Source organism: Natrarchaeobius oligotrophus, from assembly GCF_003841465.1.
Classification (GTDB): Archaea; Halobacteriota; Halobacteria; order Halobacteriales; family Natrialbaceae; genus Natrarchaeobius; species Natrarchaeobius oligotrophus.
This window is the reverse complement of the sequence record NZ_REFZ01000015.1, coordinates 1-55705: the sequence shown is the minus strand read 5'-3', so window position 1 is coordinate 55705 and position 55705 is coordinate 1. Positions and strand designations below refer to the sequence as shown.

Annotated in this window: 54 protein-coding genes and 3 pseudogenes; 29 read left to right on the top strand and 28 right to left on the bottom strand. The window is 66.1% G+C overall.

Annotation, left to right across the window (positions count from 1 at the left end; all coding sequences use genetic code 11):
* Positions 1 to 288 precede the first annotated feature (288 nt).
* The 3 genes from EA472_RS17305 to EA472_RS17295 form a co-directional block, all read right to left on the bottom strand.
* The gene (locus tag EA472_RS17305; RefSeq protein WP_124192765.1) at positions 289 to 1668 is read right to left on the bottom strand and encodes a YncE family protein; all 1380 of its coding nucleotides are present in this window, start codon (positions 1666 to 1668) and stop codon (positions 289 to 291) included.
* 270 nt (positions 1669 to 1938) lie between these two features.
* Entirely contained in the window at positions 1939 to 2370 is a 432-nt protein-coding gene (locus tag EA472_RS17300) for an adenylyltransferase/cytidyltransferase family protein (RefSeq protein ID WP_124192764.1), read from the bottom strand.
* Positions 2371 to 2395: 25 nt separating this feature from the next.
* The gene (locus EA472_RS17295; RefSeq protein WP_124192763.1) at positions 2396 to 2893 is read right to left on the bottom strand and encodes a Mov34/MPN/PAD-1 family protein; all 498 of its coding nucleotides are present in this window, start codon (positions 2891 to 2893) and stop codon (positions 2396 to 2398) included.
* 296 nt (positions 2894 to 3189) lie between these two features.
* Between EA472_RS17295 and EA472_RS17290 the strand changes: the two genes are divergently transcribed.
* Complete coding sequence (locus EA472_RS17290; protein WP_124192762.1) at positions 3190 to 5094, top strand: DHH family phosphoesterase; 1905 nt, start codon at positions 3190 to 3192, stop codon at positions 5092 to 5094.
* A 76-nt stretch (positions 5095 to 5170) separates the two neighbouring features.
* Here EA472_RS17290 and EA472_RS17285 read toward each other — a convergent pair whose 3' ends face one another.
* From EA472_RS17285 to EA472_RS17270, 4 genes are all read right to left on the bottom strand, one after another.
* Complete coding sequence (locus tag EA472_RS17285; RefSeq protein WP_124192761.1) at positions 5171 to 5494, bottom strand: hypothetical protein; 324 nt, start codon at positions 5492 to 5494, stop codon at positions 5171 to 5173.
* Between the two features lie 111 nt (positions 5495 to 5605).
* Positions 5606 to 6358, bottom strand: coding sequence for a tRNA-dihydrouridine synthase (locus tag EA472_RS17280; RefSeq protein WP_207891177.1), 753 nt, complete (start codon positions 6356 to 6358; stop codon positions 5606 to 5608).
* Position 6359: 1 nt separating this feature from the next.
* Positions 6360 to 7352: a 2-phospho-L-lactate transferase gene (cofD, locus tag EA472_RS17275; RefSeq protein WP_124192760.1), complete on the bottom strand. Its 993-nt coding sequence runs from the start codon at positions 7350 to 7352 to the stop codon at positions 6360 to 6362.
* 86 nt (positions 7353 to 7438) lie between these two features.
* Positions 7439 to 8992 carry a hypothetical protein gene (locus EA472_RS17270; RefSeq protein ID WP_124192759.1) on the bottom strand — a complete coding sequence of 518 codons (1554 nt, stop codon included), beginning with the start codon at positions 8990 to 8992 and terminating at the stop codon, positions 7439 to 7441.
* A gap of 115 nt (positions 8993 to 9107) precedes the next feature.
* On the opposite strand from EA472_RS17270, the gene EA472_RS17265 reads away from it, so the two are divergent.
* The gene (locus EA472_RS17265; protein WP_124192758.1) at positions 9108 to 9650 is read left to right on the top strand and encodes a hypothetical protein; all 543 of its coding nucleotides are present in this window, start codon (positions 9108 to 9110) and stop codon (positions 9648 to 9650) included.
* Between the two features lie 208 nt (positions 9651 to 9858).
* On the opposite strand, the gene gvpO is transcribed toward EA472_RS17265, so the two are convergent.
* The 3 genes from gvpO to gvpA are packed head-to-tail and all read right to left on the bottom strand — an operon-like array spanning position 9859 to position 11755.
* On the bottom strand, positions 9859 to 10401 hold the full coding sequence (gene gvpO / locus EA472_RS23265) for a gas vesicle protein GvpO, halophile-type (protein ID WP_124192757.1): 543 nt from the start codon (positions 10399 to 10401) through the stop codon (positions 9859 to 9861).
* Positions 10402 to 10434: 33 nt separating this feature from the next.
* Positions 10435 to 11460 (bottom strand): gas vesicle protein GvpN, encoded by a 1026-nt coding sequence (gvpN, locus tag EA472_RS17255; protein WP_124192756.1) that lies wholly within the window; start codon positions 11458 to 11460, stop codon positions 10435 to 10437.
* A gap of 7 nt (positions 11461 to 11467) precedes the next feature.
* A complete protein-coding gene (gene gvpA, locus EA472_RS17250) occupies positions 11468 to 11755 on the bottom strand; it encodes a gas vesicle protein GvpA (RefSeq protein WP_124192755.1) in 288 nt (95 codons plus the stop codon).
* A 250-nt stretch (positions 11756 to 12005) separates the two neighbouring features.
* On the opposite strand from gvpA, the gene EA472_RS17245 reads away from it, so the two are divergent.
* From EA472_RS17245 to gvpM, 10 genes are all read left to right on the top strand, one after another.
* Positions 12006 to 12410 (top strand): SPW repeat domain-containing protein, encoded by a 405-nt coding sequence (locus EA472_RS17245; RefSeq protein ID WP_124192754.1) that lies wholly within the window; start codon positions 12006 to 12008, stop codon positions 12408 to 12410.
* Positions 12411 to 12576: 166 nt separating this feature from the next.
* Positions 12577 to 12711 carry a hypothetical protein gene (locus EA472_RS23260; RefSeq protein WP_279387185.1) on the top strand — a complete coding sequence of 45 codons (135 nt, stop codon included), beginning with the start codon at positions 12577 to 12579 and terminating at the stop codon, positions 12709 to 12711.
* Positions 12708 to 13334, top strand: coding sequence for a GvpL/GvpF family gas vesicle protein (locus tag EA472_RS17240; RefSeq protein WP_124192753.1), 627 nt, complete (start codon positions 12708 to 12710; stop codon positions 13332 to 13334). The genes EA472_RS23260 and EA472_RS17240 overlap by 4 nt, the downstream gene beginning before the upstream one ends.
* 4 nt (positions 13335 to 13338) lie before the next feature.
* A complete protein-coding gene (gene gvpF / locus EA472_RS17235) occupies positions 13339 to 13593 on the top strand; it encodes a gas vesicle protein GvpF (protein WP_124192752.1) in 255 nt (84 codons plus the stop codon).
* Entirely contained in the window at positions 13593 to 14237 is a 645-nt protein-coding gene (locus EA472_RS17230) for an Hsp20/alpha crystallin family protein (RefSeq protein ID WP_243637888.1), read from the top strand. The genes gvpF and EA472_RS17230 overlap by 1 nt, the downstream gene beginning before the upstream one ends.
* Positions 14230 to 15105: a hypothetical protein gene (locus tag EA472_RS17225; protein ID WP_124192751.1), complete on the top strand. Its 876-nt coding sequence runs from the start codon at positions 14230 to 14232 to the stop codon at positions 15103 to 15105. The genes EA472_RS17230 and EA472_RS17225 overlap by 8 nt, the downstream gene beginning before the upstream one ends.
* Before the next feature lie 160 nt (positions 15106 to 15265).
* A complete protein-coding gene (gvpJ, locus tag EA472_RS17220) occupies positions 15266 to 15829 on the top strand; it encodes a gas vesicle protein GvpJ (protein WP_124192750.1) in 564 nt (187 codons plus the stop codon).
* A gap of 1 nt (position 15830) precedes the next feature.
* The gene (locus EA472_RS17215; protein ID WP_124192749.1) at positions 15831 to 16175 is read left to right on the top strand and encodes a gas vesicle protein K; all 345 of its coding nucleotides are present in this window, start codon (positions 15831 to 15833) and stop codon (positions 16173 to 16175) included.
* Positions 16172 to 17143, top strand: coding sequence for a gas vesicle protein GvpL (gvpL, locus tag EA472_RS17210; RefSeq protein WP_124192748.1), 972 nt, complete (start codon positions 16172 to 16174; stop codon positions 17141 to 17143). The genes EA472_RS17215 and gvpL overlap by 4 nt, the downstream gene beginning before the upstream one ends.
* 17 nt (positions 17144 to 17160) lie before the next feature.
* Positions 17161 to 17409 (top strand): gas vesicle protein GvpM, encoded by a 249-nt coding sequence (gene gvpM / locus EA472_RS17205; protein WP_124192747.1) that lies wholly within the window; start codon positions 17161 to 17163, stop codon positions 17407 to 17409.
* Positions 17410 to 17477: 68 nt separating this feature from the next.
* On the opposite strand, the gene EA472_RS17200 is transcribed toward gvpM, so the two are convergent.
* The 4 genes from EA472_RS17200 to grpE form a co-directional block, all read right to left on the bottom strand.
* Positions 17478 to 17693, bottom strand: coding sequence for a hypothetical protein (locus EA472_RS17200; RefSeq protein WP_124192746.1), 216 nt, complete (start codon positions 17691 to 17693; stop codon positions 17478 to 17480).
* Positions 17694 to 18048: 355 nt separating this feature from the next.
* Complete coding sequence (locus tag EA472_RS17195) at positions 18049 to 19092, bottom strand: Gfo/Idh/MocA family protein (protein ID WP_124192745.1); 1044 nt, start codon at positions 19090 to 19092, stop codon at positions 18049 to 18051.
* Positions 19093 to 19683: 591 nt separating this feature from the next.
* Positions 19684 to 21618, bottom strand: a complete 1935-nt coding sequence (gene dnaK / locus EA472_RS17190; protein ID WP_124192744.1) for a molecular chaperone DnaK — start codon at positions 21616 to 21618, stop codon at positions 19684 to 19686.
* Positions 21619 to 21990: 372 nt separating this feature from the next.
* On the bottom strand, positions 21991 to 23139 hold the full coding sequence (grpE, locus tag EA472_RS17185; RefSeq protein ID WP_124192743.1) for a nucleotide exchange factor GrpE: 1149 nt from the start codon (positions 23137 to 23139) through the stop codon (positions 21991 to 21993).
* 134 nt (positions 23140 to 23273) lie between these two features.
* Between grpE and EA472_RS17180 the strand changes: the two genes are divergently transcribed.
* The 3 genes from EA472_RS17180 to EA472_RS17170 all read left to right on the top strand — a co-directional run bounded on the left by EA472_RS17180 (position 23274) and on the right by EA472_RS17170 (position 27485).
* On the top strand, positions 23274 to 24773 hold the full coding sequence (locus EA472_RS17180) for a DEAD/DEAH box helicase (RefSeq protein ID WP_124192742.1): 1500 nt from the start codon (positions 23274 to 23276) through the stop codon (positions 24771 to 24773).
* A 103-nt stretch (positions 24774 to 24876) separates the two neighbouring features.
* Entirely contained in the window at positions 24877 to 26466 is a 1590-nt protein-coding gene (locus tag EA472_RS17175) for a DUF790 family protein (protein WP_124192741.1), read from the top strand.
* 155 nt (positions 26467 to 26621) lie between these two features.
* Entirely contained in the window at positions 26622 to 27485 is an 864-nt protein-coding gene (locus EA472_RS17170) for an alpha/beta fold hydrolase (protein WP_124192740.1), read from the top strand.
* Positions 27486 to 27561: 76 nt separating this feature from the next.
* Here EA472_RS17170 and EA472_RS17165 read toward each other — a convergent pair whose 3' ends face one another.
* Together EA472_RS17165 and EA472_RS17160 are read right to left on the bottom strand one after the other, a co-directional pair.
* Complete coding sequence (locus EA472_RS17165; protein ID WP_124192739.1) at positions 27562 to 28086, bottom strand: DUF7122 family protein; 525 nt, start codon at positions 28084 to 28086, stop codon at positions 27562 to 27564.
* Complete coding sequence (locus EA472_RS17160; protein ID WP_124192738.1) at positions 28083 to 28994, bottom strand: RsmB/NOP family class I SAM-dependent RNA methyltransferase; 912 nt, start codon at positions 28992 to 28994, stop codon at positions 28083 to 28085. Before EA472_RS17160 ends, EA472_RS17165 begins: the two co-directional genes overlap by 4 nt.
* 143 nt (positions 28995 to 29137) lie before the next feature.
* Here EA472_RS17160 and EA472_RS17155 point away from each other — a divergent pair, with 143 nt between their 5' ends.
* From EA472_RS17155 to EA472_RS17125, 7 genes are all read left to right on the top strand, one after another.
* Positions 29138 to 29839, top strand: a complete 702-nt coding sequence (locus EA472_RS17155; RefSeq protein WP_124192737.1) for a hypothetical protein — start codon at positions 29138 to 29140, stop codon at positions 29837 to 29839.
* A 68-nt stretch (positions 29840 to 29907) separates the two neighbouring features.
* Positions 29908 to 30657, top strand: a complete 750-nt coding sequence (locus EA472_RS17150) for a proteasome assembly chaperone family protein (RefSeq protein ID WP_124192736.1) — start codon at positions 29908 to 29910, stop codon at positions 30655 to 30657.
* A gap of 160 nt (positions 30658 to 30817) precedes the next feature.
* Positions 30818 to 32194, top strand: a complete 1377-nt coding sequence (locus tag EA472_RS17145; RefSeq protein ID WP_124192735.1) for a geranylgeranyl reductase family protein — start codon at positions 30818 to 30820, stop codon at positions 32192 to 32194.
* Positions 32195 to 32271: 77 nt separating this feature from the next.
* A complete protein-coding gene (locus EA472_RS17140; RefSeq protein WP_124192734.1) occupies positions 32272 to 33114 on the top strand; it encodes an aldo/keto reductase in 843 nt (280 codons plus the stop codon).
* Positions 33115 to 33219: 105 nt separating this feature from the next.
* Positions 33220 to 33972 carry a hypothetical protein gene (locus EA472_RS17135; RefSeq protein WP_124192733.1) on the top strand — a complete coding sequence of 251 codons (753 nt, stop codon included), beginning with the start codon at positions 33220 to 33222 and terminating at the stop codon, positions 33970 to 33972.
* 87 nt (positions 33973 to 34059) lie between these two features.
* Positions 34060 to 34251 (top strand): DUF7333 family protein, encoded by a 192-nt coding sequence (locus tag EA472_RS17130; RefSeq protein WP_124192732.1) that lies wholly within the window; start codon positions 34060 to 34062, stop codon positions 34249 to 34251.
* A gap of 88 nt (positions 34252 to 34339) precedes the next feature.
* Positions 34340 to 34546, top strand: a complete 207-nt coding sequence (locus EA472_RS17125) for a hypothetical protein (RefSeq protein WP_124192731.1) — start codon at positions 34340 to 34342, stop codon at positions 34544 to 34546.
* A 135-nt stretch (positions 34547 to 34681) separates the two neighbouring features.
* Here EA472_RS17125 and EA472_RS17120 read toward each other — a convergent pair whose 3' ends face one another.
* The gene (locus EA472_RS17120) at positions 34682 to 35653 is read right to left on the bottom strand and encodes a phosphoadenosine phosphosulfate reductase family protein (protein WP_124192730.1); all 972 of its coding nucleotides are present in this window, start codon (positions 35651 to 35653) and stop codon (positions 34682 to 34684) included.
* Between the two features lie 122 nt (positions 35654 to 35775).
* Positions 35776 to 36885 (bottom strand): non-hydrolyzing UDP-N-acetylglucosamine 2-epimerase, encoded by a 1110-nt coding sequence (gene wecB / locus EA472_RS17115; RefSeq protein WP_124192729.1) that lies wholly within the window; start codon positions 36883 to 36885, stop codon positions 35776 to 35778.
* 755 nt (positions 36886 to 37640) lie between these two features.
* Between wecB and EA472_RS17110 the strand changes: the two genes are divergently transcribed.
* On the top strand, positions 37641 to 38207 hold the full coding sequence (locus tag EA472_RS17110) for a (2Fe-2S)-binding protein (protein ID WP_124192728.1): 567 nt from the start codon (positions 37641 to 37643) through the stop codon (positions 38205 to 38207).
* Positions 38208 to 38209: 2 nt separating this feature from the next.
* Positions 38210 to 40516, top strand: a complete 2307-nt coding sequence (locus EA472_RS17105; protein WP_124192727.1) for a xanthine dehydrogenase family protein molybdopterin-binding subunit — start codon at positions 38210 to 38212, stop codon at positions 40514 to 40516.
* Positions 40517 to 40833: 317 nt separating this feature from the next.
* On the opposite strand, the gene EA472_RS17100 is transcribed toward EA472_RS17105, so the two are convergent.
* The 10 genes from EA472_RS17100 to EA472_RS17055 form a co-directional block, all read right to left on the bottom strand.
* Positions 40834 to 42606 carry a helix-hairpin-helix domain-containing protein gene (locus EA472_RS17100; protein ID WP_124192726.1) on the bottom strand — a complete coding sequence of 591 codons (1773 nt, stop codon included), beginning with the start codon at positions 42604 to 42606 and terminating at the stop codon, positions 40834 to 40836.
* 344 nt (positions 42607 to 42950) lie between these two features.
* A complete protein-coding gene (locus EA472_RS17095; protein ID WP_124192725.1) occupies positions 42951 to 43532 on the bottom strand; it encodes a DUF7110 family protein in 582 nt (193 codons plus the stop codon).
* A gap of 253 nt (positions 43533 to 43785) precedes the next feature.
* Entirely contained in the window at positions 43786 to 44130 is a 345-nt protein-coding gene (locus EA472_RS17090; protein WP_124192724.1) for a glutaredoxin family protein, read from the bottom strand.
* Positions 44131 to 44295: 165 nt separating this feature from the next.
* Positions 44296 to 45867 (bottom strand): class I adenylate-forming enzyme family protein, encoded by a 1572-nt coding sequence (locus EA472_RS17085; protein WP_124192723.1) that lies wholly within the window; start codon positions 45865 to 45867, stop codon positions 44296 to 44298.
* Entirely contained in the window at positions 45864 to 46958 is a 1095-nt protein-coding gene (locus EA472_RS17080) for a mandelate racemase/muconate lactonizing enzyme family protein (RefSeq protein ID WP_124192722.1), read from the bottom strand. The genes EA472_RS17085 and EA472_RS17080 overlap by 4 nt, the downstream gene beginning before the upstream one ends.
* Positions 46955 to 47896, bottom strand: a complete 942-nt coding sequence (locus EA472_RS17075) for a 1,4-dihydroxy-2-naphthoate polyprenyltransferase (protein WP_124192721.1) — start codon at positions 47894 to 47896, stop codon at positions 46955 to 46957. Before EA472_RS17075 ends, EA472_RS17080 begins: the two co-directional genes overlap by 4 nt.
* 102 nt (positions 47897 to 47998) lie before the next feature.
* Entirely contained in the window at positions 47999 to 48844 is an 846-nt protein-coding gene (locus EA472_RS17070; protein ID WP_124192720.1) for a cohesin domain-containing protein, read from the bottom strand.
* Positions 48841 to 50298 (bottom strand): DUF7350 domain-containing protein, encoded by a 1458-nt coding sequence (locus tag EA472_RS17065; RefSeq protein WP_124192719.1) that lies wholly within the window; start codon positions 50296 to 50298, stop codon positions 48841 to 48843. Before EA472_RS17065 ends, EA472_RS17070 begins: the two co-directional genes overlap by 4 nt.
* Before the next feature lie 48 nt (positions 50299 to 50346).
* Complete coding sequence (locus EA472_RS17060) at positions 50347 to 51624, bottom strand: DUF7405 family protein (protein ID WP_124192718.1); 1278 nt, start codon at positions 51622 to 51624, stop codon at positions 50347 to 50349.
* Between the two features lie 285 nt (positions 51625 to 51909).
* Positions 51910 to 52851: a 1,4-dihydroxy-2-naphthoyl-CoA synthase gene (locus EA472_RS17055; RefSeq protein WP_124192717.1), complete on the bottom strand. Its 942-nt coding sequence runs from the start codon at positions 52849 to 52851 to the stop codon at positions 51910 to 51912.
* A gap of 416 nt (positions 52852 to 53267) precedes the next feature.
* On the opposite strand from EA472_RS17055, the gene EA472_RS17050 reads away from it, so the two are divergent.
* From EA472_RS17050 to EA472_RS17035, 5 genes and pseudogenes are all read left to right on the top strand, one after another.
* Positions 53268 to 53927: a helix-turn-helix domain-containing protein gene (locus EA472_RS17050; RefSeq protein ID WP_124192716.1), complete on the top strand. Its 660-nt coding sequence runs from the start codon at positions 53268 to 53270 to the stop codon at positions 53925 to 53927.
* Between the two features lies 1 nt (position 53928).
* A pseudogene (locus EA472_RS23550) lies at positions 53929 to 54282 on the top strand (DUF7344 domain-containing protein); the annotation flags it as partial.
* Between the two features lie 102 nt (positions 54283 to 54384).
* The gene (locus EA472_RS17045) at positions 54385 to 54798 is read left to right on the top strand and encodes a response regulator (RefSeq protein ID WP_243637890.1); all 414 of its coding nucleotides are present in this window, start codon (positions 54385 to 54387) and stop codon (positions 54796 to 54798) included.
* A 57-nt stretch (positions 54799 to 54855) separates the two neighbouring features.
* Positions 54856 to 55036 (top strand): annotated as a pseudogene (locus tag EA472_RS17040) (IS1595 family transposase); the annotation flags it as partial.
* A gap of 132 nt (positions 55037 to 55168) precedes the next feature.
* Positions 55169 to 55579, top strand: a pseudogene (locus tag EA472_RS17035) (amino acid permease); the annotation flags it as partial.
* Between the last annotated feature and the right edge of the window lie 126 nt (positions 55580 to 55705).

Here is a 55705-nt window from a genome sequence, read left to right as displayed (position 1 = left end):
GCTTGGGTTCGCTCATCTGTGCGGGCTTGGAACGCCACTAGCCCGCCCACCGCTGAGCCGACGGTGACGTCCCCCGGACCCGGATCGGACGGTTCGTCGCGACGTCCGGGCCACCAGTGGACGACGATCGCACCAGCGCCGAGACCGATGGTAACGAGGCCGGAGATCAGCGAGGCAATCGCGAACAGAAGGGCCACGAACGACGGCGTGCCTCCGTGGTATAACCGTCGGAGACGCGGCAACTCGAGTCGCCGTCGCCGGAAAAACGTCGGTTGGCCGGCCGTCCCGTTAGAACGGCGGCGAGTTGGGAATCTCCGTGTCGAAGTCGTCGATCGGTCGGACGCCGATGCCGTGGAAGTCGGGCACTTCCTCGGCGTCGATGTCGTCCTCGTCGTAGTCGTCGATCGGGTCAGGCTCGACGACGTCGACGATATCGCGCGTCTCGGTGTCGAGCACGGAAAAGCCCGGCGTCACGCCGGTCGCCGCGTGGGGATCGCCGGACTGCGGGGCGGGACCGCGGAGCGTGACGAACATATACTGGCCGTCGGGGGACGACCACATGATGTCGGGTGCGTCACGCTCCGAGGGGTCGTCGCTCGTGTTCTCGCCGTAGGCGTCGATCTCGTCGATCTCGGTATCGTCCTCGGGGTCGAGGACGATCCCGTCGTTCGTCTCTCGGTTGAGCACCCACAGCTCCTCGCCGTCGGGGGTGAACCAGAAGCCGTGCGCATCGATACCTTCGGTGGACTCGCCGTCGACGACGATCTCGTCTTCGGCCGTGTCGTAGACGTAGTAGTCGCCGACGCCGTCGACGTCTTCCTCGGGGTCGGACGGGAGGCCCGCGGTGAGGTAGAACTTCTCCTCGGTCGGGTGGGGCATGGTGCCACAGTTGGTCGGCAGCTCGTCGCCGGAGTAGGCCCTGTCGACGGAGAAGTCGTCGTGGTCGACGATCACGAGCGCGCCGTCGTGGTAGCTCGGGCCGATCGTGTGCAGCGAGCGCCCGTCCTGGGCGTACTGATGGCAGATCGGCGATCCGGACTCGATGCCGGCGTCGAGGATCGCGTCGTTTTCGTTGAGATCGATGTAGTCGTCGATCTCGAACTCCTCTGCCTCGAGGTCGGCGTCGACGCGGACGATCTTTCGGTCCCCGATGACGTCGACGTGGATGTACTCGTCGTCGGGCGAGAACCCGGCGAAGTGCGAACTCGGTCCGGTTTCGATGTTGCCGACGAGTTCGTGGTCCTCGGTCCGGAAGACGAGCGTTCGCGCGCCGGCCGTACAGGCGACGGCGGCGTACTCGTAGTCCGAGCTGTAGTCGATCATGTGCGGGACGACGCCTTCGTCCGGCACGCCCTCGAGTTCGTTCAGATCGATCGTGTCGGTGTGGTCGAACTCGTCGTCACCGTCGCCGGGTTCGTAGAGGTGGATGTTGTCGAGCCCCTGATCGAGCGCCCAGATTTCGTACCGTCCCACCTCGTCTTCTTCCTCGGGTTCGTCGTCGTCGTCCGCCGGTTCGTCGTCGACCGGATCGTCGTCACCCTCGGCGGGGTCGTCGTCCCCATCTTCTTCCGGCGGTTCCTCGTCCCCACCGGCACAGCCGGCGACTGCGACGACGCCGGCTGACGCACTACCTGCCAGAAACTTCCTGCGGGTCGGGTCAAACTCCATGTTGGCGAACTCCGGACTGCGGATTCAAAAGTTTGCGGGTTTCAGTCCGTCTCCGTGGCAAATTTGGCACTTGAGCCAGATCGCGGCAATACTTCGTGCCGGTTTTGGAGCGGCGATTCGAGATCGACCGACTCGGTTCGTCAACCGGTGTCGGACCGTCGAATTCGACCCAGCTGTCGGTAATTATTACCTCCTCCTACGTCGGGTTTCGACGTCAGTTGCGGGCCCGGAGTCGGACCGACTGAGAACTGGGCGGTCGACGTTCGACGGTCAACCCCGCCGTTCGAGGATTCGATCGACGATGAGGCGGGTCGAGAGCAACTCCTCGTCGCCGGCGGAATCGCTGGCGCTCGCGCGCTCGAGTTCGCAGTCGATCCCGCGGCGCTCGAGTTCGGCCGCGATCGCCGCCTCGTCGTGGTGCTGGTCGTGACCGAGCGCGATCACGTCGGGTTCGATCTCCTCGATCGGGACGAAGATGTCCGTTTCGTGGCCGAGGATGGCCTCGTCGACCGCCTCGAGCGCGCCGACCACGTCGCGACGTTGCGTGGCGGGACAGATCGGCGTCTGCTTGTGGTCGACGTTCGACGAGCGAGCGACGATGACGATCAGTTCGTCGCCCATCGCCGCGGCCTCCTCGAGGTAGTGGACGTGTCCGGGGTGGAGAATGTCGAACGTCCCCTGGGCGATCACCGTTCGCGTCACGCGTATCCACCTCGCATAGTCGCCTTCATCCTCGCAGTTCCTCGTCGATGTCCGCCTGCGTGAAATCGAAGAAGTCCTCGGTGTCGGGTAGCTCGACGTCGAGCACGTTCAGCGAGGTCGGCCGACCCTGCGAGTCGAAGGCCTTCCAGTCGGTTCGTCGGTACGGCGCGCCGATGATGATGTGAACGCTCCCCCGGCCGAACGTCTCGAGGTCCGCGTCGCTCGGACTGATGACGCCGTTCGGGTGCGAGTGGACGCTTCCGAGCGCCTTCACGTCGTTCGGAATCTGGCTCGTTCTGACGGTCGCGCTGACGCTGTTGGATTCGGTTCCCGGCACCACCAGCACGTCGGTGATGACGAGTCCGTCGCGCTCGAGTCCCAGTCGTCGCGCTTCGGTCCCCCGGAGAAATCCCATGTACTCCGCCGGGTGGCTGGCCTCCGAGGACTCGATGGCGAACTCGAGGGTCTCCTCGGCGATGCCGAGAATCTCGTTCGAGCGAAACAGCGCGTCGAGCAGCCCCATACCACCCCTTCCGGGCTTGCGGTTGCTAAACGTTCCGGAAGCGGTGTCTCCCGTTCGGGCGAGCGTGTATCCTCTACGGGACCCGCCGACGCCGGCCGCGGGAAGCGCCAGCGCTGACACCTGGTAGGACGCCCGCGACTCGGCGGTGACCGAACGCGATCCGCGTCGACTCGCTACGGCGGGCCGGCGAACGCGATCCGGCTCGAACCCTCGACGTGCGGTCCGTCCTCGTCGTGACGGGAACACATCACGTCTTGGCAAGGGTTATACGCGACCGTCCCAAACGAAAAACGAAGATGACACGTGAGTCCGTCGGGGAACCCGACGCCAGCGACGGGGATTCCGTCGTTTACGATCTCGATTCCGACTGTACCGCAGAGGACGTCGAACGCAACCGCCCGTATCTCGCTGAAATCAACGGTATCGTCGACTACGGTGTTTTCGTCGATCTCTCCGAGTCCGTCTCCGGCCTGATCCACGAATCGGTTCTCGAGGGCACCTACCGAGTGGGCGAGGAACTCGTCGTCGAACTCGACACCGTCCGAGACAACGGCGACATGGCGTTCGAGCCCGTCGACGTCGAGGAGTACACGCTCGAATCCGTCGCACACGACTACGCGCTAACGGGCACTGACCGCCTCGAGGCCAGCGTCGGCGAGCAGATCCACCTCGAGGGCGAGGTCGTCCAGGTCAAACAGACCGGCGGCCCGACGATCTTTCACGTCGCCGACGAGTACGGCGTCGTCCCCTGTGCCGCGTTCGAGGAGGCCGGCGTTCGCGCCTATCCCTCGGTCGAAGTCGGTGACGTCGTCCGAATCACCGGCACGCCCGAACACCGCGAGGAATCGATCCAGGTCGAAGTCGACGGTCTCTCGAAACTCGAGGGTGACGACGCCGAGGAGGCGCGCGAACGGATCGACACCGCACTCGACGCCCGCGCCGAACCCCACGACGTCGAACCGTTGATCGACTGGCCGGCGTTCGAGAAGCTCCGGCCGGACCTCCGGGAGGTCGCGAAGTTGCTCCGGCGAACCGTACTCGAGGGACGTCCCATCCGCGTCCGTCACCACGCGGACGGCGACGGGATGTGCGCCGCCGTCCCGGTGCAGATCGCACTCGAGCGGTTCATCGCCGAGGTCCACCAGGACGAGAACGCACCGCGTCACCTGATCAAACGTCTGCCCGCGAAAGCGCCGTTTTACGAGATGGAAGACGCGACGCGGGACCTGAACTTCGCGCTCGAGGACCGCGAGAAACACGGCCAGCAGCTTCCGCTGTTGCTCATGCTCGACAACGGCTCGACGGTCGAGGACGTCCCCGCCTACGAGACGCTCGCTCACTACGACATCCCGATCGCGGTCGTCGACCACCACCATCCCGATCCCGACGCAGTCGAAGAACTGCTCGACGCCCACGTCAATCCGTACCTCCACGACGAGGATTACCGGATCACGACGGGGATGTGCTGTGTCGAACTCGCGCGGATGATCTACCCGGATCTCACGGACGAACTTCGACACATTCCGGCCGTCGCTGGCCTCTCGGATCGCTCGAAAGCCGACGCGATGGACGACTACCTCGCGCTCGCCGCCGAAGAGGGCTACGACGAAGAGCGGCTGCAGGACCTGAGCGAGGCTCTCGACTACGCGGCGTTCTGGCTCCGGTACAACTCCGGCGACCGGCTCATCCAGGACCTGCTTCAGGTCGATAGCGACGACGAACAGCGCCACCGCGAACTCGTCTCGTTCTTCGCCGAGCGCGCCCGCGAGGAGGTCGACGAACAGCTCGACGCCGCGATGGCCCATCTCGAGCACGAACACCTCGACAACGGCGCACACCTCTATCGAATCGACGTCGAAAACTACGCCCACCGCTTTACCTACCCCGCACCCGGCAAAACAACCGGCGAGATCCACGACCGCAAGATCGAAGAGACCGGCGACCCCGTCATCACGGTCGGCTACGGGCCCGATTTCGCCGTCCTCCGCAGCGACGGCGTCCGCCTCGACATCCCGCAGATGGTCTCGGAACTCGAGGCGGAGGTCTCCGGCGGCGGCGTCTCCGGCGGCGGTCACCTCGTCGTCGGCTCGATCAAGTTCATCAAGGGCAAACGCGAGGAGGTCATCGACGCGCTCGTCGAAAAGATGGCCGAGGCAGACATCGACGAAGCGCTCTCGAGCGCACCGCCGATCGACGACTAGACGCACGCTCCCCAGCCGTTCGGTTTTCGCGGCGCTCGATCCTCCGCTCGGCGTTGGCTCTTCGATCGACGATTGCTCAGAACTGGTATCGCCGCTCGTCGTCCATCGACGGATACTGGTCGGCGCCGGTCATCTCGTCGAACGTCATCCCCGACAGGTACTCGTCGTAAGTGACGTCGAAGCCGGTTCGAAGCTGGAAGTCGAGTTTGCCGGTGTCGACCGTCGTCTGAAAGAGCATGTGGATCGCCCGGCGAACGAGTTCGTCCGTCTCATCGGGCTCGAGGGCGGTCTCGAGGAGCGCGAGTTCGTTTCGCGTCTCGCGGTCGAGCGAGACGGCGAGTTCGTCGTCGAAGGCGGCGTACGATTCCTGAATCTCTTCGTTGAGGTCGTCGAGGCTCATGTCGGTGCTCAGGGGTGCCCGCTGGATATGCCTTTCTGGTTGTCCCTCCTCGAACGCGAGAGAGACGCTCCGGTGACGTCCCGGGTGGGAGACGATCCGAGACGGCGGGGACTACGGTCGGGTCTCGAGGCCGAACCGTCGGTCGACCGCCGCGCGAACGCGTTCGAGCACTGCCGGGGAGTCGCTCGGGCGACCGACGCTGACGGCGTCGGCTCCGTACTCGACGTACTCTCGGACGGTCCCGTCGTCGCGAACGCCGTTGTTGGCGATGACGTAGAGATCCGTCGCGTCGACGACGTCCCGAATCACCGATTCGGTATCCATCGCGTCGACGTGGACGAACGACGCTCCGGCCCGCTCGAGGGCGCGAGCGAGCGATGGGAGGTCGACGCCGGGTACCTCGGCGCGAACCTTCACGCCGACCGTGACGCCGGTTTCCGTGGCCGATTCGACGTACGTCCGGAGTCGGTCGGCGTCTCGAAGCAGCGTTTCGCCACAGCCGACCGCACACAGTTCGTCCTGGCGGCAGTGGGCGTTGATCTCGAGGAGTGCCCCGCGGTCGCGACAGACGCCCGCGACGTCGGCGATCGGCTCGACGGTCGCGCTTCGAACGTTGACCGCCGACTGAATGGGGACGCCGTCGAGTGCGGCGAGTTCCCGGTCGACGAACGCGACGGGATCGTCGGGCAGGAACTCGGTTCGATCCCGGGCGACGAGTTTCCGCGCCGCCGCCCTCGAGTCCTCGTCGACGGCGATGCCGCCCAGAAACGCGGCTCCGGCGTAGGTAGCGCCGGCTGTCGCCCAGTCGGCGTCGGACTCTCCGCTCAGGCTCGCAAGCGCCAGCGGCGGATCGATCTCGACCACGCTAGCTCACCAGGTCGATCGCCTCCTCGACTGCGCGGACGACCCGGGCCGCGTCCTCGCGGGTATCCATCGCGATATCCGTCCGGATCGTCGGCCGATCGAACTCCGTCCCGTCGGCGTCGTCGATCACGAACGCGTCCGCGAAGGGATAGGCGGTCGCGAGTCCGCGCGTGCTCGGTTCGGCGTTGACCGCCGCCATGAGGTCGCTCGCCGGTCCGGAGAACGTCTCGTCGCCGAGAAACGGCGAAACCGCGACGACCGTCGTCTGGGCGAGCGCGTCGGCAACGCCCGGCAGCGAGAGCATCGGTCCGATGCTCGTCACCGGGTTCGACGGTCCGATGACGACCGTATCCTCGAACGCCTCGAGCACTCCGGGTGCCGGTTCCGCGGTCGACGATCCTCGGAACTCGACGGTGTCGACCGTCGGCTCGCCCCGACGGGCGACCCAGTACTCCTGAAAGTGCATCATCCCCTCGTCGGTGTGGATGAGACTCGCCACCGGATCGTCGCTCATCGGAAGGAGGTCGACCTCGAGGCCGAACGCGCCGGCGAGCCGCTGGGTCGCCTCGCTCAGCGATTTGCCCCGATCGAGCAGACTCGTCCGCGTGATGTGGACGGCCCGGTCGCGATCTCCGATCGTCATGAACTCGGCGATTCCCGAAAACCGCCGCCAGTTCGCCAGTTCGCGTCCCGCCGTCTGACGATCCTCCGGGAGGTACTGCGGTCCGTCGGAGAGGGCGGCGGCCGAGGCGATGTCCGCCAGCGCCGCGTTCGTCCGGTGCGTGTCCCCCTCGATTCCCCACCACGTCTCTCGGTCGAGGACACCACCGCCCTGGAACAACAGCGTGTCGACGTCGGGCGAGACGAACAGTCCGCCGAGTTCGACGTCGTCGCCCGTGTTGGCGACGATCGTGGTCTCCTCCGGTGAGAACGCAGCGCCAGCACCGTCTAACAGCTTCGGTGTTCCGGTGCCTCCGGAGAGGAATGTAACCATACGCTACAGTTGTCGACCCAGGGTACTTAATCGCTTGCGCCGGCCGGTTTCGATCGACGATCCGCCGGACGAGATCGGGCCGATCGTCAGTCGCCGATCCAGTCCGCGAAACTGCCCTCGAGCAGCGTCTCCCGCTGGCGGCTCACGTACCGACGCTGCATGGCCTCGATCGCCCGGTCGAGATCGCCGTCGTCGTCGAGTTCGTCCGCCACGAGTTCGCGCTTCCAGCGCGCCGGCGTCAGCCCCTGGCGAACTCGTCGGCGAAGCGGGTACAGGTACTTGGCCGCGTCCTCGTCGGTCAGGCCGCGATTGACCAGCCCGTCCTCGGCGTGAGCGAGCAGGTCCTCGTACAGCGCGAGGGGGTCGGTCGTCTCCTTGCCGTCGTTGGTGATCCAGGTTAAATCGGCCTCGATGCCGTCGCGCATCGCGGCGTAGAAGTTCTCGCGGGCGATCTCCCAGTCGAGTTCGTGAACCGGATGCTCGAGCCTGGTCAGACTCTCCATCAGCCCGGCGAACGCCGCGAGAAACGCGATCGAGTCCCTGACCGTCGGCTGAGCGGGGATCGGGCGAAACTCGATGCGTGCGTTCGCGGCCGAGCGCGTCGGCCCGCCGAAGACCGGACGAACCCACCGCCAGTAGGTGCCGTGTTTGCGCCGGAAGTGGGGAAAGCGATCGTCGAAGCGTCGGCCGGCCTCGACCGGCATCGGAACCATCGTGTCGTCGGTGGCGACCCGATCGACCGCCTCCTCGATCGTCGAGAGGTCGCGCGGAAACCGGACCTTCCCCTCGCCGGTCGCCGGATCGTTGAGGACGGTCTCGAAGACGCTGATTCGGTGTTCCATCCAGCCGTCCGCGAGGACCTCGTCGGCCGTCGCGTCCTCGTCGTAGAGATCCGGCGGAAAAAACGGCGAGTTCACGCCGAGGGCGAGCAGCGGACCCGCCACGCGAAGCGCGTAGTTGAAATACAGCGGGAGGTCGAGCGCGTGGGGAACCTGGTAGTGAGGCTGAATCGACGTGATCAGGCTCTCGGGCATCACCGTATCCGCCTCGAGCGAGACGTTCGGCGCGCGAATGCACATCCCCGCCGACTCGGCACGGTCCGTGTTCGCCATCGCGTGATACCGGGCGGAGTCGCTCATGTTCGTCGCGACCCTGATCGAGCGCTCGCGTCCGTCCGGACCGGTGGCCGTTCGCTCGATGCTGTCGGTCAGGTAGGTTCCCGCGTCCTCACCTTCGGGCGGGATCGTCCAGAGTGCGTCGCTAACCGGCCGCATTCGTTCGGACTGGGTCACGTCGAGAGCCGTCCGCAGCCGGGCTTTCACTTCCGACTCTTGTGCGACGAGCCCGTCGGCGTTCAACGGCTGGGGACTGGTCGTCATCTCGGCGTTGTGCAAGCCGAGTTCCTTCTCGAAGCCGATGAGCTCGAGTAGCCGACGCGGCACTCGGCGGAGGCTGCAGTCGTCGTTTTTGATCGCGTAGAACTCGTACTCGAGGCCGACGATCGCCTGCGGATTGTCGAAGGTTCCGGCATCGATCTCGGCTTTGATCACCGCCGCGTCCTCGATCGCGCGGTCGCGGAAGTCCTCGGCGTCGACCGACAGCACGTCCGCGACCCGGGCGGCGAGTTCCTCCTCTGGCATACCTCCGAGTGCGGGCCCGACCGCCTTTAAAGCACGTCACTCGAGTCTCGTCGGTGCGCGAGATCCTCGAGCGTGCGACCCAACCTATATGTTTCAACTCGTTGAACACAGATACATGCGTCCACTTCCGTCCCCGTCGATGGACGACCTCGCGACGGCGTGCAAGCGCTTTGGTCCCGGCCGCCTCCCCGGTGCGGATCGGCGAACGATCGGTGCCGGGTACGCGGGCGCGTCGGCGGCGCTGGGGTTCGCCCTCGCGTTCGCGGTCGCGATGGTCGTGCTCCCGGCGCTCGGCGTCACCTCCGACTTGGTCCACCCGTTCTGGGGAGCGAGCGCGCTCGTCGCGCTCCCGTTCGTCGTGCCGACCGCGTTCGCCGCGAGCGCGCTCGTCTGGCGCGTCCTCCCGGCGTCCGGCACCGCCGCTGGCCTGGTGGGCGGCCTGCTCGCCACGCTGTTGACGTACCTGGGATCGCTGGTCCTCGTGTTCCTGGTCGCTATTCCCCTGGCCTGGTCGTCCGGTACCGGAACCGTCCTGACCGAGGCTACCGGACTCGTCGTCCTCGTCGGCTTCTTCGCGGCTGTCCTCACCGCGTGGCTGACGATTCCCGTCGGATGCGTCTGCGGAGCCGTCTACGAGCGCGCCCGCACGATCTCGTGACTCGGACGTATCGGACTCCTCGCTCGAGTTCTCACCGGCTCGTCGTTCGAGCCGGCGGCAGTCGTGACGGCAAATCCTCACGGCGGACCGTACGACCGAAAAAGAGACTGCATCGACTCCCGACGGTGCGAGCGGATGCGAACGCGAGCGACCAGATGTAACTCGCGGTCCCGGACGGCGAGAGCGCCTCGCGCGCGACCTGGCCGTCTTACTCGAACTCCGCCGTGTCGCCCCGGCGGTAGCGGTCGAGTCGACGGTAGCCGTGGATCGTCGACTCCTCGTCGAGTTCGATCTCGTACCGACCGATGATGTCCTGCGTGTCGGGAACGGCCCGGCGTTCGACAACCTCGACGATCGCGCGCCAGCCGTCGTCGGTGGGAACGATCTCGCTGACGGCGTCGAACTCCCGACCGATGAGTTCCGTCGCGGTCGACTGGACGGTGCGTCGGATCGCGAGGACGCCTTCGATTCCCTCGTGTTCGGTGTCGACGTCCGCGTCGACCGATTCGGGGTCGGTCTTCTCCTCGGCGGTCATGTCGACGCCGAGGTCACGGCTTCGCGGTTGTTCGTCCGCCTGCTGTTCGTCCGCCTGTTCGCCTTCGTCGGCTGTTTGGCTTTCGCTCACGGTTGGATCACTCTCGTCGTGCTGGAAGCAGAAGTCGCCGTCTTGGGCCGGCCGCGAACAGCGCTCGCCGTCCTCGGTGAGCGCCTTGCACTGGTCCGCCGATTGTTTGGTGTCGGCTTCGGCCATGGTTCTGGGTCGTAGTTGGGTGTCTGTCGTTGCTCAGATCGCCTCTGCGATCGTCGATCGCAGTTCCGCCACGCCGTCGGGGTCCTCGTCGGCGACCTTCGGCGAGAGGACGTCCGTGAAGATCTCCGTCAGGAGGTCGTCGTCGAGGCGGCCGTCGTCGCCGTTACCGTCGAAGACCGCCAGCCCCTTCGCGGCCGTGATGGCCGCGCGCGTGCCGACGACGAACTCGAGGTTCTCGCGTAACGCGCGGGTCGTCTCGACGACCGTCTCGACGGACTCGTCGGACAGATCCACGTGCGCGCGGACGATCTCGCGTTCGGTTTCGTCGTCGTAGTAGCCGACGTGAACGCCGACGAATCGATCGAGCAGCGCGTCCTGCTGTCGGTGGACACCCGCGTACTCGGCGTCGTTCGACGTGACGATCGCCCGGAACTCGGGGTGGACGTCGATCGCTCGGTCGTCGCCGCGCTTTCCCGGTCGCTCGAGGACGCCCTCCTCGAACACCGAGAGCAACACGTTGTGCGCTGCGGGATCGCTGCGCGAGAACTCGTTGTAGACGAGCGTCGCGCCCTCTCTGACGGCGACGGAGAGGGGGTTGTCGACCCAGCGTTCGCGCACGATCTGCGTCTTCTTGTCCACCCCGCTGACGAACCGGTCGTGTTCCTCGTAGCGCTCGCCGCCGGCGTGAGCGCCGACCAGCGCGGCGGTGTCGACGGACTCGTCGCCGTTGAGCCAGACGACGGGCCTGCCCCGCTGGGCTGCGGCCGAGAGCGCCAGCGCCGTCTTGCCACAGCCCGTCGGACCGATCAGGTGGACCGGCTGGTCCGCCTCGAGCCAGCCGCCGATGCGATCGCACAGCGACGCGACGGCGTCCGTTTCGACGAACGGTTCGGGGACCACCTCCTCCGGAGCCTGGAGGGGGGCGTCCCCGTTTCGCTCGCCGGCGTCCGAGGCTTTTCGTGCGAGTTCTTTTTTCGCACGGCGACCCTCCTTTCGAGAGCGGTCGCTCCTGATCTTCCGACCGCGGACCTTGCGCTTTCGCGAGGCGTCGTCGGCCATGTGGGAGTTACTCCGAGGCTGACTTCGGTGACGATTCGGGGCGCGGTTCGACCTCGAGCTCTTCGAGTTCTTCGAGGTCGCCCTCTGCGGTGGCTTGCTCAATTTTCGCGATCTCCTCCGCGTAGTGCAGGAAGGTGTCGACCGACGCGACGACGACGCGTGCTTCGATCGTCAACAGTTCGATACCGACGACCGACACTCGCGCCCAGACGTCGATGACGACGCCCTTATCGAGGATTCGGTCGAGTACTTCCGCGAGACTCGAGGAGTCGGGTCTGCGCTGTGGTTGTGCCATGAGACGTACGATCGTTCACGACCGTCCCCTAACACGGCACGCGCTGCGACTGCAAGCCGACTCCGCGGGTGCGACGGCGCTCGTGAGCGCGTTGTCTCGGATCACGAGGGCGAATCGCACGGACAGCGACTCGAGCCGTACGCGCCGCACCGTTCGAATCGCTTCTCGCATCCCGGATGCGAGAGCCCGCCGTAAACCATCGAGACGTGCCTGCACCATCTTTAGTCGACTCGACGTCGTACGCTCGAGCATGAGCGATCGATCGACACGCGAACGGTCGTCGCCCGTCCCGGAGCGAGCGGCCGGTCTCGCCGCCGGCCTCGGTGCGCTGATCCTGCTGTCGGGGGTCTTTTTCACCGGAACGGGCTACGTCGTCGTCGTCAACCTCGTCCTCGGTGCCGGCATCGCCACGGCCGCCGCGTACGCGGCGGCGGAGCCGGCGGGCGGCCCCCTTCCGGGCGTCGTCGCGCCGGCGATCGTGATCCTGCTCGGACTCGTGACCGTCGCGGTCCCGTTCGTCCTCGAGGTGACTCGGGAGCCGCTGTTCTGGTCGAACGTCGTGGTCGGCGCGCTCGTGGTTATCCTCGCGGGAACCAGCGTCGTCTACGGCAACCGCCGGGGGACGGCCACCGTGACCTCCGAGACGTCGCCCTGACGCCGCCTCCGGTCGGCCCGGCCGCATGAAGCCGGCGCTGCGACTGCAAGCACCACCGTCACACCGCGAGCTATCGAACTCGTGGCCACGAGTTACTCGAATATCCGCGGAGCAGGCTCCCTGGTGGAGTCGAAGGGGTTCCCGGGTAGTCGAACACCGAGTATCCATGACATCCACACGACCTCCATCGTCGTTCGAGGCCGCCGGCGTAACGAACGAGAAACCGCCGAGGACGTCGGTCGGGTTCGAGCGAGCCGAACGGCTCGACGAACGCAATGCCCTCGAGGTGACGAGGCGATGAGCGCCACCAACCGGTACGTCTACGGCGTCATCGGCGGCGGCACGATCGAGTTCGAAACCGACGCCGTCGGCGGCGCGGACCGGGTGTACACCGTCTCGCATCGCCGACTCGGCGCGGTCGTCTCCGACATCGACACGACCGATCCCGAAGAGACCGACGAGGACGCACAGCGCCACGACGACGTCCTCCGCGAGGTGATGGACCGCGAGGAGGGCGAAGCGGTCGTCCCGATGCAGTTCGGTATGGCCTTCGAGAGCGATCGGACGCTGAAGAACGTCCTCCGCGGGGCGCGCCCGGCGTTCAGGCGCGCGATGAACGACGTCGAAGGCCGGATCGAACTCGGCGTGAAGGCCGTCCGCGACGAGGACGACCGGGTCGACCGGGACGCGGTCGAAGCGGACGCGGAGGAGATCCTCGAGCCCGTCGCCGAACAGTCGGTTCCGAACGATCTGTTCAGCGACCGGCTCGTGTTGAACCGATCGTATTTGGTCGAGCGCGACGAGCGCGAGGCGTTCGACGACGCGGTCGCCCGACTCGAGGACGAACGCGACGACCTGACGATCAGGTACACGGGGCCGTTCGCCCCCTACAGTTTCGTCGACGTCAAAATCGGTGCACAGTGATACCATGTTCGTACTCGACGACCTCCTGTTCAGACCGTTCGTCGGCATCGTCGACGCGTTGCACACGATCGCCCTCGACGAACTCTACGACGTCGACGCGCTCGAGGACGAGCTCAAGGAGAACCAGCTGCTGTACGAGATCGGAGATCGATCCGAAGAGGAGTACCGGGAACGCAAGGCGGAGCTCGAGGAGAAACTCGACGTCGCCCGCGAGGTACACGAACGTCTCGCGAGCGGACGCGTGGAGGTGAAGCGGTGATGACCGACGACCCTGACGGACCGAACGAGCGCGACGACGGGCCGAACGACCCGAACGGCGGATCGGACGATCGACGGCTCGACGACGAGGACGGGATCGACGACCGACGGTACCGAGAGGGCGACGTCGACGACCCGGGGAAACGGGACGAGAGCGATCACTGGCTCTCGAGCTTGCTCTCTGCGCTCGAGTCCCTCGAGAGCCGGTCGACGGCCGGAGGCAACCGCGGCGGTCGATCGATCTTCGAGTGCGACCTCTCGATCGGGCGCGTCGGGGACGATCGCTCGGGGTTCGACCGGAGAGCCGCCGACGCCGATCGGTCCGACGAGCGGCGGTCCGATCGCACGCGACGAACCAGACGGCGACGAGAGCGGTCGTCGAACGCCTACCACCTGACGACGCGACGCGAAGAGGGCGAACTGCTGGTTACGGCCGACGTCGCCGGGGCCGATCCGGGCGACGTCAGGGTCGGCTTCGACGATTCGACGCTCGTGGTCGCCGTCGCCGGCTCCGAACTCGGGCGAACGGCGATCCCCTGGGACGACCGATCGGCGGACGCGTGGATCCGAAACGGCGTCCTCACCGTCCGGGTCGAACCGAGCTCGAACCGGCGATCGACCGACGCGGAGGACGACGATGAGTGACGAATCGACGACCGAGGGGGTCGACCAACTGCTCGAGGACGCGGCGGACGCCCTCGAGTCGCTCGAGTCGACGTTCCAGGGCGTCGAAGACGTAACGGAACTCGACGACGGCGTCCTCGAGTCGGCGCTCGACGACGTCGAGGCGATCGCGCGACTCGCGACGGAAACCCAGGAGCTGGTCGAAACGGTCGATTTCGGCTCGCTCCCCGAGGCCGTCGACGGCGACGAACTGCTCTCTGCGATAGACGCCGGAGAGATTCCGGAGGCGCTCGCGAGCGAGGACGAAGACCTCGGGGACGCCGTCGACTTCGGGCGGCTCCTTCGAGCGATCGACCTGCTGTCGGCCTGGGATCCGACCGATCTCGGATCGCTCTGGGAGGAAACGCGCGAACTCGAGGAGGCGGTCGAGGACGTCGGTGACGGCGAGTTCCTCGGCGACGACGGCGAACTCCTCGGCGACGAGGACGGACTCGTCGACGAGGGACGCGAGTTGCTCGAAGACGCCGATCTCTCGGAGACGCTCGGAGACATCGACGTCATGGAGGATCCCGAAGCCTACCAGGTCGCGATCCAGCAAGGTGCGATCGAGGGAATCGACGCGTTCCGCGAGGCGCTGATCGAGACCCACGTGAAGTTTCACCGGCTGTACGAGTTCAACCGGGAGAAGATGCGCCGCAAGGACACGAGCACGAACTCGCGGAATCCGACGGCGGCGGCCACGATACCGACCGAACGTGGGGATCTCGGCAGCGGCGTCAGACACTCGACGGTTCCGCGATCGGTGAAGCTCTCGACCGCACCGAGTCGCGAGCGACTATACGGGCCACGGTTCCGACGCGAACGCGAAAAGCGCAGAAACGACGACTGACCCACCGATCGACCACTTACGACCTATCAACCCATGACCGATCCACAACAGCGGACGACCCGGCGACGCGGACAACAGCTACCGTCCTGTCGACGCACTCTCGAGGACGTGACCGACACACGCTCGAACGCCCGGCGGGCCGAACCGAGAGGTGGTCACCGTGGTCGATGAGTTCCAGCCGAGCCGACAGCAGACCGACCTCGCGGAAGTCGTCGAGATGTTGCTCGACAAGGGGATCGTCATCAACGCGGATATCGCCGTCTCGATCGGCGACACTCAGCTGCTGGGCGTCCAGATTCGCGCGGCGATCGCCTCGTTCGAAACCGCCGCGAAGTACGGCCTGGAGTTTCCCGAGGGAACCGATATGCGCCGCGTCGCTGCCGCGGTCGGCGAACCCGAACTCGCGGAGCGAGAGCGACCGCGACCGCCGATCGATCCGACGCGGGGCGTCAACGTCACGGCCGACCAGCGGTACGTAGACGAGACGCGATCCGACGACGACGAAACCGGGTCGGACGGCGCAAACTCGAGTGACGACGGCGAGGAGACGTTCGAACTTCCCGATCGGGGGAGCGAACGCGTGGGTGCGCGCCCGGACCCGGAACGGCCCACGAGCGGCGGATTCGACCTCCTCAGCGACGACGGCGAGTCGGCGGACGGCGGGGACGAGGACGGGGGCCAGGAAAGCGACGAGCAGCCCGCCCAGCAAACGGAGGGGAACTGACGTGACGCAGATCGACGTCGGCGACGGGAAGGACGCGCGACAGGGGCTCGTCACGCTCGTCGTCACCGTCGTCGAACTGTTGATCGACGCCCTCGAGCGAGAGGCGGTGCGTCGAATGGAGTCCGGCGACCTCTCGGACGACGAGATCGAACGGCTCGGGAAACAGCTCGCGCGGATCGAGGCCGAGATCGATCAGCTCAAACGAGACGAGGGAATCGAGGGAGGCGTCGAAGACCTGCGCAGCGACCTCGACGGGCTCGTCGACGACGCCATCCAGCAGCTGTACGACGGCCCCGAGATGGCCCGCGATCCCGGCTACTCGGTGTTCGGAGGTGAACGCGAGTGAGCCCCGACGGCGACGACAGTCTCGAGAGCGGCTCCCGCGGTCGATCACCGCCGAAACCGGACGACGATCGGCCCGCGATCGACGACGGACGGTATCTCTACTGCCTCGTTCGGGCGAACGAGGGAGCCACGTTCGAGACGACCGGGGTCGACGGCGAACCGGTGTCGATCGTCGTCGAAAACGGGGTCGGGGTGGTCGTCCACTCCTGCGACGGCCTCTACGACACCGCGGATCTCGCCCAGATCAGACGCTGGCTGGTTCGCCACCAGACGGTCGTCGACGAGGCGGGCGAGCGATTCGGAACGCCCGTCCCGTTCCAGTTCGACACGATCCTGCGCGGCGGCGACGATGCCCTTCGCGAGTGGCTCCGCGAGGAGTCGGAGACCGTAGCGCGCGCCGTATCGGCGCTGGCCGACCACTGGGAGTACCGCGTCGAGGTGGTCGAGACCGATCCCGTGGCCGACGAGACGCTGGTCGAACGCGACGACCGACTTCAGGAGCTCGAGGCGAAGATCGACGACGCCGGGGAGGGAACGGCGTACCTGCTCGAAACGCAGTTCGATCGCCGCCTCGAGGAGCGTCGCGCCTCCCGACGCGAATCGATCGCCGGCGATCTCGAGCGCCGTCTCGACGAGGTGGCTCGAGAGGTCCACGCCCTCGAACGATCGAAAACGGCGACGCTCTCGGACGAGGTGACGAGCGAAAGCGGCGGTTCGGCGACGAATCGCGACGACGATGCCGGCGACGACCGCGCGAGCGAAGGCACCAGACGTCCGGACGAGACGGTAGCCCGGCTCACCCTGCTCGCCCACGAGGACGACGAGGCGGCGATCGGATCGATACTGGACGACGTCGCCGCGACCGACGGCCTCGAGGTTCGCTTTACGGGACCGTGGCCGCCGTACACGTTCGCGCCGGAGCTGGGCGGACGCGACTCGTCCGGTCGACGCCGGTCGGACGCACCCTGATCCGTATCACGCCATTCATGAGACCACGAAAGGACGACGAAGCGCTCGTCGACGTGCTTGACGTACTGCTCAGAGACGGTGCGGTGCTCCGGGCGGACGTGATCGTCTCCGTCGCGGACGTGCCGCTCGTCGGAATCAAACTCACCGCAGCGATCGCCGGCATGGAGACGATGACCGACTACGGCCTCTTCGAACAGTGGGACGTCGACCGTCGCCGGTCCGCGATCACCCGCAGACAGTACGGAAGGCGAAACGACGGAGAGTGAGTAATCGTAACGCACACACGGTGCGTGCGAACTCGCGGTCGAGCGTGGCCCCGCGACGGGGCCGACCGTCAGGCGAACTTCGGCCGTTCGGTCGTGAGTTCGACGTCGCCGCTGACGACCTCCTCGTCGCGGTCGTCGTCGTAGACGTACTGTCCGGTCGAGCCACAGAGGGTACACTCGTACGTCTCGGATATCTCGTTGATGATCTCTCCGTTTTCGAAGTAGATCCGACTCTGCGTGATCTGCAAGAACTGTGGCGTCTCGCAGTTTGTGCAGGTGATCATATCCGACGGATCGGTTCGACCGGTTGTAGTTATCCGGCTTGTAACCGAAGGGAAGGCAGCTCTACGCCGGTATTACCGGCCGGTGCTCGGACCGTGTGAATGCAACGCATGGGTGGCGGCGGTGTTGCGCGCGTACGCTCACGTGACGGGACGTAATTCCCGCTTACTCGAGGGTGAGAGCGGAATCCGGTGCGTTCGAACCGAGTCGTCAACTCCGCGAAATACCCGCTTGAACCGGAGCGTCGAACGAGTAGGCGGCCCGTATAGATCGGTTCGGTCGATCTGACGGCGCGTACGCTCGGGATACAGTCGCCGGTCGTCGGTTCGGTAACGTCGCCGCTTTCGGGTCCGATCGTCAGTTGCCGCGAGGCGGGCGGACGCCGTCGACCGACACGCGCTCGCCACGTCGGGCGGCCTCGTAGGCGGCTTCGGTCAGCGCGGTCACTCGAAGCGCGTCCGCCGCCGTCGCCGGTGGCTCCGCACCCTCCAGAACGCACTCGAGGAACGCGTCGGCTCGCGTCGGTTCCCGTCGGGGATCGACGTACGGTGTTCGTTCGGTCGCCTCGTCGTCGATTTCGAAGATCTCCCGCGGCCCCCACTGGACGCCCCCGAGGTAGATCGCCCCGTCGTCGTCCCAGAGGTGGACGTGTTCGCGGACCGACGGTGCGTCGCCGTGGAGCGAGATCGTTCCCGTCGCGCCGGTTTCGAAGCGCACGTCGAGGTGGGCCCGGCGATCGATCCGCTCTTCCTCGTCGTGAAAGTCCATACTGGCGGCGACCGACTCGGGCTCGAGTCCGGTCGTCCAGAGGACGCCGTCGAGGACGTGACTTCCGGTGTCGTAGAGGAATCCGCCACCAGAGAGGTCGGGATCGAGCCGCCAGGTACCGCTCGCGTCGTCGATCCAGTTCTGGGTCATCGATGCGGTCAGCCAGCGTGGCCGTCGGTCGGTGAAGCGGTCGCGCGCGGTTCGAAACGCCGTCTGGAGGTGACGCTGGTAGCCGACCATCAACGTTCGCGGGCTGCGTTCGGCCCGAGCCGCGAGGTCGCGCGCGTGACCGAGGTCCGTCGCGAGCGGTTTGTCGCAGTAGACGGCCAGATCGCGCTCAAGCGCGGCGACGACCTGCTCGTAGTGGAGCGCGTGCGGCGTCCCGATCAACACCGCATCCAGGTCGTCCGCCGTCGTCTCGAGCAACTCGTCGTAGTCCTCGAATCGACGTGCAGGGTCGACCGAGAACTCGCGTCCGATTGCCGTCAGGGCGTCGACCTCGAGGTCACAGATCGCACGTACCGTGGCGTCGGGGTGGCGGTGGAACTGTCCCCCGACGGTGGTGCCGATGTATCCAAGCCCCACCAGGCCGATCCGAACGGGCGATCGAGAGCGGCTGTCGCGCTGGCTCATAGCATCGACACGACCTCGAGTCCCATCGGTCTGTCGCGTTAGCTGGCCGGTATCCGACGGGACGACGCTCGATTCCGACGTCGCTCGTCGCCGGCAGCGGCTCGCGTAGTCGACGACTATCGGTTCGAACGCACCCGCAACCAATTCGTAGTACCGCGCTATACCCGGAGTATACGCTTCCTGTCAGTATTTCACACGTGCTACTGAGGACCAACCCTCTCCATAACAAAGGGTGGCCGTCACGTCGACCCGAGTGCGGGGATGAAACGCCCCGTCGGGTACGCGTTCGGCTCAGTACCGACGCGTTGACCAGCCGATTGCGTGCGTTCGTGCCCGGATCACTCGAACGTGGACTCGCCCCCGCTTCGAGTACGCTCATGTCTCTCACGCCAGGGTGGGTCCCGCCCCCACCCCGGTTTGCGACGGTCGGTTCTCACCGACGAGAGAATTCACCGCGGAGCGACGCTCGAGTCCCCGTCAGCGGGTATCGATCTGAAAGTGAAAACGTTCGGTCGGAGGCGATGGTCGTCCCGAGCGGTGCGGTCGTCGTCCGATTCTCGTCGTCAGGCAACCGTTACGGCGTAGTCGACGTTACTCGTCCTCGTCGTCCTCGTCGAAGCTGACGTCCTCGAAGTCCGCGTCGACGAACTCCTCGTCGTCGCCGACGTCGGACTGCGGACCGGGGTTCGGTCCGCCGCCCATGCCGCCCATTCCTCCGGCACCGGCCGCACCGGCGCCGGCAGCGCCGCCAGCGGCACCTTCGGCTCCGGCGGCACCGGCCTGTTGCTGGTACATCTGCTTGCCGATCTCCTGTAGCTCCGAGCTCAGCTCCTCGGTCGCGGCCTCGATGTCCTCCGCGTCGGCTTCGTCGTCGTCGATCGTCGCTTCCAAGTCTTCGACGGCCGCCTCGATCGTCTCGCGGAGGTCGTCGTCGACCTGTTCGTCGTTCTCCTCGAGCAGCGTCTCGGCGCGCTGGATCGTCGCCTCGGCGGTGTTTCTGGCCTCGATGCGCTCGCGCTTTTTCTCGTCCTCCTCGGCGTGTTTCTCGGCTTCTTCTTGCATCCGCTCGATCTCCTCGTCCGAGAGACCGGCACCACCCTCGATGGTGATCTCCTCGCTCTCGCCGGTGCCTTTGTCCTCGGCCGAGACGTTGACGATCCCGTTCTCGTCGATGGAGAACGTAACCTCGATCTGGGGCGTTCCCGCCGGAGCCGGCGGAATGCCGGTCAGGTGGAACTCGCCCAGCAGTTCGTTCTTCTCGGCGAGTTCGCGCTCACCCTGGAACACCCGGACCTGTACGGACGTCTGATTGTCCGCCGCCGTCGTGAAGATCTTCGACTCCTCGGTCGGGATCGTCGTGTTCTTTTCGATGAGTCGCTCGAAGAGGCCACCCTTGACCTCGATGCCGAGCGAAAGCGGCGTCACGTCGAGCAGCACGATGTCGTCGACCTCGCCGCCGAGGACGCCGCCCTGGATCGCAGCGCCCAGCGCGACGGCCTCGTCGGGGTTGACGTTCTTCTGGGGCTCCTGGCCGGTCAGGTCCTCGACCTTTTCGGCGACCTGGGGCATCCGGGTCGACCCGCCGACGAGCAGCACTTCGTCGATGTCGTCTTTGTCGTAGCCGGCGTCGGAGAGCGCCTGCTCGGTCGGCTCGACGGTGCGGTCGATCAGGTCCTGGGTCAGCGACTCGAACTTCGCGCGCGTCAGCGACTCCTCGAGGTGGATGGGACCGTCGTCCGTCGCCGTGATGAACGGGAGGTTGATCTCGGTCTCCTTGCGCGAGGAGAGTTCGATCTTGGCCTCCTCGGCGGCGTCTTTGAGCCGCTGGAGCGCCTGGCGATCCTCGCGCAGGTCGATGCCGTGGTCGGCCTCGAACTCCTCGGCCAGCCAGTCGATGATGGCGTGGTCCCAGTCGTCGCCGCCGAGGTCGTTGTCGCCGTTGGTGGCGACGACCTCGTAGACGCCGCCGCCGAGGTCGAGGATCGAGACGTCGAACGTTCCGCCCCCGAGGTCGTAGACGAGGACGGTCTGGTCGGAGTCGTCGTCGAGGCCGTAGGCCATCGACGCGGCCGTCGGCTCGTTGATGATGCGCTCGACCTCGAAGCCGGCGATCTCGCCGGCGTCCTTGGTCGCCTGTCGCTGTCGGTCCGAGAAGTACGCCGGGACCGTGATGACGGCGCGCTCGACCTCGTCGCCGAGATACTCCTCGGCGTCGCGTTTGATCTTCTGGAGGATCATCGCCGAGATCTCCTCGGGCGTGTACTCTTCGCCCTCTATCTCGACTGTGTAGTCGTCCTCGCCTATGTGGCGTTTGATCGAGGCGATCGTCTTTTCGGGGTTCTGGATCGCCTGGTTTTTCGCCGGCTTGCCGACGAGTCGCTCGTCGTCGTCGGTGAACGCGACGACCGACGGCGTCGTCCGATCGCCTTCGGCGTTGACGATGATCTCCGGATCTCCGCCCTCCATGACGGCGAACGCGCTGTTCGTCGTCCCGAGGTCGATACCGAGAATCTTGTTGCTCGCCATTGTTGTGAGGGGTATTGTGCGCACTTTGTTTTAAAGGTTACTAGCCGGGCCGAACCGCCGAATAAAAACCGCTCGAGTCGCGGGTGGCGAGCTCGAGACGGTCGATTGAGGGAACTGATACGGTTTCCTGTCCGTCAGTACCGGCGCACCCGCGACCCGGGCGGCGGATGCACCGGTACAGTAATCCGGATGAGCCATCGGCCTCGTCCTCGCACTGTGGCTCGAGTGGCTGATCGTGAGCGTGCGTTTGCGGCTCGCGTTTCGAACGCTCGAGTTGGACCGAAAAGAGCCGAAGCGGTCAAAACCCGAGCTGACTCCGGACGGTCTCGAAAGCTGGCCGATCACCGTCTGCACTGACCGGTGACGGTGATCTCAGCTGTCGCTCGAGCCGTCGTCCGGGTTGTCGTCCGCGCTGTCGTCCGCACCCTCGTCGTCCGTCCCGCTCCCGTTGCGTTTCGGTACACCATCTGCGTCGCCGTCATCGCGCTGGAAGTCGTCGCCCGTCTCGCTCGAGCCGTCGTCCCCTTCGACTTCGCCGCCGAGTTCGATCGCTTCGTCGGCGTCGTCGTCGACTGACTCGTCCGTTTCGGCGTCAGCCGGTCCGCTCGAGTCGCCGTCTTCGTCGTCGCCGCCGTTCGACTCCGCGTCCGTCTCCGCGGATTCCTCCTCGAGTTCTCCGTTCGAGACCGTCACCTGAGCGTTCTGGATGACCTTGTCGCCCATCTCGTAGCCCGGCGTGTAGACCTCCGCGATCGTCCCTTCCGGCTGTCCGCTGTCGACTTTCATCATGACCTCGTGGCGCTGGGGGTCGGTCTCGGTGCCCGGCTCCGGATCGATCTCCGAGACGTTCTCGTCTTCGAGCACGCGGTCGAACTCTCGGAGGGTCATCTCGACGCCCTGTCGGAGGTCCTCGACGTCGCCACCTTCGTCCTCGAGCGCGCGTTTGAGGTTGTCCCGGACGCCGATGAGCCGACCCACGAGATCTTCCGTCGCCCGATCCTGGATCTGTTGTTGGCGCTTTTTCGCGCGCTTCTTGTAGTTCTGGAAGTCAGCCTGCTTTCGCTTGAGGCGGTTTTTCAGCTCCTCGACTTCGTCGTCGTACTCCTCGAGTCGTTCGTCCCGCTCGGCGAGCGCCCGCTCGCGCTCTTCGAGTTCGGCCTGTAGCTCTTCGATCGTTTCGGCCTGGGCCTCGACGCGTTCCGAGAGGTCCTCGAGTTCCTCGCGCTGGTGTTCGACCGTAGTCGACAGCTCGGTAACGTCGTCGACGATCGCGTTGATCCGCGCTGCGAGTTCGTCGTCGTACTCGGTCACGCGCTCGAGGATCCTGGTGACCTCATCGGTCGGGGTCGCGGCGTCGCCCGCATCCCCTTCCGGCTCGCTCGCTTCCGACGACGTGGATTCCGACTCCGATTCCGCGTTCGCACCGTCCGCACCGTCGCGTCCGTCCGGCTCGCGCCCGTCCGATTCGTCCGCGGACGAAACGCCCTGGGCGGCGGAGTTCGTGCCCTCGTCTTCGCTCATGTTCGGTTCAAGGAACAGCGGTAATAAAAGGGTTGAGGTCCCCGCGCGAAGTCGTGCATACAAGTCCGATCGACGTCCATTCGGTCAGCACGAATCCCGACAGTGTATTGATCGTTCGCCCCCGACCGACGCACGTGACGAGGACTCGCCAGGACGGGACGATCGAGCTCCGATACGAGGACGGAACGATCCGAATCGACGGACTCGAGACCGGTTCGAATCTCGAGCGGCGGCTCCGCGAGTCGCTGTCGGACCTCGAGGCTGATCCTCGCTCCGACTGCGTGCGCGTTCCGGCCGTCCGCTACTCCACACTCCGGCGGTCGGTCGACGACGCCGACGTCGCGGTCGACGACCGGGTGCGCTCGTACGATCCGGCGTCGATCCCGGAACTCCGATCTACGTACGAACTCCGACCGTACCAGCGACAGGCGCTCTCCGCGTGGCTCGAGGAGGGTGCCCCGGCGGATGCCGACCGCGCGGGCGAGGGAAATCGAACGGACGACCCGGCGTCCGCCCCCAGAGGCGTCCTCGAGTTGCCGACCGGCAGCGGCAAGACGATCATCGCGCTCGAGGCGATCGCGCGGCTCAACGTACCGACGCTCGTCGTGGTACCGACGATCGACCTCCTCGAGCAGTGGACTCGCGAACTCGACGCGGAGTTCGGACGCGACGGCTCGGGCGTTCGTCGGGCGACCGGATCGTCCGCGGGCGTTCCGATCGGCCGCTTCGGCGGCGGCGAACAGCGTCTCGAGCCGATCACCGTCTCGACGTACGACTCGGCGTACCTGAAGGCGGACTCGGTCGGCGACCGGTTCGGTCTGGTCGTCTTCGACGAGGTGCACCACCTCGGCGGCGAGGGGTACCGCGAGATCGCGCGCCTGCTCGCTGCGCCAGCGAGACTGGGACTGACGGCCACGTTCGAACGGCCCGACGACGCCCACGAGGTGATCGCGGAGCTCGTCGGTCCGGTCGTCTACCGCGTCGACGCCGACGAGCTCGCCGGCGAACACCTCGCACCGTACGACGTCAAACGCCTCGAGGTGAGGCTGACGCCCGACGAGCGCGAGGCATACGAGCGAAATCAGGAGACGTTCGCGAACTACCTGGCGCGGTCGAACGTCCGGATGCAAAGTGGCTCGGACTACCAGGAGCTCGTCAAGCGATCCGGCACCGATCCCGAGGCGCGGGAAGCGCTGCTCGCGCGCCAGCGCGCCCGCGAGGTAATGCTCGGGAGCGAGGCCAAACTCGAGGCGCTCGAGGGGATCCTCGACGACCACCGCGGGGAGCGGACGATCGTCTTCACGGCGCACAACGACCTCGCGTACGACGTCGGCGAGCGCTTTCTGATCCCGACGATCACCCACCAGACGGGAGCCGCGGAGCGCAGTGAACTTCTCGAGCGGTTCCGCGAGGGCACCTACACCCGGATCGCGACGTCGAACGTGCTGGACGAGGGCGTGGACGTCCCGGACGCGTCGGTCGCGGTCGTCCTCTCGGGCAGCGCCAGCGAGCGGGAGTTCACGCAGCGACTGGGCCGAATCCTGCGGCCGAAATCGGACGGAAGCCGTGCGCTGCTGTACGAGGTAATCAGCAGCGAAACCGGAGAGGAGCGCGTCTCACAGCGCCGACGATGAACACCCTCGGATCGCACGGTTCGAGACGCGTTGCGTCTCGTCGGTCGAAACCCGGGCAGTCGTCCGCACGACTTTTGATTTTCGGGCCTCGAGAGGCGGACGAATGCTGACGAAGGACCTGCTTCGCGTCTCGCGAGCCGGCGGCGGCTACCACCCGCGGTTCGCCGGCCGCGAACACCGCCCGCTCGCGGCCCGCGTGATCGGAACCTACCAGGGCCACGTCGGACACCCGCGCGGGGAGCTCGACGACGCCCTGGCCGACCTCGAGCGCGAACCCGCCCGCGACCCGGCCGGCGGTACCGGACGGGACCCGGCGCCGGACGAGTTCAAGCTGGTCCGGGGGTTCGCAGCGTTGCTCGAACGCGACGCGACGTTCGAGACAGACGCCGCGGTCGATCCGGAACGCGCCAGGCGGGCCGCGTTCGAGGCGGCCGAGGCCGTCGGCGTCGTTTCCGAGGACGAACGGGCGATGGCGCTCGTCCGCGCCGGCGAGTCGCTCGGCCTCTCGGCCGACGAACTCGAGCGATCGCTGTACGCCGACCTCGACGAGCGACGGGTCCTGACCGAGGCCGACCCTCGATGGGATCCCGACGAGTTGATCGATCAGTACAACCTCTCGCTTGCACAGACCGCACTGTTCGACGCGACCGAACTCCGCGTCCGCTCGAGCGATCCGAAGGGGCTCGTGTCGGCGATCAAGCGATTGCGGCTGATGTACGAGATTCGACGGACCGGCGAGGACCGAGCGGCGGAAGACGCGGCGGAGGGAGAGGGCATCGTGAGCACCCGCGAAGTCGTCGTCACCGGCCCCACGCACCTCTTTCGAGCCACGCGGCGGTACGGGACTCGATTCGCCCGCCTCCTGCGGACCGTCGCCGGCGCGGAGGCGTGGCGGCTCGAGGCGGCGATCGACGACCGCGGGACCGAACGCTCCCTCGAGCTCTGTCACGACGACCCGATCCGAGTTCCGGACGCGGAACCGATCGCGGGCGTCAGCTTCGACAGCGGGGTCGAAGCCGATTTCGCGGCCAGATTTTCCGCCCTCGACCTCGAGTGGAACCTCGTGCGCGAACCCGAGCCGCTGGCGACGGGAACCCGCGTGATGATCCCCGATTTCGCCTTCGAGTACGAACACGGTGGCTTTCGGGTCTACTTCGAGATCATGGGCTTCTGGACGCCGGAGTACGTCGAGAAGAAGCTCCGACAGCTCGAGGAACTCGAGGACGTCGAGCTGGTGGTCGCCGTCGACGAGTCCCTCGGGGCGGGCGAAGAGATCGCCGCCCGGGACTTTCGGGCGATCCCGTACTCCGGCACCGTCCGCCTCAAGGACGTTGCCGACGTCCTGCGGGAGTACGAACGCCAGCTCGTCGCCGAGAGCGCCGCCTCCCTCCCTGAGGAGCTGGTTCCCGACGAGGAGGCCATCTCGCTCGAGGACGTCGCCGACCGACGCGGCGTCAGCGTCGACGCGCTGGCCGACGTGGCGTTTCCCGAACACGAACTCGTCGGCCGAACGCTGGTCCGCCCGTCCGTCCTCGAGGCGCTCGCCGACGAGATCGAGGCGGGAACGGATCTCGCGGACGCCGAGCGTGCGCTCGAGGTGTACGGCATCGCCGACGCGAGTGCGGTGCTCTCGCGGCTCGGCTACCGCGTCGAGTGGGACGGGCTGGCCGGCGGAACGATCCTCGAGCGGTGAGTTCGCTCCGGACCGATGCCGTCGGTTCGGACCGACCAATCGATGGCGTCCACCGGTCCGATCGACCAGAATCCGACGAAGAAGACGACCGCCGTCGAAGCCGGCCAGCGCGGGTCCAACCATTTTCGTCGAGGGTGTGGAAGGCGGCAGGCGTAATGCTCACTCCAATTCGTTCCGAGACGGGACGGCTGGCTGGCGCGTACCCCTACGTCCGGGTCGGAGACGGACCGAAGACGCTGCTGGTGGTTCCCGGGATCGGCGACGCGATGTTCGACGGCGAGTACGGTCGGATCGGGGCGCTCGCGGCCCGCGCGTCGTTCCGGCGATTCCTCGACGAGTACACCGTCTGGGTCGTGAGCCGGCCGCGCGGGCTCGGCGACGGCCGATCGGTCACGTCGATGGCGCGGGACTACGCCCGCGTCCTCGAGGCCCACGTCGGTCCGGCGGCGGTGCTCGGCGTTTCGATGGGCGGCCTGATCGGCCAGGAACTGGCCAGATTGCGACCCGACCTCGTCGAGCGCCTCGTCGTCGCCGTCTCGGGCTGTCGGCTCGCGGCCGCCGCGAGACCGACCATCCGCTCGCTCCGGACGAAAGCGATCGAACGCGAGTGGGTCGAGATTCGATCGCAACTGCTCGAGCGGATGCACACCGGAACGCGCCGACGGCTCTACCCGACGCTGTCGCGAACGGTCGGCAGGCTGCGACCGCCGACGCCCGCCGATCCGCGCGACGTCGTCGTTTCGTTCGACGCCGTCCTCGAGTACGACGGGACGGACGGTCTCGACGAAATCGAAACTCGAACGCTCGTCGTCGGCGGCGACGACGATCCGTTCTTCCCCGAATCGATCCTCAGAGAGACCCACGCTGGTCTCCCCGACGCGCAGCTCGCGATGTTCCGGAACGCCCGCCACGGCGCGTACCTCGAGCGAAAGGAGGCGTTCGACAACTGGGTGCGGCGGTTTCTCGACGGCGAGGCGGCTCGAGTACACGAATCCGGTGCCCGAAGCGATCCGTTCTGAGTTTCGCGCGGTTTCCACGTGAGAAGCCGCGACGACAGCGATTCATCGTCGGGGCTGGTGTAGCGTTCCCGTCGCCTCACAACACCCGCTGCCGTCCTTTCGGAACCATCGAGCGCAGTTCGCCGTGGACGTACAGTCCCACGCCGATCGGCTCGAGGTCGCCGGCCAGTTCGTGGGCGACGACGAGGTATCCCCAGTCGCCGTCCCACTCGAGTTCCTGGTCCTCGCCGGCGACGAACCGTCGCGCGGCCTCGGGTTCGAGTTCGATCACGCACTCGCTCGCGTGACGGCCGAAGCGCTGGACGAAATCGGTCGTCGGTTTCCAGTGTTCCTGGCGCGTGCGCAGGCAGGTCATGCCGATGGCTTCGATCTCGACCGGCGAGGACGCCTCGCCGGCGTAGATCCAGATCTTCCCCGCTCCCTTCTCCCAGAACGTGTAGTCGTCGAACGTCTCGGGCGAAATCCCGAACCGGTCCCCGAAGTACTCGAGGACCTCGCGTCGGCTGGCGCGTCCCTCGACGGTTCGCTCGGCCGCCGTCGTCGGCAATCGATCGAATCGCTGGCCATCGTTTTGCGTTCCGCCCGCTTCGTCGTCGGTCATTCGGCGGTCACCTCGAGTTTCGCGACGAAGAAGCCGCCGGTGTCGTTGTGGTGGGGATAGATGCGCGCGGCCCGCTCGAGCGTCGGGTCGAACGTCTCGCCGTTCCACTCCCGGAGGCCGGGCGCGTACTCGAGGTCGAGATCGAAGTCGACGACGCGACAGGGCTCGTTCTCGATGGCGTGCTGGACGACGGCTTCGTTCTCCTCCGGCGCGAACGTACAGGTCGAGTAGACGACGGTGCCGCCCTCGCGCGTCGTCTGTATCGCCCGACGGAGGATGCCCTTCTGGATGCCGGCGACCGAGTGGAGGTGACCTTCGGACCAGTCGTCGAGCGCGTCGGGATTCTTCCGGATCGTCCCCTCGCAGGAACAGGGAGCGTCGACGAGCGTGCGATCGAACGCGTCGAACGGAAACGGCTTCAGCGAGTAGTTTCTGGCGTCGGCGTTCGTCACCGCGAGGCTCGTCGCCCCCAGCCGTTCGGCGTTGAACCGCAGCGCGGAGATGCGACCGAGGTTGTTGTCGTTTGCCACGACGGTTCCCCGGTCGTCCATCAGCGCCGCGATCTGCGTCGCCTTCCCGCCGGGTGCGCCACAGCAGTCCCACACCCGCTCGCCCGGCTGGGGATCGAGGACGATCGGCGGCACGGCCGAGACCTCCTCCTGTCCGTGGGTAAAGCCGTGGACGGACGACCACGTCGATCCCGGCGAGTCCGTCTCGAGGCGCAACACGCGCGGGTTCCACGACGCCCGTTCGAATTCGACCCCTTCGTCCTCGAGCGCGGCCGTCGCCCGCTCGACGGACGCCTTGATCGTGTTCACCCGAACCGCGTTTCCGAGCGGTCGCTCGCACGCCGCGAGAAACGACTCGAACTCGTCGACGATCGGCCGATACCGCTCGAGTGGCTCCATTGGATAGCGCTTGCCGGCCACGGCGCTTGTGGGTTTCGAAGCGCGGTGGTGGATCACGCAGGTGATCGTCAGATAGCCAGTTGTGGAGTATATTGAATGAAATAGTACAGCAATGTATATGTATACACAGTAATTGAGAGTGTATGGCAAATTCGACGGCGTACGAAGTCACCGACTGTGCCATCGTCGGGCGAACGTTCGAGGAGTACGTCGCGATGTTCGACCTCGAGCCGGCCGAACTCGAGGGGAAACGGATACTCGACTGTCCGTCCGGGGTCGCGTCGTTCGTCGTTACAGCGACCGAGCGCGGGATCGACGCCGTCGGTGCCGACGTGGTGTACCGCGTCCCGCCGGGCGAACTGGCGCGTCGCTGTCGAACCGATCGCGAGGCCGCCGTCGAACAGCTCCGCGAGAAACGCGACCTGTTCGAGTGGTCGTTTTACGGGTCCCCCGCAAAGCGGGATCGATATCTCAGACGCGCGTCGGAGCGATTCGTTACGGATTACGTGAGCGCTGCTAGTTCAGGACGGTACGTCGCCGCCGCCCTCCCGTCGCTCCCGTTCGCCACGGACTCGGTCTCGGTCGTTCTCTCGTCGCACCTCCTGTTTCTGTACGACGATCGCTTCGATCGCGAGTTTCACCTCGATTCACTGCGCGAACTCGCACGGGTCGCAACCGACGAAGTGCGGGTGTATCCGCTACAGGCGTTCGACGGGACGCAATCCCGTCATCTCGACGGCGTCGTCGAGGTCCTCGAAGACGAGGGGTACGGCGTGAGCGTTACGGCGACGCCGTTCGAGTTCCTCTCTGGTTCGACGGAGATGCTTCTCGTCGAGCCGGCGTAGCGACGGAAACCACCCAGGGGGAGCGTCGAGCCCTCGATTTTATGGTTTCTCCGCGACTCATCTCCCGTATGGCACAGATCCGCGTGCAGGGTCCGGAGGCCGACCTCGAGGAGCCGACGATCGTCGAGGGGTTTCCGGGCGTCGGACTGGTTGGAAAGATCGCGACCGACCACCTCGTCAGCGAACTCGACATGCGCTATTACGCGAGCGTCCACTGCGAGGGGTTGCCCCGGATCGGCGTCTACCGGGGCGGCGATCGAACCGCCCGCCCGCCGGTTCGAATCTACGTTAACGAGGAGGACGATCTGCTCGCCCTGCAGAGCGACGCGCCGGTCAGCGCCCGCGCCGTCGAGGAGGTCGCCGGCTGCGTCACCAGCTGGATCGTCGACCGGGAGGCGACGCCGATCTACCTGAGCGGACTCCCGAGCGAGCGCGAGGACGACCGCCCCGGTCTGTACGGGATCGCGACCGGCGACGCCGGCGACCGCCTCGAGGAGCACGGCGTGGACGTCCCGCCCGAGGACGGCGTCGTCACCGGTCCGACGGGAGCGCTGATCAACCGCGCCGCACAGATCGACTACGCCAGCATGGGACTCGTCGTCGAGTGCAGCCCCCAGTTCCCCGATCCCGAGGCCGCGAGCGTCCTGCTCGAGGGCGGCGTCGCGCCGATCGCGGACCTCTCGGTCGACGTGAGCGAACTCGTCGAGCGAGCCGAGGAGATCCGCCACAAGCGCGAGCAACTCGCCCAGCAGATGCAGGCGATGGGCCAGGACGAGAGCACGCAGGCCCAGCCCCAGCCGCTGCGGATGTACCAGTAGTCAGACGGATCGTCGTACCGATTTGCCGGCGGGAGCACAGGCGACTCGAGTACCGTCGGCCCGCGCCGACAATCGCCGCACGACGCTTTTCGTCGGTCCGTCGGCGTCAGAACAACTCCCGCGTATTTTTTATTCTCGAGACCGTTTCGGGGGAACAGAGATGACTACGGGCACCGAGTCCTACGATATGGTCGTCGTCGGCGGCGGAACGGCCGGCTGTTTCGCCGCGGCGACGGCGGCTCGGGACGGGCTCGACGTCGTCCTCCTCGAGCGAAAGTCCGCCGAAGAGGCGGGTCACATCGCTTGCGGGGACGGAATCAAGGGAAAGAGCACGTTTCCCGACGTCGTCGACCGCGACCGTCTCAAGGAAGAATCGTTCACCAACCGCGAGATCAGCCGCGGCATCTTCGAGAATCCGCGGTCGGGGGAGTCGCTCGAGATCCCGTTCGGCGAGACCGGCGCGGTCGTGGACCGGCTCGCCTACGGACAGGTGTTGCTCGACGAGACCGACCGCGCCGGAGCCGAGATCCACTACGACACGGTCGTCAACGACGTCGTCCAGCCAAACGGAACGGTGACGGGCGTCACCGCGGTTCGCGACGGCGAGGCCCTCGAGTACGAGGCGGAGGTCGTCGTCGACGGCGCGGGCTCGCTGTCGGTGCTCCAGGACAAGACCGACTTCGCGTCGTCGTCGTTCGACACGAACGTGGACTACTCGCAGTTCTGCTCGGCCTACCGGGAGGTGATCGAGCTTCCGGAGCCGGTCGAGTGGGACGACGCCCTCGTCTTCAAGCCGACGGCGGAGCTTGGCTACCTCTGGTACTTCCCGCGCTCGTCGACGGAGATCAATGCGGGGCTGGGCTTTCAGATGTGCCAGGAACCGATGGAGCTGGTCGACACCCTCAAAGAAGACATCGCCAACAGAGCGGAGTTCGCGGGCGCGACGGTCAAGAACAAACTCGGCGCGGCGCTGCCGACCCGGCGGCCGTACGACTCGGCGGTCCACCCGGGGTACGTCGCGGTCGGCGACGCGGCGGGCCACGTCAATCCCTGCACGGGCGGCGGCATCCCCGGCGCGGCGAAGGCCGGCCACTGGGCCGCCAGGGTCGCCGCGGAGGCGATCGGCGACGGCGACGTGAGCGAGGCGGCGCTGTGGGAGTACAACCGGCGCGTCCAGACCGACTTCGGCAAGCGCTTCGCGGCGATGGACTGCTACAACATCTTCGGGACGGCCCACGACCTTGACGAACTTGTCGCCGTCATCACGGCGCTTCCCGGCCAGCAGCTCGTCGACGCGATCGGCAAGAAGGGAACCGCCGACATGAGCCTCGGGCTCAAGCTGAAGACGCTCGTGAAGACGTTCGGCCACTGGGACGTCCTCTACGAGCTCTACCGCGTCCAGCGGGCCGCCGCCTCCCTCAAGGACGTCTACGACGACTATCCCGACGACCCGGCGGAGTTCGCCGCGTGGCGCGACGATCGCGACGCCGTCCTCGAGGGCGTCTACGAGATCACCGGGGCAGATCCCAAGTACTGACGCCGGTTCCCGCGCTTTCGATTCCGTCGTCGAGCCCGACCCGAATTCATTTTTTCTCGCCCGTCCTCGGGTGAGACATGGAAAGAGACGACGTCGACGCGGCCCCGCCGCAAACGCCGACGACCGGGAACGGCCTCCCGGTGCTCGGCCTCGGAACCTACCGCAACACCGACCCGGCGCAGTGCGCAGAAAGCGTTCGGACGGCCCTCGAACGGGGCTATCGACACGTCGACACCGCCCAGCTGTACGACAACGAGCGGGCGGTCGGCGAGGGGATCGCCCGGGCCGACGTCGACCGCGAAGACGTGTATCTGGCGACCAAGGTGTGGTACACCAACCTGGCGTCCGACGACGTCGTCGAGACGACCCGCGAGAGCCTCGAGCGGCTGGGCGTCGAGTACGTCGACCTGCTGTACGTCCACTGGCCCACGGAGACGTACGACGCCGAGGAAACGCTGGCCGCCTACTCACAGCTGTACGACGACGGGATCGTCGACGCCGTTGGCGTGAGCAACTTCACGCCCGAGTTACTCGAGGAGGCGATCGACGTCTGCGACGCGCCGATCGTCGCGAACCAAGTCGAACTCCACCCGCTGCTTCAACAGCCGGAGCTTCGGAAAGCCTGCGAGCGTCACGGCGTCGACGTCGTCGCGTACGCACCGATCGCACGGGGAACGGTGTTCGACCGGCCGGTGCTGAGCGAGATCGCGGCCGCACGCGACGTCACGGAGGCGCAGGTCAGCCTCGCCTGGCTGCGTCAGTCGGGCGTCGTCGCGATCCCGAAAGCGACCGGGAAAGCCCACATCCGAGAGAACCTCGAGTCGCTCTCGCTCGAACTCGAGCCCGACGAGATCGAGCGGATCGACGCGATCGAAACGGAAGAGCGGATCGTCGATCCGGAGTTCGGCCCCTGGAACTGACCGCGACGCTGCTGTCGCGTCGGCCGTTCGCACGCCGCTTCGGGATCTGTCGACCGAGAAGAAAGAGAAGGAAAGTTTACGGTTCACCGGCAGTTTGGCTTGCGTATGTCGACCCGCACTCGGAGGGGCGGCGGTGGTGGGATCGTCGGCGCGATCAGGGCCGACCTCGAGCGGTTACACGGCGCGTGGATGGAACTCGTCTTTCCGCGCCAGCGTGGCCGCGGCCACTCCGTCATGGGCAAGTGGAAACCGGAGTCGCTTCCGCAGAAGATCGGCTACCACGGCTGGAGCGTCCTCGGCACGATCGGCTTGCTCGTTCTCTACCCCCTTACCGTTCTGGGCTTTGCGACCCGCTACTACGCGGTGAAACTCGACTCGACGCGAACCCGTCTCGGCATCGTCGGCGTGACCGGCGTCGCCATCGTCGCGTGGGGGACGCTGACCGTTATCGCACACTTGCGGTTGCCGTTCGACGCCTTCCTCGCGGTCGCCGCCGCGAGCGGGGTCGGCATCGTCTCGGCGGCGCTCGCGGCGGGCTTTTCGAAGGTCGGCGGCCGTCTCACGTCGGTGCTGTTCGCCTATCCGTTCGCGATGACGGCGATCTTCCTCCCGCCGGTCGTCGCCGCGCTCGTGACCCCGACGCTACAGCCCTACGTGCTCGATCCCAGCTACGACTTCGCCGTCTGGATCCTCGATACGATCCTCCACGTCGGCGGCCTCAACGAGTGGCTCCGGGCGAACTTCACGCTCGAGGGGGCGGCGTACGCGGCGATGTGGGTCGGCATTTCCTTCCCGCTCGGCTGGTTCCTCGGGATTCCGATCGCGCTCGCCGATCTCGTTCGACCGTCGAGCGACTGATCCGAACCTCGTTTTCGCACCGGCGTTAGTCCGGGACGATTTTCCGGTTTCCGACGGTACTCGGTCGCGCGCGCCCTACCGTCATGCATGGAGTTCGACCTCGCGAAAACGGTTGTGGCGTTCGCACTGGTCGTCGCGCTCGGAGCCGCGGCGATGCTCGCGACCCCGATGATGGCGACCGACACCGTACTGATGATGGTCGTTCCGTCGATGATCGTCTTTGGGGCGATCGCGCTCGTCATCGGAGTCAAACACGGCGAATACCGCGCGGAGCGCTGAGCCGCCGGGAACGAGCTGCAGGTGTCCTCGGGCGGACCGTATCCGGACCGATAGCAATCGTTAGGTCGGTCCGCGAAAATTACCGCTCATGGCTCGAGCCGACTCGGACGACGAGGTCAACCTGCTCGACAGTCCGACATTTCGATACGGGATCGCCGCCTCGACGACGGCGATCCTGCTCGCCGTGGCGTTCTGGCAGTTCGACGGGACCGCCCGGTGGATCGTCGTCGCCCTTGCGCTGGTGAACGCCGTGATCGTTCCGCGGCGACTCGCGGCCGCCGCGAAGCAGGGCTGACTCGAGGGCCGGCGAGATCGACGGACGAAGAGTGTCGATCGGAACGGAGCGAGCCGCGGGACCACTCGCGGATCGGTCGAAATCGGTTCCGCGCGAGAGAACGGTCGTCGATCGACGCACACTACGCCGCGGGCCTCACATGTAGCCGAGGTCGCGCAGGCGCTCCATCAGATCCTCTTTGTCCTGGGCGCGGCCCGCGCGTTCGGTCGTCTCCTCGAGGTCCTGGAGCCAGGCCGGGTCCTCGTCGCTCTTTTCGGTGCTGATCTCGCTGCCGAGCGAGCGAAAGCCGGCGAAGTACTTGGGCGAGACGGGGATGTCGTCCTGCTCGAGGTCGTTCGGCAGGTCGTCGTCGCTCTGGGGGACGTAGCCGTCGTCGGGGAACTCGGCGACGGTGTCGGGGACGACGAAGTTCCAGAACGCCTCCCAGACGGCGGCCTCGTCGAACTGGAGGATCGGCTGTACGCGGTCGTGTGGCGGGTAGATGTCCGGATCGTGTCGCGGGGAGAAGAACGTCTCGTCCGCGCGGGCCTCCTGTTCGTCCCAGCGGACGCCGGAGATGACGCCGTCGACGTCGTACTCCTCGAGCGCGTCGTTGAGCGCGACGGTCTTCAGCAGGTGGTTGCCCGCGTAGGTGTCGAGCAGGAACGGGAACGTCTCCTCGTCGTACTCGAGGATGTTCTCGACGTGGTGTTGGTTGTGTTCCGAGAGGTCGGAAACGGGGACGTCGTCGCCCGGCTCGAGGTCGTTCTCCTCGACGTACTCGCCGATGTCCTCGTTGCGGGCGTAGATGACCTCGAGATCCCACTCGTCGGCCCAGCGGTCGACGAAGTCGTGAATCGCGTCGAAGTGCTGGTAGTGGTCGATGAAGATCGCGGGCGGCACCTCGAGGTCGTACTGCTCGGCGACCTCTTTGACGAAGTAGAGCACGAGCGTCGAGTCCTTCCCGCCGGTCCACATGACCGCCGGATTCTCGTACTCCTCGAGGCCCTGTCGAGTGACCTCGATCGCCTGCTCGATCTTGTCGTTGATGTGCGGGTAATCCGCGGGGTCTTCGCCGTCTCCGTCCTCGTAGTCGACGTCGACGTAGTCGGGGAAGTTCGTCGTCATCGTAGTGTAATTAGATATAATTAGCACGGTTAAACGCTTTGGGAGACCGGAAACCTCTGACGGAAGCTACGACGGCGGACCCGTCCCTGGCGGGAGCGGGGAGCGAACCGCGACGAACCCGCTCAGTCGAGCGCCGGCGCTTCGATCCGGCGCTCCGGATCGTCGACCGAGAGGTGCTCCTGCAGTCGTCGGACGATCCGCCGGCCGGCCGCACCGTCCCCGTAGGGGTGCGGACTCGAGGTGGGCTCCCAGTCGTCGCGGAGTCCGTCCCGGATCGAGTCCGCGTTCGGCCCCACGAGTCGGTTCCAGCCGCAGTCTACCGTCTCGGTCCACTCCGTCTCCTCCCTGAGCGTGAGACAGCGGGTGCCGAGGAAAAACGCCTCCTTCTGGACGCCGCCGGAGTCGGTCGCGACCCGCTCGGCCCCATCGAGCAGCCGCACGAAGTCGAGGTAGCCCTGCGGTTCGATCACCTCGAGTTCCTCGGTCGCGCGCCGCCAGAGATCGAACTCCCGGAGGCGAGACACCGTCCGCGGGTGCGCGGGAACGACGACCGGCATCGGCGCGGCCGACAACCCGTCGAGAATCGAGACGAGATTCGACCGCTCGTCGGTGTTGCTCGCCCGGTGAACCGTCGCCAGGACGAACGCCCCCTCGTCGACGTCGAGTTCCTCGAGGATCGTCGATCGACGGCGCGAGCGCTCCCGAGCGTCGAGGATCGCGTCGTACATCACGTCGCCGGTCCAGTGGACGCCCTCGGTGATCCCCTCCTCGGCGAGGTTGGTCACCGCGGCCCGACTCGGCGCGAAACAGAGGTCGGAGGCGTGATCGGTCAGCACTCGGTTTACCTCCTCGGGCATCTCCCAGTTCGCGCTGCGCAGGCCGGCTTCGACGTGGGCGACGGTCAGGTCGCGCTTCGAGCCGACGATCGCTCCCGCGAGCGTCGAGTTCGTATCGCCGTAGAGCAAGATCGCGTCGGGATCGGTCTCCTCGACGACGGGCTCGAGCGCCGCGATCATCTTCGCCGTCTGTCGTCCGTGCGTGTCCGACTCGACCCCGAGATTGTACTCCGGCTCCGGAATGTCGAGTTCCTCGAAGAAGACGTCCGAGAGCTCCTCGTCGTAGTGCTGGCCGGTGTGGACCAGAACCTCCTCGCCGACCTCGCGAAGCTTTCGGGAGATGACCGCCGCCTTGACGAACTGCGGGCGGGCTCCCACGACCGAACACACGCGCATCAGCTCACCTCCGGACCGTCCGGTTCCTCGTTCGGGCGGTCGCTGACGCGTTCGTCGGCTCGGCCGGCGACCCCACCGGCCGTGCGATCGGAGGGCGACCGAGTCCTCGGCGGCCCGAAAGAGAAGCGTCGTACGCGGATCACCTCGGAAATCATGGCAGTCTCCCCTTCTAGAACGCATCATTTCGTTATCGTGGCGCTACCCTCCAGAAGCCCCTCGCTGCGATTTTCGGTCGGAGGCGGTCGACTCCCGCTGCGTGATCGAGGCTCCGAGTACGGTCAGCGAAACCGCAGTCGGCACTCGAGTACTCGAGTCGCGATCGCTCGAGCCGGACGCAAGGCGTCGGTTACGACGTCGAAGACGATCGCTACCGACGGACGGTTCGGGCTCGAGAGCGTTCCTAAGCCATTACTTCGAAGTTCGAAGTAATTGAAACGGCCGGATCGAGTACGGGCGATCCCCGAATCGGACTCCACCGCATCACGCGGACTACTGTAAGTCGTTGCCGGTGGGACCGCGATCCGTCTGCGGACCCACCGGTAAATCGTTACGATAGACCGTCTCAGGCCACGCACCACGACGAGAGCAAACGTGACCGGGTGCGACGATCGGTCGACGACCATCGTTCCGCGCGGGAAGCCGTCCGTACTAGTGACAGTCACCACGATTCCCGAAAACCGATAAGAGCACAAGAGTGGTCGTACGGTTCGCCACCTCCGACCGGTCGTCCGGTTTCGTGGTGGTCCACCCGAGACATGAGCACGAACGAGAACGATCCTTTCAGTATACTGAAAGACGGCGATCGAGGTTTCGAGCGACTAACGACCCAGGAAGAGGGAGACGAAACAGAGGAGGTGGAAGAGACCATCGAGTTCGAACTGAACGGCGAAGACGTAACCTTCGACGGCGATCCGGAGAAGCCGTTGCTGTACGTCCTTCGGAACGACGCGGAGCTGAACGGGCCGAAGTTCGGCTGCGGACTGGCCCAGTGTGGGTCCTGCGACGTGATAGTCGACGGCGAGACAGCAATCTCGTGTGTCGTCACCGTCGACGACGTCGAGGGAAGCGAGGTGACGACGACGCGGGGACTCGGAACCCGCGACGATCCCCACCCGGTGCAGGAGGCGTTCATCGACACGCAGGCCGCCCAGTGCGGCTACTGCATCCACGGAATGGTGATGGAGGCGGTCGTCCTGCTCGAGGACAACCCCGATCCGTCGGACGACGAAATTCGGGACGCCCTCGCGGACAACCTCTGTCGGTGTGGCACTCACCCGGAAATTATGGCCGCAGTTCGCCAGGCGGCGGAGGAGATGAACTGACCATGAGCGACGAGACGCGAATGTCCCGACGACGGTTCGTCCAGAGCAGCGCGCTCGCGGTCGCGTTCTCGCTGGGAACGTCCGCGAAGACGACGGTCGCGACGACCCAGGAGGAGCTTCCGGGAAGTCTCGAGGACAACCCGGAACTCGACTCCTGGATCGTCATCCGCGACGAACGGGTGACGGTGTACACCGGCAAGGTCGAGCTGGGCCAGGGAATCAAGACGTCGCTCGTTCAGATCTCGGCCGACGAACTCGACGTCGACGTCGACCGGATCGACCTGATCACCGCCGAGACCGAACGGACCCCCGACGAGGGGTACACCGCCGGAAGCCAGTCGATGGAGGACAGCGGAACGGCGATCACGTACGCCGCGGCCGAGGTGCGCCAGATTCTGCTCGAGGCCGCCGCGGACGAACTCGACGCCGAAGCGGACCAGCTGTCGGTCGACGACGGGACCGTCACTGACGGCAACGGAAACGAAACCACCTACTGGGAGATCGCAACCGAGGAGGCCCTGGCGGGCGAGGCGTCCGCCGACGTCGAGCCGAAGCCGGCCGACGAGAAGGAGATCGTCGGCGAGGCGATGTCGCGGATCGACGTTCCGGGAAAGGTCCTCGGCGAACCGAGCTACGTCCAGGACCTCCGAGACACCGCTGATGTCCGTGGCGGCGTGACCATTCGGGATCTCCCCGAAGAGGAGATCGACGCACGCGACGAACACGAAGCCCAGGAGCTGTTGCACGGTCGCGTCGTCAGGCCGTCCGGCTACGAGGCCGAACTCGAATCCGTCGACGACGAGGCCGTCCTCGAGATGGAGGGCGTGCGTGAAGTCGTCCGCGACGGCAACTTCCTCGGCGTCGTCGCCGAGACCGAGTGGCAGGCGATCCAGGCGAGAGAGGAGCTGGTCGACGCCGCCGAGTGGTCCGTCGAGGAGACGCTACCCGGGCGGGAGAACCTCTGGGAGCACCTCCGCGAGGACGAGGTCGACGAGACCATCGCCGAGGACGAGGGCAACGCCGAGGACGCGCTCGAGGACGCCGCGGAGACGCTCGAGGCGGAGTACCGCCGACCCTACCAGATGCACGCTTCCATCGGGCCGTCGTGTGCGGTCGCCGAGATCGTCGCCGACGACCAGGAACGGGAGCTCAACGTGTGGACGCACAGCCAGGGCGTCTACCCGCTCCGTGAGGCCCTGATCGAGCTCTTCGAGGACGAGCAGATGGACGACGTTCGTTGTACGCACCTCGAGGGCTCCGGCTGTTACGGCCACAACGGCGCCGACGACGTCGCCGGCGACGCCGCGCTGCTCAGCGACGCGGTCGACGGACAGCCCGTCCGCGTCCAGTGGATGCGCGAGGACGAACACCGCTGGGAACCCTACGGCTCCGCGATGATCATGGAGGTCCAGGGCGGACTGGACGACGACGGGACGATCGTCGGCTGGGACTACGACGTCTGGAGCTACCCGCACTCGACCAGACCGCCCGGCCAACCGCTCCTCGGCGGCCGTCAGCGCGAGAATGGGATCGAACTCCGGGAGAACGACCCGATTCCGCTCCCGACCGGCGGCGGAACGCGTAACTCGATCCCCCTCTACGAGTTCGAGAACACCCGCGTGACACACCACTTCCTGCCGGAGCCCGACGTTCGGGTCTCAGCGCTCCGCGCACTCGGCGGCTACGCCAACGTCTTTGCGCTCGAGTCGTTCGTCGACGAACTCGCCGCGGCAGCCGACGCCGATCCCGTCGAGTTCCGCCTCGATCACCTCGAGGACGAGCGGGGCAGGGAAGTGATCGAGACCGCGGCCGATGCCGCCGACTGGGGCGACCGGGAACTCGACGACGACCAGGGGATGGGCATCGGCTTCGCCCAGTACAAGAACCTGTCCGCGTACTGTGCCGTCGTGGCCGAAGTGACGGTCGACGACGACTCCGGTGAAGTAACCGTCGACCGTGCCGTCGCCGCCGACGACTCGGGAGAGATCGTCAACCCGGACGGGGTCCGCCAGCAGATCTGGGGCGGGATCATCCAGTCCGCGAGTTGGACGCTGTACGAGGACGTCGACTTCGACGAGGAGGGGCCCCTCGACGACGACTGGAGCGACTACCCGATCATGACGTTCCCCGACGTGCCCGAGGTCGAAGTCGAACTCGTCGACCGACCCGGTGAACCCTACCTCGGCACCGGCGAGACCTCCCAAGGGCCGACCGCGGCCGCGATCGCCAACGCCGTCTCCGACGCGGTCGACGCCAGAGTCAGACAGCTCCCGATCACGGCCGAGCGCGTCGAGGACGCGATGGAGTGATCGGAAGCTCCAGGTTTCCCTTTTCGCTCGAGCGCGGACGTGGGACCGAAACAGCGCCAGTAGAAGTGACAAAGCCGTCCGCCGAACCTTCGATCTCCCGTTCGGAATCCGGGTCCGTGACGTCGACGCGATGGAACGGCCCGAACTGAAAGGAACCTGCTTACGGATCAACGAAAACACGTCCGCATCGAACCACGAACGCGAGCGCGCCCTCCCGACTCCGCGAACCGGACGATCAACGACCCCGAGGCGTCTACCGCTCTCCTCGAGAGCGTCGACGGCGGTCAGACGGTCGCACGCGGCGTGACTCGCGTGACTCAGCCGTCGACCCGTTCGATCCAGTCGATCGCCCGTTTTTCGGTGACCTCCGCAGCGTCGGCGACGGTTTCGACGTCGGCGGCTGCGAGGTCGTCGAGGGAGGTTATCCCGGCTTCCTCGAGTCGCGAGCGGTACATCGAGTCGATACCGTCGACGAGTTCGAGTCGAGGTTCCCGGTTCGATCCCCCGTCATCCCCGGATCGATCCCGCACCCGCGTCCGCTCTCGAGGCAGCGCCGATTCGACCGTCGATGCGGTCGCGCTGAGCGGTGCGGACGCAGCCAGTGCCGCGGCCTCGAGAGTTCGACGCTGGACGGTCGCCTGCGTCTCGAGGGCGGAACCGGTCAGCCGAATCGAGCGCCGCTGGATCGCGAGTCCCTGCTCGAACGCGATTCGTTGCGGTTCGAGCATCGCGATTTCGGCACCAGTCGATCGCTCTCGAGTCGCTTTCGCTCTCTCGCTCGCCCCCTCCTGCGCTCCTGCAAGCCTTCCCTCTCGATCGCTCTTGCGCTCCCGGCCTGATCGGGGTTCGACGTCGACCAGTTGGTCGACGACGTATCGTTCGCTCGCCGTACCGGGTCGATGCTCGATCGCGACTGCGGCCCCCGAATCGGCCGACGCTTCCGCGGATGTCGCTTCGGTCTCGGTTTCACCCACCGCCGACGATCGACGCTCGAGGGGATCGCTATCGACGTCCGCCTCGGTCGCGTCGATCGCCCCTTCGAGATCGACACCCGCGTCGACGTGCTCGGCCGCGTCTTCGTCGGCGGGAGTCGCCGGACTCCGATCGGAATCCGCGCCGATTTCGGTGCCCGGCATCTCGTCCGGATCGGTCGCCACGTCCCGACCGAGTTCGTCGGTCAGGTCCGCACCCTCGGATTCCGACTCTCCGCCCGTATCCTCCTCGATCCCGCCGGTTTCCTCGGGGGCCTCGACGTCCGGCCCGGAATCGATCGACGCCGATCGTTCGGTTTCATGGGTTCCCCCGGCCGTCGTCGCTTCGACTCCGACGTCGCTCGCGTCGGCCCCTTCGTCGGAAACCGAACTCGAGTCGACGCGGTGACCGTCGTCCACCCCGTCGGGGCTCTCCTCTCGGACCCCCAGCCGCGTGTCCGCGCCGGCTTCTTCTTCAGTCGGCGACTCCGTTCCCGTCGATCCCGCCATCTCGCTCTCCGTTTCGCCTCCGTCCCGTCTTTCGCCGTCGTCTCGTCCTTCGTCTTCGTCCCGCTGTTCGTCGATCGCCTCGATCAACTCGGGATCGGCGACGCCCGGTCGGTCGCGGTCCGCTCGGTCCGCCTCGTCGACCTCGCTCGGCTCCTCTCCGACGGGCGGAATCTCGGTTTCTCCGGTCGCCTCCGCGTCCGTCGGTTCGACGCGCCGCCCCGATCCGGCTTCGAACCGACCGTCGGCATCCGTCTCGCCGGTCTCGAGTGACTCCGGCGTCGAATCCGTGGCCGTCTCCGTCGACGACGGGCGGTCCGTCGTCGGTGCGGATTCGGATTCGACCCCGTCGGCGAACTCGGGTCGATCGGGCGGCTCGGTCTCGAGGACGAGTACGCCTTCGGAAGCCTCGACGACGGCGTCTTCGTGGATCACGATCGCGTCTTCGCGCGCCCGTTTCCAGCCGAGCCTCGCCCTGATCGAATCCAGCACGCCGGGACTGGGTCGGACGAGTACGGCGTCGTCTTCGATCGAGGCGACGGTTCCGATGAGCTCGCCAGCGGTGCTCTCGACGGGTTTATCGACGTCGTCGTCGGTGAATCGTGGACTCATTGTTGTCGTCGGACCTACCGCCCCAACGCAGCAAGCGTGTGGTGCCTGCAGTTTCGAGCACGCTCGAGATCGGCTCCGGCGGGACTCGAGACGTGCGTGACTACCACCTGTCGAACCTCAACACGCCGTCACCGGGTGAGCGCCGGAGGGTCGACGGTCGAAACGAGACGGGATCGCTCCTCCCCACGGCGATCCGGTCGTCCGTCGAACCGAACGATCGGGCCGGTTCGTCGGCCACCGGCGTCCGTCGTTCCGGACCCTATCGCGCGCACGGACGCGACGACCAACTTATTCGTCCGTCCCAGCGGTCGCTACCCGGGTGTGAATACAAAGACGGTTGCGCGTCAGTCGCTGATGAACTTGTTGTCCCGCCAGTTGACCCCGGACTCGCCAGAGCCGTGATCTCGAGGCCCTTCCACGACTTCGATGTTGGCGGGGCGGGGTTCGCCCTCGACGATCCGCGTCGCCTCGAGTTCGCCGTCGCGCTCGGAGATGGCCGTCAGCGTCCCTTTCTCCGTCACTTCTGCGATCTCACAGAGGACGAGGAACATCTCGTACTGCAACAGGGAGTTCTGGAGGACGGTCTCGCGGTCGCCTTTGAACGCGGCGAACTCGACGAGTTCGGACTCGATTTCCTCTTCGTCCTCTTCGTCCCAGTGAAAGGAGTTGCGCCGCTCGTCGGGATCCTCCTCGTACACCCGGTTTTCGGTGACGCTGGCTTTGAGCTGGGCGCTCGGGGTGTACTTGCTGACGGATTCGTCCTCGGCGACGGCTTTGAGGATGAGCGTGTTGTTTCGCCGCGTGATCTCTACGTCGGTGATGCCGTCCGGGAACTCGGCCTCGTCGATGTGATCGCGAAGGTCTTCGAGCGGAAGTTCGAGCGTCGAGTGCAACCGATAAACGTGTCTGGATTCCTCTGTGGACATAGTGGGAAGGTTTGCGGCGACAGTCGCTTGAGTGTGAGTACGAGCGCGTGACTTATATGACCTGCTATTAACTACGTGTCGTACCCCCACGGATAAATTCAATCGGCGACCTCGGGTACGGATACGGTTACCTCGTGAAACTCGCGATCCGAACGCAATCGATCCCGGTCGACTCGCACGGACTGCGGTCAGTCTCACCGGGAAACCCAACCCTCCTCGCGGTTGTGCCGGGAAACCGGAACGGCGATCCGTACTACTCCGCCTCGAGCGTCTCGGCCAGCTCGCCGCGCTCTTCGAGCTCCGCGAGAATGTCCGAGCCGCCGACGAACTCGCCGTCGACGAACGTCTGCGGAATCGTCTCCCAGCCGCTGTGGCGCTCGAGGGCCACGCGGAACTCGTCGAGCGACTCGAGGGTGTCGACCGTCTCGTACTCCTCGCGGTACTGGTCGATCAGTCCGAGCGCACGCCGCGAGTAGCCACACTGGGGCATCAGCGCAGTTCCTTTCATGAACAGCACGACGTCGTTGTCCTCGATCGCCGTTTCGACCCGTTCGTCGACCTCCTCCTGGTCGAGTCCCTGGTTCGGTGGGAAGTCCATGTGCGTCGGTACGGCGGTGAGCGGGATATGCCTTGCGTCCTCGGGAGTTCGGTCACCGAAGCCGAACCGTCGCCCGCGACCGCGTCGATCGCTCGGCGAGACGACTCACGCGGCGCGGGCTCGAGCGGACGAATCGCCACGAATCCGAGACACGAGTGAGCGCGTTCACGAGACGTCGGTGCCGTCCGCACGAAGACGCTCGCGAACCGCGTCGCGATCGACGGTTCCCGACGCCGTCCGCGGAAGCGCGTCGGCCGTTCCGACGGTCTTCGGCCGCTTGAACGACGCGAGTCGCTCGTCGCAGCGTGCGAGCAGCGACTCGAGGTCGATCGGATCGGCCGCGGCACGGTCGTCGGCTGCGGGAACCACGAGCGCCGCGACGCGCTCGCCCCACTCGTCGTCGGCTAACCCGACCACCGCGGCCTCGGAGACGACGCGGTGGTCGCACAGGACCTCGCGGACCTCGGCGGGGTCGACGTTCTCGCCGCCGGTGACGATGCGGTCGACCCGCCGACCGCTGATCCGGAGCCGGCCGTCCGCGTCCCGCCGGCCGACGTCGCCGGTGTGGAAGCCGCGCTCGTCGAAGGCCTCGGCGGTCCGGTCGTCGGACAGGTACCCCGGCGTCACCGCCGGCCCGGAGACGACGAGTTCCCCTTCGACGCCCGACTCGACGGGATCGCCGTCGTCGTCGACGATCGACACCTCGACGGACGAGAGGGGGTGGCCGACAGTTTCGGGGTCGGCGAACGCATCCGCGGGACGGGCCGTCGCCACCTGCGAGGCCGTCTCGGTCGCGCCGTACGTCGGGTGGATCGGCACGCCACGCTCGCGACAGCGCTCGATCAGCTCCCTCGAGGCGGGTGCGCCTCCGACCAGCGCGAACCGAAGGTCGTCGGACGGCGACCAGCCGGCCTCGAGCAGCCGGTCGCACATCGTCGGCACGAGCGAGACGCCCGTGATCTTGTCCCTCTCGAGGACGCTCGCCGTCTCGACGGGATCGAACTCGCGCTGGACGACGAGCGTCGTCCCGTACAGCGTCGACCGGACGAGCGGTGCCAGCCCGCCCATGTGGTACATCGGGAGACAGCACAGCCACCGATCGTCGGGCAGCACGCCCAGCCGGAACGCCGACCCGATCGCGCTGGCGACGACGTTTCCGACGGTCAGCCGGACCGCCTTCGGCTCGCCCGACGTTCCCGAGGTGAACATGAGCAGGTGGGTTCGATCCGGATCGAACGGAATCCGACCCTCGAGCGGGCCGCTCGAGGAGTTCCCCGAGCCGCCGCCCTCGCCGCCCTCGGCTCCCGTCCCGAGTCGGCCGGCGCCGTCGTGCGTCGGTTCGTCGACCGAGCGGATTGGACAGTCCGCGACCGCGAGCGCCACCCCCTCCGTCGGCGATTCGCAGACGAGGGCGTCGAGGTCGACGCGACTCGCCTTTTCCTCGAGTTCGGCGGGCGTCTCGCGGACGTTCAGCGGGACGAGCGTGACGCCGAGACGCATCGCGGCGAAGTAGATCGCGGCGAACGCGGGGCGGGTTCCGAGCAGCGCGCCGAGGCGGTCGTCGGGACCCGAGACGACAGTCTCGAGTTCGGCCGCAACCGCGTCGACGCGTCGGTCGAACGCCGCGTACGTCCACTCCTCGTCGCGGTCGGCGTCGACGATCGCAGGGGTACCGGGCGTCGTCGCCGCGCGGTGGGCCAGGAGATCGCGTCCGGGCCAGTCACCGAGCGGGATCATCGTCCGTCCCACACTCCGTCGACGCCGATCCCCTTCGCCTGGGGGACGACCGCGGACCCCTTCTCGAGCAGAACGGGATCGCGACCGAGGTCGTCCGCGAGAAATTTCGCCGTCGCGAGGCCGCAGGCGGGTACGTCCGGAATCGACGCCGCGAGGTGGACCGCGCCAGTGCGCGCGACGACGCCGTCGATCGTCGTCGTCACGATCGGCGCCACCTCGAGTTCGCACACCCAGGCGGCCATCCGGCGAGCCACGTCGATGCCGCCCAGGGCCATCGGCTTCAGGACGACGGCGTCCGCCGCGTTCGCCTCGCAGATCGCGTCCACGCCGTGCTCGAGGACGCCCTCGTCGATTGCGATCCCCACGCCGTCGGCCCGCTCGCGGAGCGCGGCGTGTCCCTCGAGCGCTCCCGCCGGAAGCGGCTGTTCCACGATCGACACGTCGAAGTCGGCGAACGTCTCGAGTGCGGTTTCGGCCTCCTCGTACGTCCAGGCCTCGTTCGCGTCGACGCGGAGTTCGACCCCCGGACCGACCGCCTCGCGCACCCGCCGGATCCGCTCGACGTCAGCTTCGACGTCGCGAACGCCGACTTTCAGCTTGCAGCAGTCGAAGCCGCGTCCGACCGCCTCGCGGACGGCCGCCACGGTCTCCGACGGCGAGCCGTCGTCGATCGTCGCGTTCACCGGCACGCGTCCGACCATCGGTCCCCGACAGAGGTACCGGTACAGCGGCGTCGACTCCCGCGTCGCCTGCAGGTCCGCGACCGCGAGCGACACCGCGTGTCGGGCCGCGACCTGCCTGTCGACCGCCTCGAGGGCCTCGCTCGGACCGCCGGTCCGAAACGCCTCTCGGGCGCGCTCGAGCGCCGCCTCGCAGTCGGCGACTGACTCAGTCCACCCGGTCAACGGTGTCGCCTCGCCGTAGCCGACCGCCGCCTCCGCGTCGTCGCTGCCGGAGGAATCGCCGCGGTCGACGAGTCGCACCAGGAAGCCGTCCCGCGAGTCGATCGTCCCGGTCGCCGTCTCCATCGGACTCGAGAGCGAGAGCGAAAATCGCCGGTACTCGAACGCGAGGGACGCGCCGTCGCTCATGCGATCACCAGCCCGAGCGCGAACAGGGCCGCGACCATCGCCAGCAGCTTCCCGGTTCGCTCGAGCGCCGGGTTGAGCGCGTCGCCGTCGGTTCTGGTACAGACCGTCCGGGAAACCGCGCCGGCATAGGGCAGCGAAGCTAGCGGGAGCAACACGACCGGGGAGAACCCTTCCACCAGCCAGAACCAGATCGGTGTGAGGTACGCGAGCGCGAGCATGGCGAGGTACTCGATTCGGCTCCAGCGGTAGCCGAGTCGGACCGCGAGAGTTCGTTTCCCCGTGGCGGCGTCGGTCTCGCGGTCGCGGACGTTGTTCACGACGAGGATCGCCGTCGAGAGTCCCGCGATCGGGAGGCTGGCGAGGATCGCCTCGCGCGTGATCGTTCCCGGCGGGATCGTCGTTACGAGGGGGTCGAGTGCCGCGGCGGCCTGAACGTAGTAGGTGCCGACGACGGCGACGAATCCGAAGAAGACGAAGACGAACAGATCGCCGAGTCCGTAGTAGCCGAGCGGGTACGGACCGCCGGTGTACGCCCAGCCGCAGACGACGCTCACGAGTCCGACGACCAGGATCGGCAGGCCGCCGACGTAGACGAGGTACGTTCCCGTGACGATAGCGAGGGCGAAGGTGACGAGCGTCGCGAGTTTGACCCGGTCTGGGGGGATGAGTCCCGCCTGCGTCACGCGGGTGAACCCCTCCCTGTCGTCGGTGTCGGCCCCCTTGATCGCGTCGTAGTAGTCGTTCGCGAAGTTGGTGCCGATCTGGATCAGCGCCGCACCGACGAACGCCATCAGCGCGGGCAGCGGGGCGAAGACGCCCTCGTGGACCGCCAGTCCCGTTCCGACGACCACCGGCGCCGCGGCTGCGGGGAGCGTCTGCGGTCGCGCGGCCATCACCCAGGCTTTCGTGCGTGATCGTTCGAGCTCGGCAGTGCTCATTCGTTCGAGTGTCCCACTCGAGAGAGTGTCAACGTTGGCATTGCGACCGCCCGAGCGGTGGTCGACGTCCATCGCGGTCGCAGCGATCGGCTCGCCAGCCCGTCAGGACCGGCTGGCGACGAGCGCGTACGCGAGCGCAGCGACGACGGCGACGATGGACGCAGTCGCGGCGAATCCCGGGATAGGATCGCCGTCGTCGCTCTCTGCGACCTCGCTCTGTCCCGCGTCGGCGGCTCCAGCCCCGCTTTCGTCGTCCGCCGCGCTCGAGCCGTCGTCGGCTCCGCCGGTACCGTCCCCGGACCCGCCCTCGTCCGGATCGTCGGCGAGCGTGACGCCGTCGGGATCGCCGTCGGCGTTCGCGTCTGCGTCGGCGTCGGTCTGCTCGCCTCCGCCGTCGATCGCGACGGTCGCGTCGCGTTCGAACACCGACTGCGGGTAGTCGGTGACGAGCGTCGCAGCGCCGTTGGTCAGGTCGATCGTCTCCGTCGTCGGCGAGACGTCGTCGGCGATCTCGACGGTGATCGTCACCGCGGGCTCGGTCGCGATCGCTCCGTCACCCGACGGTTCGCGTTCCTGCTCGATCGACACCGTTCCCGTCTCGTCGTCGATCTCCGCGGAGCCGACGACCTCGGCGTCGGGATCGCCCGCCGCGAGCATCGACCGGTGTTCGACGTCGGCGACGGTGAAGACGTCGGGATCGTACTCGATGTCGAACGACAGCTCGTCGATCCCGTTGGCGTTGTAGTCGCCGTGATCGCTCACCACGACGTCGAGTTCGAACGAGTCGCCGGAGTCGGCGTCGACTTCGCTCGGCTCGACGAAGACGATGGTCACGCTATCGCCGGCGAGTGCGGGTGCCGGAACGACCAGCCCCGCCGCGAGCGCCGCGAGGAGACAGACGGAGAGCAGGACGCGACCGTACGACGCGTCGGATCGATCGAGCGTCATGGCTCCTCGACGACGAGTTCGACCGGGGGCATCTCGAGAAACGCCGTCTCGTACCCCATGTGCCGGGCGACCTGCGCCGGCGACTCGAACGCGATCGTGACCGAATCGCCCGGCTGGACGCCCTCGACCGACGCGCCGTAGTGGAGGTCGTACTCGTCGTCGAGCGTCTGCTCGAGCGCGGGTTCGGCGACGACCTCGCCATCCCGTTCGACGGTCGCGACGATCGACATATCCGCGAGCGGTACGCGGTTGTACGGCGTCCGGGGCGAGACGAGCAGATATCCCTCGTCGCCGTCCGCGAGCCGCGAACCCGACTCCAGCAGCGTGGCGAATACCGCCGCGTCGCCGCTTCGCGGGAGGTCGCTCGTCTCCACGGCTACCTCGTCCGCGTTCGGGTCGACGAGACGGGTGCCGGGATAGGCCTCGATTCGGGGCAATGCGGAGTACGGGACGTGGTGTCCGCCGTGATCGTCGTGGCCGTCGTGGTCGTCGTGATCGTCGTGGTCGTCGTGGTCGTCGTGATCGTCGTGATCGTCGTGATCGTCGTGGCCGTCGTGGTCGTCGTGATCGTCGTGGTCGTCGTGGTCGTCGTGATCGTCGTGATCGTCGTGATCGTCGTGGCCGTCGTGATCGTCGTGGCCGTCGTGGTCACCGTGATCGTCGTCCCCGCCATGATCGTCGTGGCCGTCGTGGCCGTGCTCCATCGGCTCGAGCGCGCCGCGTTGGCCCCACAGCTCCTCGTCGAGGTATTCGACGCCCTCGACGACCTCGTGGCGGAACTCGTCGTCGTAGACGAACTCGAACGTCATCGTCTCGCTTTGTTCCAGGCGGCCCTCGAGGTCGCCGGTCTTGCGGGTCGAAATAGACGGAACCGTCACTTCGACCGTGTACGTCCCGTCCTCGGGGAGCGGAACGTTGTCCCCGAAGTGAAACCCCATCTCCTGGGAGATCATCGCCCACGGAGACCGCGGCGATCCGACAGGCTCGCCGTCCCGGAGCACGCGAAGCTGGGCACCCTCGTCGACGGGGAGGACGATCCCGGTCTCGGCGTCCCAGAGGGTGAACATCATGTGGACGCCGCGTCCGTCCTCGGGGTCGACGCGCTCGACCTCGTCGTCGTCGCCGCCGCCCGCGATCACCCAGAACGGGTGCGGGTACGAGAGCATCGGCGCGAGCGCGAAATCGCCTTCGTGGATCGGCTCGAGCATCCGCATCGCCTCGCGGTGGGTCGGCACGTAGACCGCCTCGGGCGGATCCTCGACCTCGATGAGCTCGGGTGCGGCGGTGACGTCGTCTCCGGTTCCGTCGCCCGCCTCGTCCCCCGAATCGTCGTCCGGGTCCGCGTCCGTGCCGTTTTCGTCTTCGGTTCCGAAACAGCCCGCGAGCGCGAGCGTCCCCGTCGCCGCGCCGAGGCGAACGAACGCGCGTCGATCGATCGTGTCTGGATTCTGCATGTGTCGTGGTGGTTGTGGCGTCGTCGTGGTCGTCGATTTTCGAACTGTTCACGTCGGATCCGGATCGGGCGAGGGAAGCGACCGCAGCGGCCGCGGCGGAATCAGGAAGTTCCCGCGGCGGTTGACGAAGATGTAGTGGCGGATGCCGTTGTTCGCGAACGGGACGTCGAGATCCGCACCGGTCATCGCCTCGCGCACGCGAACGAACTCGTCGATCCCGCGCTGCAGCGAGAGGAAGTGCAGGCCGGGTCGGTCGCCGTCGACGGTGTTGAAATCCCGCCGGAGGAGCAGCGGATCGCCGTCCTCCCGGGCTCGAGCCGCCTTCTGTGCGTGACCGACGACGCCGCGTTCGCGGGCGTCGGCCGACGTCGCCTCGATGCGCTCGTCGGTCAGTCCGCTGGTCGCGCCGAGACGTTCGCCGTGTTCGCCGACGAGGTCGTCCTCGGCGTGTTCCGGGCTGAACATCTTCGAAACGCGCTGGTAGTGGTTGTCCTGTTCGAACCAGACCTCGAGCTGGAGGTCCATCGAGGAGACGTGCTGGGTCGTGCCGCCGGCGAACGGTCCCTCGTCGATCGTCACGCGATCCTCGGTCGCCTGGCTCTCCCTGAAGCCGGACCGAAAACCCATGAAAAACGGCGCTTCTTCGGGAATCGACTCCGGAACGCCCGAAACGTCCGTCCGTTCGGCCGGGAGACCGGGACCGACGAATCCGGTCCGGCGTCTGTCGTCGATCCGCTCGAAGACGTCCGCGAGCGTCGCCTCGACGTCGACGCCGTTGAGCGTCTCGCGTTCGCCGAACAGTCCCTCCTCGGCCTCGAGTACGACGTCGGGTCGATCGCTCGCGAGGTGGATCACGGCGTCGAACTCGTCGAACTCGGGGCTCTCGCGGTCGGTCAGCGCCTCGGGATCGGGCAGGTCGACCGACGGCGGCATCGACTCGTCGAACCGGTCGAAGTACGCCGGCGCGTAGCCGACCGTAAAGACCAACCCGTCGTTGCTCCACTCGTAGGCGCGTTCGAGGGTTCTGAGAGCGTCCTCGGTGGTTTCGCTGGCAACTTCGTCCGGGTCGTCTCGCAGCGAAAGCGGAACCAGAACGTGATGTTCCGGGAGGCGGACGTTGCCGTCCGCGTCGGTCTCGAGGGCCTCGTTCCAGGCGTGCTGGCGCTCGGGCAGCGCGTCGGGATCGCTCGTCCCCGGTGGAACGTCGCGTTCCCCGTCGTTCCCGTCGACGCCGAGACACGCCGAAAGCGCCGCGACGCCACCCGCGGCTACCAGCGCGCGGGCGTACTCGCGGCGGGAGAGCGAGGACCGATCGGGGAGGGTCATCGTCCGAGAGTCGGGGACGCAACGCCCAAAACGTTGCGCTTCGCTGCCGTATCTTCCATCTCGAGTGACGCCACCACCCGTCTCTAGCCGGGCCGAAGTTCCGAATACCGATCCCTCGAGACGGAATGCCAACTTGAGGGCGATTCGATCTCCGGCGTCAGGTACCGGAACGTGTTGCCGGGGAGATCCGAACCATTCGCCCGCCTTCGACGACGAATCAGACGATCGGCGGACGAGCGGCCGCTGACGGTCGAGAAGCCGGCCGACGGTATCCGGCGATACCGGTCAGTAGTGCCAGGGATACTCGTCGAACTCGGGCTCTCGGCCCTCGACGAACGCGTCCCGTCCCTCCTTCGCCTCGTCGGTCATGTAGCCCAGGCGGGTCGCCTCGCCGGCGAACACCTGCTGGCCGATCATGCCGTCGTCGGTCATGTTGAAGCCGTACTTCAGCATGCGCATCGCAGTCGGGCTCTTGGAGTTGATGCGGTCGCCCCACTCGAGGGCGGTCTCCTCGAGTTCGTGGTGGGAAACGACCTCGTTGACCATGCCCATCTCGGCGGCCTCTTCGGCGGAGTAGGTCTTTCCGAGGAAGAACACCTCGCGGGCTTTCTTCTGACCAATCTGTTTCGCGAGATAGGCCGAGCCGAAGCCGGCGTCGTAGCTCGCGACGTCCGGATCGGTCTGGAGGAACTTCGCGTGCTCGGCGCTCGCAAGCGTCAGGTCGCAGACGACGTGCAGCGAGTGGCCGCCGCCGACCGCCCAGCCGGGGACGACGCAGACGACCACCTTCGGGATGTGGCGAACGAGTCGCTGGACCTCGAGGATGTGGAGTCGGCCCTGTTTCGCCGCCCGCGCTCGCGTTCCGTCCTCGCCGCCGGGTTCGCTGCCGCCGGGTTCGCCCGTGTCGGCGTCCTCGTACTGGTAGCCGTCCTCGCCGCGAATCGTCTGGTCGCCGCCGGAACAGAACGCCCAGCCGCCGTCCTTCGGCGACGGTCCGTTGCCGGTCAACAACACGCAGCCCACGTCGGTCTGACGCTTCGCGTGATCGAGGGCGTCGTACAGTTCGTCGACGGTCCCCGGCCGGAAGGCGTTTCTGACCTCGGGGCGGTCGATGGCGATCCGGACCGTTCCCGAATCGACCGCGCGGTGGTACGTGACGTCGCGGAAGTCGTCGTTCAGCGGCGTGACGGGCTCCCAGCGCTCGTCGTCGAAGAGTTCCGAAACCATCGCCTCGAGATTGGCGGGCGATCCGTGATAAGGTTCCCGTCGGTGGAGGTCACGCGTTCCGCGGAGTCCGATGCGTCTGGCCTCGTCCACGTTTTCGGGATCTGCCACCGTTACAAACGAGATCGGAGGAGAAGTCACGCGATTTGAGAGATTTGCACCCGGATCGGATGGTGTAGTTCACGGGTGAACGAGTCGTAATCGGCGTATTCAGTAATCAGGTCAGCCACTCCGTCACGAGAGGAGTCGCACACACAGTAATTCTCGACCTATGGTGAACCCACAGTGCGAATGTGGTACGGACGAGACTCGATATGCGAAGGAGAGTGGTCGGTCAGTCCAACCGTGGAGCACGTAATTCCAATTTATCGTGACTTCTTCCCCGCCCGCCTTTTGCCGCTGGATACACTACCAACACTATGCTGGTTGCATCCGTCTCGCTTCCACCCGAAGCACTCGCGCTCGAACACACGGCGCAAACCGTGCCTGACATCGAGATCGAAGCGGAACGAATCGCTGCCCACAGCACGAAATGGGTCATGCCATGTCTCTGGGTGTCTCACTCCGAATTCGATGCCGTCACCGAGGCATTTCGTTCAGATTCGTCGATAGAGCAGATTGTAGATGGTGCTCGATTCGATGAAGAGGCGTTCTACCAGGTCGAGTGGGCTGAAGAAGTTCAACGTCGTATCGATGGGTACACCGAGAAAGAAGGATCGATTCTCGAAGCGGAATTTTCCGAGCGTGAGTGGCAACTGAAACTGCGTTTCGCCACCCGCGATCAGTTCGACGCCTTCCGCGAGAACGTGATCGACGCCGGTCACACGTTTCGACTCACACAACTGTACGAGCCGGAGATACCACACCAGCGCTACGACAATCTCACACCGGCACAACGAGACGCGCTCGTCACCGCAGTCGAACACGGCTACTTTCGCGTCCCGAGAGAAACAACGACCGACGCGCTTGCCGACAAACTTGATATTTCTCATCAAGCCCTCTCCGAACTCCTGCGCCGCGGAACCGAGAACCTCGTCCTGTCTACGCTGACCGTCGAAGACAACTCAAGGGATCAATGAGATGTCATCTACACGTAAAGACTTGCAGAGTGCAAGTCCTCATCTCTTCCCCTTCACGAGGGTATCCCTCGTAATGAGTGAGGAGCAACTTCGAATCGCAGGAGGGGATCTTTCGGAAGAGGACGTATACCGATTGTTGAGTCATACACATCGTCGCGCACTCATCGACTGTCTCGATGAACACGGGGTTTCGGTTGCGCTGGCAGATGCGGCCGAGGAAGTTATTCAGAGAAACGGCAGCCGTTCGATCCAAGAAATTCCCGCAGAGGAGGTCAAACAGGTCTATATGTCTCTTTACCACTCGCACATTCCGAAGTTAGCCGAGATGGAAGTCGTTCAGTACGAACAGGAGCGGGATGTGGTAGAGTTGACTGAACGGGGTGAGCAACTCGCCACAGCGCTGAACCAACGTTCTCCCTCTCGTCACGCTACGGAAAGCAGATCATCGGAAGCAGTAATTCTACTCGTCGAAGACAATCCCGGTGATGTTCGTCTCATCGAGGAAGCCTTCTCTGAGGGCAACATCGAAAACACGCTTCATACCGTCAGCGACGGCCAAGCAGCGCTCGACTTCATTCATCAGCGCGGAGCGTACGAGGACACTCCACAACCGGATATTGTCATGTTGGACCTGAAACTGCCGAAAGTGGACGGCGAAGACGTACTGCACGAAATCAAACACCACCCTGAACTGAATCACGTTCCAGTGATCGTCCTCACCGGGTTGAACGAAACCCTGATTGAAGCCCGTGACCTCGACCACGATGCAGACGAAGATGCAATCCTCGAAAAACCAGTTGATCCCGGTGAGTTTGTCGAGGTAATTCGGTCGTTCGAGCAGTTCCGGTTAGCAGTTATGCGAGAAGGCTGACGAGGACGTGTTCTACGGCATCCCCTTGCTCTGTACTGATTGTTAGATAGCTCGGTCGAATGCGTCGTCCACGGTAATGGCGAATATGCGGACGACGACGACGTTCACGTCAATACCTGCGAGAGCCATCTCAAAAAAATACGCTCACACAGTATCTCCGAGCCTTCCAACTTCGGCGGAAACTATTCCGAAAACGGGGAGAAAAGCGCTCAGACACGCTATCAAAGCGACGCTGTGAAATCAACAAAGTGCTACACGAGAGCGATGAATCATCTGTCTCGAGGCGAATTCCCTTGCGCTATCAAGCCTGACTGTCTTGACACTATACATTCTATCATTACTGATCGAGAGATCATCCAAAAATCAACACATGGCTGAAACTACACACAGCGGTCTCGCAAAGACGTTGTCGTCGAAAGAAGTGTTGATCCTTTCGTTCGGTGCGATGATCGGGTGGGGATGGATCATATTAACAGGAGAGTGGATCAGTGAAGGTGGACCGTTAGGAGCGATATCCGCCTTTGTCTTAGGCGGAATCGTCGTTGGGTTCGTCGCCATCATCTACAGCGAACTCGCTTCTTCGATGCCCCTCGTCGGTGGTGAACACGTCTACAGTCTCCGTGCGTTAGGACCGATCGGTTCGTTCATTTGTACCTGGGCGATTATCTTTGGGTATGTCACCGTAGCTGCCTTCGAAGCGGTCGCCCTGCCGTCTGCCATGGCTTTCATTATTCCCGGATTCAACGTCATGCCGCTGTGGTCTGTGGCCGGTGAACCGATTATCCGTCTTTAGCTAAGCGAGAAACCACGTGACAGCGGCGGCTTATCGAGGCATCTTTTCGAGAGGAATGAGGAGGCGACGAGTGTGCACAACGAAGCCTCCTCATCTCGGATTATGCGTCGGCTC

What these genes read in the sequence shown, in the direction of transcription:
- EA472_RS17305 (WP_124192765.1), bottom strand. Translation starts at nt 1,668, where the DNA reads ATGGAGTTTGACCCGACCCGCAGGAAGTTTCTGGCAGGTAGTGCGTCA.
- EA472_RS17295 (WP_124192763.1), bottom strand. Translation starts at nt 2,893, where the DNA reads ATGGGGCTGCTCGACGCGCTGTTTCGCTCGAACGAGATTCTCGGCATC.
- EA472_RS17290 (WP_124192762.1), top strand. Translation starts at nt 3,190, where the DNA reads ATGACACGTGAGTCCGTCGGGGAACCCGACGCCAGCGACGGGGATTCC.
- EA472_RS17285 (WP_124192761.1), bottom strand. Translation starts at nt 5,494, where the DNA reads ATGAGCCTCGACGACCTCAACGAAGAGATTCAGGAATCGTACGCCGCC.
- cofD (WP_124192760.1), bottom strand. Translation starts at nt 7,352, where the DNA reads ATGGTTACATTCCTCTCCGGAGGCACCGGAACACCGAAGCTGTTAGAC.
- EA472_RS17270 (WP_124192759.1), bottom strand. Translation starts at nt 8,992, where the DNA reads ATGCCAGAGGAGGAACTCGCCGCCCGGGTCGCGGACGTGCTGTCGGTC.
- EA472_RS17265 (WP_124192758.1), top strand. Translation starts at nt 9,108, where the DNA reads ATGCGTCCACTTCCGTCCCCGTCGATGGACGACCTCGCGACGGCGTGC.
- gvpO (WP_124192757.1), bottom strand. Translation starts at nt 10,401, where the DNA reads ATGGCCGAAGCCGACACCAAACAATCGGCGGACCAGTGCAAGGCGCTC.
- gvpN (WP_124192756.1), bottom strand. Translation starts at nt 11,460, where the DNA reads ATGGCCGACGACGCCTCGCGAAAGCGCAAGGTCCGCGGTCGGAAGATC.
- gvpA (WP_124192755.1), bottom strand. Translation starts at nt 11,755, where the DNA reads ATGGCACAACCACAGCGCAGACCCGACTCCTCGAGTCTCGCGGAAGTA.
- EA472_RS17245 (WP_124192754.1), top strand. Translation starts at nt 12,006, where the DNA reads ATGAGCGATCGATCGACACGCGAACGGTCGTCGCCCGTCCCGGAGCGA.
- EA472_RS23260 (WP_279387185.1), top strand. Translation starts at nt 12,577, where the DNA reads ATGACATCCACACGACCTCCATCGTCGTTCGAGGCCGCCGGCGTAACG.
- EA472_RS17240 (WP_124192753.1), top strand. Translation starts at nt 12,708, where the DNA reads ATGAGCGCCACCAACCGGTACGTCTACGGCGTCATCGGCGGCGGCACG.
- gvpF (WP_124192752.1), top strand. Translation starts at nt 13,339, where the DNA reads ATGTTCGTACTCGACGACCTCCTGTTCAGACCGTTCGTCGGCATCGTC.
- EA472_RS17230 (WP_243637888.1), top strand. Translation starts at nt 13,593, where the DNA reads ATGACCGACGACCCTGACGGACCGAACGAGCGCGACGACGGGCCGAAC.
- EA472_RS17225 (WP_124192751.1), top strand. Translation starts at nt 14,230, where the DNA reads ATGAGTGACGAATCGACGACCGAGGGGGTCGACCAACTGCTCGAGGAC.
- gvpM (WP_124192747.1), top strand. Translation starts at nt 17,161, where the DNA reads ATGAGACCACGAAAGGACGACGAAGCGCTCGTCGACGTGCTTGACGTA.
- EA472_RS17200 (WP_124192746.1), bottom strand. Translation starts at nt 17,693, where the DNA reads ATGATCACCTGCACAAACTGCGAGACGCCACAGTTCTTGCAGATCACG.
- EA472_RS17195 (WP_124192745.1), bottom strand. Translation starts at nt 19,092, where the DNA reads ATGAGCCAGCGCGACAGCCGCTCTCGATCGCCCGTTCGGATCGGCCTG.
- dnaK (WP_124192744.1), bottom strand. Translation starts at nt 21,618, where the DNA reads ATGGCGAGCAACAAGATTCTCGGTATCGACCTCGGGACGACGAACAGC.
- grpE (WP_124192743.1), bottom strand. Translation starts at nt 23,139, where the DNA reads ATGAGCGAAGACGAGGGCACGAACTCCGCCGCCCAGGGCGTTTCGTCC.
- EA472_RS17175 (WP_124192741.1), top strand. Translation starts at nt 24,877, where the DNA reads ATGCTGACGAAGGACCTGCTTCGCGTCTCGCGAGCCGGCGGCGGCTAC.
- EA472_RS17170 (WP_124192740.1), top strand. Translation starts at nt 26,622, where the DNA reads ATGCTCACTCCAATTCGTTCCGAGACGGGACGGCTGGCTGGCGCGTAC.
- EA472_RS17165 (WP_124192739.1), bottom strand. Translation starts at nt 28,086, where the DNA reads ATGACCGACGACGAAGCGGGCGGAACGCAAAACGATGGCCAGCGATTC.
- EA472_RS17160 (WP_124192738.1), bottom strand. Translation starts at nt 28,994, where the DNA reads ATGGAGCCACTCGAGCGGTATCGGCCGATCGTCGACGAGTTCGAGTCG.
- EA472_RS17155 (WP_124192737.1), top strand. Translation starts at nt 29,138, where the DNA reads ATGGCAAATTCGACGGCGTACGAAGTCACCGACTGTGCCATCGTCGGG.
- EA472_RS17150 (WP_124192736.1), top strand. Translation starts at nt 29,908, where the DNA reads ATGGCACAGATCCGCGTGCAGGGTCCGGAGGCCGACCTCGAGGAGCCG.
- EA472_RS17145 (WP_124192735.1), top strand. Translation starts at nt 30,818, where the DNA reads ATGACTACGGGCACCGAGTCCTACGATATGGTCGTCGTCGGCGGCGGA.
- EA472_RS17140 (WP_124192734.1), top strand. Translation starts at nt 32,272, where the DNA reads ATGGAAAGAGACGACGTCGACGCGGCCCCGCCGCAAACGCCGACGACC.
- EA472_RS17135 (WP_124192733.1), top strand. Translation starts at nt 33,220, where the DNA reads ATGTCGACCCGCACTCGGAGGGGCGGCGGTGGTGGGATCGTCGGCGCG.
- EA472_RS17130 (WP_124192732.1), top strand. Translation starts at nt 34,060, where the DNA reads ATGGAGTTCGACCTCGCGAAAACGGTTGTGGCGTTCGCACTGGTCGTC.
- EA472_RS17125 (WP_124192731.1), top strand. Translation starts at nt 34,340, where the DNA reads ATGGCTCGAGCCGACTCGGACGACGAGGTCAACCTGCTCGACAGTCCG.
- EA472_RS17120 (WP_124192730.1), bottom strand. Translation starts at nt 35,653, where the DNA reads ATGACGACGAACTTCCCCGACTACGTCGACGTCGACTACGAGGACGGA.
- wecB (WP_124192729.1), bottom strand. Translation starts at nt 36,885, where the DNA reads ATGCGCGTGTGTTCGGTCGTGGGAGCCCGCCCGCAGTTCGTCAAGGCG.
- EA472_RS17110 (WP_124192728.1), top strand. Translation starts at nt 37,641, where the DNA reads ATGAGCACGAACGAGAACGATCCTTTCAGTATACTGAAAGACGGCGAT.
- EA472_RS17105 (WP_124192727.1), top strand. Translation starts at nt 38,210, where the DNA reads ATGAGCGACGAGACGCGAATGTCCCGACGACGGTTCGTCCAGAGCAGC.
- EA472_RS17100 (WP_124192726.1), bottom strand. Translation starts at nt 42,606, where the DNA reads ATGAGTCCACGATTCACCGACGACGACGTCGATAAACCCGTCGAGAGC.
- EA472_RS17095 (WP_124192725.1), bottom strand. Translation starts at nt 43,532, where the DNA reads ATGTCCACAGAGGAATCCAGACACGTTTATCGGTTGCACTCGACGCTC.
- EA472_RS17090 (WP_124192724.1), bottom strand. Translation starts at nt 44,130, where the DNA reads ATGGACTTCCCACCGAACCAGGGACTCGACCAGGAGGAGGTCGACGAA.
- EA472_RS17085 (WP_124192723.1), bottom strand. Translation starts at nt 45,867, where the DNA reads ATGATCCCGCTCGGTGACTGGCCCGGACGCGATCTCCTGGCCCACCGC.
- EA472_RS17080 (WP_124192722.1), bottom strand. Translation starts at nt 46,958, where the DNA reads ATGAGCGACGGCGCGTCCCTCGCGTTCGAGTACCGGCGATTTTCGCTC.
- EA472_RS17075 (WP_124192721.1), bottom strand. Translation starts at nt 47,896, where the DNA reads ATGAGCACTGCCGAGCTCGAACGATCACGCACGAAAGCCTGGGTGATG.
- EA472_RS17070 (WP_124192720.1), bottom strand. Translation starts at nt 48,844, where the DNA reads ATGACGCTCGATCGATCCGACGCGTCGTACGGTCGCGTCCTGCTCTCC.
- EA472_RS17065 (WP_124192719.1), bottom strand. Translation starts at nt 50,298, where the DNA reads ATGCAGAATCCAGACACGATCGATCGACGCGCGTTCGTTCGCCTCGGC.
- EA472_RS17060 (WP_124192718.1), bottom strand. Translation starts at nt 51,624, where the DNA reads ATGACCCTCCCCGATCGGTCCTCGCTCTCCCGCCGCGAGTACGCCCGC.
- EA472_RS17055 (WP_124192717.1), bottom strand. Translation starts at nt 52,851, where the DNA reads ATGGTTTCGGAACTCTTCGACGACGAGCGCTGGGAGCCCGTCACGCCG.
- EA472_RS17050 (WP_124192716.1), top strand. Translation starts at nt 53,268, where the DNA reads ATGCTGGTTGCATCCGTCTCGCTTCCACCCGAAGCACTCGCGCTCGAA.